General features: G+C 63.9%; 55 protein-coding genes (1 of these 55 cut by a window edge). 28 read left to right on the top strand and 27 right to left on the bottom strand.

All coding sequences use genetic code 11. From position 1 onward, the window contains the following. The 10 genes from J5M71_RS18440 to J5M71_RS18395 all read right to left on the bottom strand — a co-directional run. A protein-coding gene (locus J5M71_RS18440) for a nuclear transport factor 2 family protein (RefSeq protein ID WP_144170661.1) crosses the window boundary here: on the bottom strand, window positions 1-275 show its start. Its footprint begins 535 nt before the window's first position; the window shows 275 of its 810 coding nt (coding positions 1-275); its start codon is at window positions 273-275; its stop codon lies off the left edge, out of view. Between the two features lie 371 nt (window positions 276-646). Next, window positions 647-1,615 (bottom strand): peptide ABC transporter ATP-binding protein, encoded by a 969-nt coding sequence (locus tag J5M71_RS18435; protein WP_024086321.1) that lies wholly within the window; start codon window positions 1,613-1,615, stop codon window positions 647-649. Then, entirely contained in the window at window positions 1,615-2,583 is a 969-nt protein-coding gene (locus J5M71_RS18430; protein ID WP_207834740.1) for an ABC transporter ATP-binding protein, read from the bottom strand. Before J5M71_RS18430 ends, J5M71_RS18435 begins: the two co-directional genes overlap by 1 nt. Window positions 2,584-2,593: 10 nt before the next feature. Continuing rightward, window positions 2,594-3,520 carry an ABC transporter permease subunit gene (locus J5M71_RS18425; RefSeq protein WP_063911340.1) on the bottom strand — a complete coding sequence of 309 codons (927 nt, stop codon included), beginning with the start codon at window positions 3,518-3,520 and terminating at the stop codon, window positions 2,594-2,596. A gap of 10 nt (window positions 3,521-3,530) precedes the next feature. Then, complete coding sequence (locus J5M71_RS18420; RefSeq protein ID WP_012316108.1) at window positions 3,531-4,541, bottom strand: ABC transporter permease subunit; 1,011 nt, start codon at window positions 4,539-4,541, stop codon at window positions 3,531-3,533. A gap of 91 nt (window positions 4,542-4,632) precedes the next feature. Then, entirely contained in the window at window positions 4,633-6,243 is a 1,611-nt protein-coding gene (locus J5M71_RS18415; protein ID WP_207834738.1) for an ABC transporter substrate-binding protein, read from the bottom strand. A gap of 77 nt (window positions 6,244-6,320) precedes the next feature. Further along, window positions 6,321-7,700: an OprD family porin gene (locus J5M71_RS18410; RefSeq protein ID WP_063911341.1), complete on the bottom strand. Its 1,380-nt coding sequence runs from the start codon at window positions 7,698-7,700 to the stop codon at window positions 6,321-6,323. Between the two features lie 219 nt (window positions 7,701-7,919). Then, window positions 7,920-9,512 carry an ABC transporter substrate-binding protein gene (locus J5M71_RS18405; RefSeq protein WP_207834736.1) on the bottom strand — a complete coding sequence of 531 codons (1,593 nt, stop codon included), beginning with the start codon at window positions 9,510-9,512 and terminating at the stop codon, window positions 7,920-7,922. Between the two features lie 146 nt (window positions 9,513-9,658). Beyond that, on the bottom strand, window positions 9,659-11,284 hold the full coding sequence (locus tag J5M71_RS18400; protein WP_207834734.1) for an ABC transporter substrate-binding protein: 1,626 nt from the start codon (window positions 11,282-11,284) through the stop codon (window positions 9,659-9,661). A 386-nt stretch (window positions 11,285-11,670) separates the two neighbouring features. Next, on the bottom strand, window positions 11,671-12,387 hold the full coding sequence (locus J5M71_RS18395) for an SIMPL domain-containing protein (protein WP_015269044.1): 717 nt from the start codon (window positions 12,385-12,387) through the stop codon (window positions 11,671-11,673). A 201-nt stretch (window positions 12,388-12,588) separates the two neighbouring features. Here J5M71_RS18395 and J5M71_RS18390 point away from each other — a divergent pair, with 201 nt between their 5' ends. The 4 genes from J5M71_RS18390 to J5M71_RS18375 all read left to right on the top strand — a co-directional run bounded on the left by J5M71_RS18390 (window position 12,589) and on the right by J5M71_RS18375 (window position 17,025). Then, window positions 12,589-13,845: an ATP-binding protein gene (locus J5M71_RS18390; protein ID WP_087502527.1), complete on the top strand. Its 1,257-nt coding sequence runs from the start codon at window positions 12,589-12,591 to the stop codon at window positions 13,843-13,845. After that, window positions 13,845-14,405, top strand: a complete 561-nt coding sequence (locus J5M71_RS18385; RefSeq protein ID WP_025337806.1) for a response regulator transcription factor — start codon at window positions 13,845-13,847, stop codon at window positions 14,403-14,405. Before J5M71_RS18390 ends, J5M71_RS18385 begins: the two co-directional genes overlap by 1 nt. Before the next feature lie 263 nt (window positions 14,406-14,668). Next, entirely contained in the window at window positions 14,669-15,610 is a 942-nt protein-coding gene (locus J5M71_RS18380) for an AEC family transporter (protein WP_207834732.1), read from the top strand. A gap of 56 nt (window positions 15,611-15,666) precedes the next feature. Then, on the top strand, window positions 15,667-17,025 hold the full coding sequence (locus J5M71_RS18375; protein ID WP_207834730.1) for an amino acid permease: 1,359 nt from the start codon (window positions 15,667-15,669) through the stop codon (window positions 17,023-17,025). A 117-nt stretch (window positions 17,026-17,142) separates the two neighbouring features. On the opposite strand, the gene J5M71_RS18370 is transcribed toward J5M71_RS18375, so the two are convergent. From J5M71_RS18370 to gatC, 6 genes are all read right to left on the bottom strand, one after another. Beyond that, a complete protein-coding gene (locus J5M71_RS18370) occupies window positions 17,143-17,514 on the bottom strand; it encodes a carboxymuconolactone decarboxylase family protein (RefSeq protein ID WP_063911346.1) in 372 nt (123 codons plus the stop codon). A 10-nt stretch (window positions 17,515-17,524) separates the two neighbouring features. Further along, a complete protein-coding gene (locus J5M71_RS18365) occupies window positions 17,525-18,568 on the bottom strand; it encodes a calcium/sodium antiporter (protein WP_207834862.1) in 1,044 nt (347 codons plus the stop codon). A gap of 60 nt (window positions 18,569-18,628) precedes the next feature. Continuing rightward, on the bottom strand, window positions 18,629-19,009 hold the full coding sequence (locus J5M71_RS18360) for a septal ring lytic transglycosylase RlpA family protein (protein ID WP_207834728.1): 381 nt from the start codon (window positions 19,007-19,009) through the stop codon (window positions 18,629-18,631). Window positions 19,010-19,153: 144 nt separating this feature from the next. Further along, window positions 19,154-20,599 carry an Asp-tRNA(Asn)/Glu-tRNA(Gln) amidotransferase subunit GatB gene (gene gatB, locus J5M71_RS18355; protein ID WP_207834725.1) on the bottom strand — a complete coding sequence of 482 codons (1,446 nt, stop codon included), beginning with the start codon at window positions 20,597-20,599 and terminating at the stop codon, window positions 19,154-19,156. An 11-nt stretch (window positions 20,600-20,610) separates the two neighbouring features. Next, window positions 20,611-22,062 carry an Asp-tRNA(Asn)/Glu-tRNA(Gln) amidotransferase subunit GatA gene (gene gatA / locus J5M71_RS18350; protein WP_207834723.1) on the bottom strand — a complete coding sequence of 484 codons (1,452 nt, stop codon included), beginning with the start codon at window positions 22,060-22,062 and terminating at the stop codon, window positions 20,611-20,613. Between the two features lie 15 nt (window positions 22,063-22,077). Continuing rightward, complete coding sequence (gatC, locus tag J5M71_RS18345; RefSeq protein WP_003255165.1) at window positions 22,078-22,365, bottom strand: Asp-tRNA(Asn)/Glu-tRNA(Gln) amidotransferase subunit GatC; 288 nt, start codon at window positions 22,363-22,365, stop codon at window positions 22,078-22,080. Between the two features lie 205 nt (window positions 22,366-22,570). Here gatC and mreB point away from each other — a divergent pair, with 205 nt between their 5' ends. From mreB to tldD, 8 genes are all read left to right on the top strand, one after another. Further along, window positions 22,571-23,608, top strand: coding sequence for a rod shape-determining protein MreB (gene mreB / locus J5M71_RS18340; RefSeq protein ID WP_003255163.1), 1,038 nt, complete (start codon window positions 22,571-22,573; stop codon window positions 23,606-23,608). A gap of 166 nt (window positions 23,609-23,774) precedes the next feature. Beyond that, window positions 23,775-24,821, top strand: coding sequence for a rod shape-determining protein MreC (gene mreC, locus J5M71_RS18335; protein WP_082888235.1), 1,047 nt, complete (start codon window positions 23,775-23,777; stop codon window positions 24,819-24,821). Then, a complete protein-coding gene (mreD, locus tag J5M71_RS18330) occupies window positions 24,821-25,309 on the top strand; it encodes a rod shape-determining protein MreD (protein ID WP_063911352.1) in 489 nt (162 codons plus the stop codon). Before mreC ends, mreD begins: the two co-directional genes overlap by 1 nt. Before the next feature lie 33 nt (window positions 25,310-25,342). After that, window positions 25,343-26,044 (top strand): Maf family protein, encoded by a 702-nt coding sequence (locus J5M71_RS18325; RefSeq protein ID WP_207834721.1) that lies wholly within the window; start codon window positions 25,343-25,345, stop codon window positions 26,042-26,044. 54 nt (window positions 26,045-26,098) lie between these two features. Further along, a complete protein-coding gene (rng, locus tag J5M71_RS18320) occupies window positions 26,099-27,556 on the top strand; it encodes a ribonuclease G (protein ID WP_207834714.1) in 1,458 nt (485 codons plus the stop codon). 82 nt (window positions 27,557-27,638) lie between these two features. Beyond that, complete coding sequence (locus J5M71_RS18315) at window positions 27,639-31,472, top strand: YhdP family protein (RefSeq protein WP_207834712.1); 3,834 nt, start codon at window positions 27,639-27,641, stop codon at window positions 31,470-31,472. A gap of 8 nt (window positions 31,473-31,480) precedes the next feature. Beyond that, window positions 31,481-32,332, top strand: coding sequence for a carbon-nitrogen hydrolase family protein (locus J5M71_RS18310; protein WP_015269054.1), 852 nt, complete (start codon window positions 31,481-31,483; stop codon window positions 32,330-32,332). Window positions 32,333-32,334: 2 nt separating this feature from the next. Continuing rightward, on the top strand, window positions 32,335-33,774 hold the full coding sequence (tldD, locus tag J5M71_RS18305) for a metalloprotease TldD (RefSeq protein WP_207834703.1): 1,440 nt from the start codon (window positions 32,335-32,337) through the stop codon (window positions 33,772-33,774). Between the two features lie 138 nt (window positions 33,775-33,912). Here tldD and yjgA read toward each other — a convergent pair whose 3' ends face one another. Beyond that, the gene (yjgA, locus tag J5M71_RS18300; RefSeq protein WP_207834694.1) at window positions 33,913-34,434 is read right to left on the bottom strand and encodes a ribosome biogenesis factor YjgA; all 522 of its coding nucleotides are present in this window, start codon (window positions 34,432-34,434) and stop codon (window positions 33,913-33,915) included. 108 nt (window positions 34,435-34,542) lie between these two features. On the opposite strand from yjgA, the gene pmbA reads away from it, so the two are divergent. The 4 genes from pmbA to J5M71_RS18280 all read left to right on the top strand — a co-directional run bounded on the left by pmbA (window position 34,543) and on the right by J5M71_RS18280 (window position 38,573). Next, window positions 34,543-35,889, top strand: coding sequence for a metalloprotease PmbA (gene pmbA, locus J5M71_RS18295; RefSeq protein WP_039612741.1), 1,347 nt, complete (start codon window positions 34,543-34,545; stop codon window positions 35,887-35,889). A 226-nt stretch (window positions 35,890-36,115) separates the two neighbouring features. Then, window positions 36,116-36,517, top strand: a complete 402-nt coding sequence (locus tag J5M71_RS18290) for a hypothetical protein (protein ID WP_063911358.1) — start codon at window positions 36,116-36,118, stop codon at window positions 36,515-36,517. Further along, a complete protein-coding gene (locus tag J5M71_RS18285; RefSeq protein WP_207834693.1) occupies window positions 36,510-37,886 on the top strand; it encodes a class II fumarate hydratase in 1,377 nt (458 codons plus the stop codon). Before J5M71_RS18290 ends, J5M71_RS18285 begins: the two co-directional genes overlap by 8 nt. Before the next feature lie 75 nt (window positions 37,887-37,961). Continuing rightward, window positions 37,962-38,573: a superoxide dismutase gene (locus J5M71_RS18280; protein WP_207834691.1), complete on the top strand. Its 612-nt coding sequence runs from the start codon at window positions 37,962-37,964 to the stop codon at window positions 38,571-38,573. A 365-nt stretch (window positions 38,574-38,938) separates the two neighbouring features. On the opposite strand, the gene J5M71_RS18275 is transcribed toward J5M71_RS18280, so the two are convergent. The 10 genes from J5M71_RS18275 to J5M71_RS18230 all read right to left on the bottom strand — a co-directional run bounded on the left by J5M71_RS18275 (window position 38,939) and on the right by J5M71_RS18230 (window position 45,952). After that, the gene (locus tag J5M71_RS18275; RefSeq protein ID WP_013971075.1) at window positions 38,939-39,211 is read right to left on the bottom strand and encodes an HPr family phosphocarrier protein; all 273 of its coding nucleotides are present in this window, start codon (window positions 39,209-39,211) and stop codon (window positions 38,939-38,941) included. A gap of 19 nt (window positions 39,212-39,230) precedes the next feature. Beyond that, on the bottom strand, window positions 39,231-40,085 hold the full coding sequence (gene rapZ, locus J5M71_RS18270; protein WP_207834688.1) for an RNase adapter RapZ: 855 nt from the start codon (window positions 40,083-40,085) through the stop codon (window positions 39,231-39,233). A gap of 2 nt (window positions 40,086-40,087) precedes the next feature. Further along, window positions 40,088-40,552, bottom strand: a complete 465-nt coding sequence (gene ptsN / locus J5M71_RS18265; protein WP_015269060.1) for a PTS IIA-like nitrogen regulatory protein PtsN — start codon at window positions 40,550-40,552, stop codon at window positions 40,088-40,090. A gap of 12 nt (window positions 40,553-40,564) precedes the next feature. Then, complete coding sequence (gene raiA, locus J5M71_RS18260; RefSeq protein ID WP_003255135.1) at window positions 40,565-40,873, bottom strand: ribosome-associated translation inhibitor RaiA; 309 nt, start codon at window positions 40,871-40,873, stop codon at window positions 40,565-40,567. A 79-nt stretch (window positions 40,874-40,952) separates the two neighbouring features. Further along, window positions 40,953-42,446 carry an RNA polymerase factor sigma-54 gene (locus J5M71_RS18255; protein ID WP_063911361.1) on the bottom strand — a complete coding sequence of 498 codons (1,494 nt, stop codon included), beginning with the start codon at window positions 42,444-42,446 and terminating at the stop codon, window positions 40,953-40,955. A 176-nt stretch (window positions 42,447-42,622) separates the two neighbouring features. Continuing rightward, window positions 42,623-43,348: an LPS export ABC transporter ATP-binding protein gene (gene lptB / locus J5M71_RS18250; protein WP_003255132.1), complete on the bottom strand. Its 726-nt coding sequence runs from the start codon at window positions 43,346-43,348 to the stop codon at window positions 42,623-42,625. After that, window positions 43,349-43,873: a lipopolysaccharide transport periplasmic protein LptA gene (lptA, locus tag J5M71_RS18245; RefSeq protein WP_063911362.1), complete on the bottom strand. Its 525-nt coding sequence runs from the start codon at window positions 43,871-43,873 to the stop codon at window positions 43,349-43,351. Beyond that, the gene (lptC, locus tag J5M71_RS18240) at window positions 43,860-44,432 is read right to left on the bottom strand and encodes an LPS export ABC transporter periplasmic protein LptC (protein ID WP_207834686.1); all 573 of its coding nucleotides are present in this window, start codon (window positions 44,430-44,432) and stop codon (window positions 43,860-43,862) included. Before lptC ends, lptA begins: the two co-directional genes overlap by 14 nt. 8 nt (window positions 44,433-44,440) lie before the next feature. Further along, on the bottom strand, window positions 44,441-44,965 hold the full coding sequence (locus J5M71_RS18235; RefSeq protein ID WP_207834684.1) for an HAD family hydrolase: 525 nt from the start codon (window positions 44,963-44,965) through the stop codon (window positions 44,441-44,443). A 12-nt stretch (window positions 44,966-44,977) separates the two neighbouring features. Continuing rightward, window positions 44,978-45,952 (bottom strand): KpsF/GutQ family sugar-phosphate isomerase, encoded by a 975-nt coding sequence (locus J5M71_RS18230; RefSeq protein ID WP_063911365.1) that lies wholly within the window; start codon window positions 45,950-45,952, stop codon window positions 44,978-44,980. A gap of 248 nt (window positions 45,953-46,200) precedes the next feature. Between J5M71_RS18230 and J5M71_RS18225 the strand changes: the two genes are divergently transcribed. From J5M71_RS18225 to J5M71_RS18170, 12 genes are all read left to right on the top strand, one after another. Continuing rightward, window positions 46,201-47,010, top strand: coding sequence for an ATP-binding cassette domain-containing protein (locus tag J5M71_RS18225; protein WP_012270662.1), 810 nt, complete (start codon window positions 46,201-46,203; stop codon window positions 47,008-47,010). After that, on the top strand, window positions 47,010-47,807 hold the full coding sequence (mlaE, locus tag J5M71_RS18220; RefSeq protein WP_063911366.1) for a lipid asymmetry maintenance ABC transporter permease subunit MlaE: 798 nt from the start codon (window positions 47,010-47,012) through the stop codon (window positions 47,805-47,807). The genes J5M71_RS18225 and mlaE overlap by 1 nt, the downstream gene beginning before the upstream one ends. Continuing rightward, entirely contained in the window at window positions 47,807-48,292 is a 486-nt protein-coding gene (gene mlaD, locus J5M71_RS18215) for an outer membrane lipid asymmetry maintenance protein MlaD (protein ID WP_003257921.1), read from the top strand. Before mlaE ends, mlaD begins: the two co-directional genes overlap by 1 nt. 9 nt (window positions 48,293-48,301) lie before the next feature. Next, window positions 48,302-48,949: an ABC transporter substrate-binding protein gene (locus J5M71_RS18210; protein ID WP_063911367.1), complete on the top strand. Its 648-nt coding sequence runs from the start codon at window positions 48,302-48,304 to the stop codon at window positions 48,947-48,949. Beyond that, window positions 48,946-49,248, top strand: coding sequence for an STAS domain-containing protein (locus tag J5M71_RS18205; RefSeq protein WP_063911368.1), 303 nt, complete (start codon window positions 48,946-48,948; stop codon window positions 49,246-49,248). Before J5M71_RS18210 ends, J5M71_RS18205 begins: the two co-directional genes overlap by 4 nt. A 117-nt stretch (window positions 49,249-49,365) precedes the next feature. Further along, entirely contained in the window at window positions 49,366-49,605 is a 240-nt protein-coding gene (locus J5M71_RS18200) for a BolA family protein (protein WP_003255121.1), read from the top strand. 23 nt (window positions 49,606-49,628) lie between these two features. After that, window positions 49,629-50,894 carry a UDP-N-acetylglucosamine 1-carboxyvinyltransferase gene (murA, locus tag J5M71_RS18195; RefSeq protein WP_207834682.1) on the top strand — a complete coding sequence of 422 codons (1,266 nt, stop codon included), beginning with the start codon at window positions 49,629-49,631 and terminating at the stop codon, window positions 50,892-50,894. A 102-nt stretch (window positions 50,895-50,996) separates the two neighbouring features. Beyond that, complete coding sequence (gene hisG, locus J5M71_RS18190) at window positions 50,997-51,632, top strand: ATP phosphoribosyltransferase (RefSeq protein ID WP_003257924.1); 636 nt, start codon at window positions 50,997-50,999, stop codon at window positions 51,630-51,632. 134 nt (window positions 51,633-51,766) lie between these two features. After that, a complete protein-coding gene (gene hisD, locus J5M71_RS18185; protein WP_207834674.1) occupies window positions 51,767-53,092 on the top strand; it encodes a histidinol dehydrogenase in 1,326 nt (441 codons plus the stop codon). Between the two features lie 2 nt (window positions 53,093-53,094). Then, window positions 53,095-54,141, top strand: coding sequence for a histidinol-phosphate transaminase (hisC, locus tag J5M71_RS18180; RefSeq protein ID WP_063911371.1), 1,047 nt, complete (start codon window positions 53,095-53,097; stop codon window positions 54,139-54,141). A gap of 151 nt (window positions 54,142-54,292) precedes the next feature. Further along, window positions 54,293-54,943, top strand: coding sequence for a FadR/GntR family transcriptional regulator (locus J5M71_RS18175; protein ID WP_207834665.1), 651 nt, complete (start codon window positions 54,293-54,295; stop codon window positions 54,941-54,943). Window positions 54,944-54,956: 13 nt separating this feature from the next. Next, window positions 54,957-56,167: CynX/NimT family MFS transporter (locus J5M71_RS18170; protein ID WP_207834664.1), on the top strand; the 1,211-nt coding region annotated here is incomplete at its 3' end.

Raw genomic sequence — 56,167 nt, 5'->3', positions numbered from 1 at the left:
TACTGGATGAACGCGGTGCAGCCGTCGACGCGGATACGGTCGCTGTGCACGATGTCTTCGCCGGCTTCATGGGGCAGGCAGGCGCGCACGTAGTCACGCAGTTCCTGGTAGCCGAGCACGCGGTTCTGGAAGAAGTCGTGGTACTGGATGTCGGGGTGGTAGAGCGCAATGACGCCGTCGAGGTCGCGGTGCTTCCAGCACAGGTGGTAGCGCAGCACGGTGTCGGCGGTGAGCGGGGTCTGCTCGGGGCCGTCGGGGAGGGTAGTGGCGGTCATGAGCCTGATAGTGCATTGCAGAACACCCAGCTGCAAGGGTGCGGATCCGGCATATTGCACGGTTTCGCCAAGCGGCTTGGGGAGTAAGCCGTTGATTCGGTTGAGTGTGATTTTTTGACAGGGATGGCATGGCGAGTGCACCGGTCTGTTCAACATCGAACAAGGAGAAAGACCATGCGCTCGATACTGCTCTGGATGATTGGGGTGCCGATTCCGGTGATTATCCTGATCTGGTTCTTCATGCATTGAGATCCCCGGGGCCGCTTTGCGGCCCTTCGCGGGTAAACCCGCTCCCACAGGGAGCGCACAGATTTCGAATGCTGTGAAACACCTGTGGTAGCGGGTTTACCCGCGAAGAAGGTCATACCGATCTAGAGGAACTGCTCCGCATAGTGGCAGGCCACCTGCCGCGTACTCACCTGCCGCAACGCCGGCACCTCCTTGGCACACCGCTCGGTCGCATACGGGCAGCGCTTGTGAAACGCACAGCCATCCGGCGGGTTCAGCGGGTTGGGCAACTCCCCGGCAATACGAATCTTCGGCTTCAACGGGTCCGGGTGAATCGCCGGCGTCGCCGACAGCAACGCCTGGGTATACGGGTGCAACGGCCTTTCGTAGATATCCTCTTTCGGCCCCATCTCCGCCGGCCGCCCCAGGTACATCACCAGCACCTGATCGGCCACATGCCGTACCACCGCCAGGTTGTGCGAGATGAACACATAGGCGGTGTTGAACTCCTTCTGCAAATCCATGAACAGGTTCAGCACCTGGGCCTGGATCGACACATCCAGCGCCGAGGTCGGCTCGTCCGCTACCAGCACCTTGGGCTGTAGCATCATCGCCCGCGCCAGGGCGATACGCTGGCGCTGGCCGCCGGAGAACATGTGCGGGTAGCGCTGGTAATGCTCGGGGCGCAGGCCGACCTGTTCCATCATCTTCTGCACCTTTTCTCGCCGCTCGGCCTTGCTCAGCGAGGTGTTGATCAGCAGCGGCTCGGCCAGCTGGTCACCAATCTTCTGCCGAGGGTTGAGCGAGGCGTAGGGGCTCTGGAACACCATCTGCACGTCGCGGCGCAGTTGTTTGCGTTCGCTCTTGCTGGCGCCTTTCACTTCGGTGCCGGCAATTTGCAGCGAGCCGGACGACGGCTCTTCGATCAGAGTCAGGGCGCGGGCCAGGGTCGACTTGCCGCAGCCGGACTCGCCGACCACGGCCAGGGTCTTGCCGGCCTCCAGTTCGAACGACACGCCATTCAGCGCGCGGACCAGGGCGTGGCCCTTGAACAGCCCGCGAGAGACTTCGTAATGCCGGGTCAGCTCCCGGGCGGATAGAACGACGGCCATCACGCCACCTCCTGGTTCAGCGGGTAGAAGCAACGCACCAGGCCATGGGCCTGGGGATCGAGGGGCGGGCGCTGGCGCCGGCAGTTGTCCTGCACGTACGGACAGCGCGGTGACAGCAGGCAGCCCTCGGGGCGGTCGTAGCGGCCGGGGACGATACCGGGCAGGGTGGCCAGGCGCTCGGCGCCGATGCTGTGCTCGGGAATCGCCGCCAGCAGTGCTTCGCTGTAGGGGTGGGCAGGCACGTCGAACAGCTCCGGCACCTGGCCCACTTCCACGGCCTGGCCGGCGTACATCACGCATACGCGCCTGGCCGTTTCGGCGACCACGGCGAGGTCGTGGGTGATCAGGATGAGCGCCATGTTGCGCTCTTTCTGCAGGTTGACCAGCAGCTCCATGATCTGCGCCTGGATGGTCACGTCCAGTGCAGTGGTGGGTTCGTCGGCGATCAGCAGCTTGGGTTCGCCGGCAATCGCCATGGCAATCGCCACGCGCTGGCTCATGCCGCCGGACAGTTGGTGCGGGTAGGCGTCCAGGCGGCTTTCGGCCGCCGGGATCTCGACCTTTTTCAGCAGCTCCAGGGCACGCTGGCGCGCGGCCTTGCCCTTCAGGCCCAGGTGCTGGCGCAGCACTTCCTCGATCTGGTAACCCACGGTGTAGCTGGGGTTGAGCGCGGTCATCGGGTCCTGGAAGACCATGGCGATGTCCTTGCCCACCACCTTGCGTCGCTGGCGACCGCTGAGCTTGAGCATGTCGGTGCCGTCGAAGGTGAGCGCGTCGGCAGTGATGCGCCCCGGGGCATCGATCAGGCCCATCAGGGCCATCATGGTCACGGACTTGCCCGAGCCGGATTCGCCGACGATGGCCAGGATCTCGCCGGCCTCCACCGTCAGGTCCAGGCCATCGACCACCGGTACCGCAGTGGCGTCGCCGAAGCGCACGTTCAGGTTGTTGATCTGCAACAGTGACATGGCGTTCTCCTCAGGCGGCGTTCTTGAGTTTCGGGTCCAGCGCATCGCGCAGGCCGTCGCCCATCAGGTTGATTGCCAGCACACTGAGCAGAATGGTCAGGCCGGGCAGGCTCACCACCCACCAGGCGCGCTCGATGTAGTCACGGGCCGAAGCCAGCATGGTGCCCCACTCCGGGGTCGGCGGCTGCACGCCAAGGCCGAGGAAGCCCAGGGCGGCAGCGTCGAGGATGGCCGAGGAGAAGCTGAGGGTGGCCTGCACGATCAGCGGTGCCATGCAGTTGGGCAGCACGGTGACGAACATCAGCCGTGGCAGCCCGGCACCGGCCAGGCGTGCGGCGGTGACGTAATCGCGGTTCAGCTCGCCCATCACGGCGGCGCGGGTCAGGCGCACATAGGATGGCAACGATACGATGGCGATGGCGATCACGGTGTTGATCAGGCCTGGGCCGAGGATGGCGACGATGGCCACCGCCAGCAGCAGCGAGGGCAGCGCCAGCATCACGTCCATCAGGCGCATGATCGACGGGCCGAGCAGTTGCGGGAAGAAACCGGCCAGCAGGCCGAGCAGGATGCCCGGGATCAACGACATCACTACCGACGACAGGCCGATCAGCAGCGACAGCCGTGCGCCCTGGATCAGCCGCGAAAGCAGGTCGCGGCCCAGCTCGTCGGTGCCGAGGATGAACTGCCAGCTGCCGCCTTCGAGCCACACCGGCGGGGTCAGCAGGAAGTCGCGGTACTGCTCGCTCGGGTCGTGCGGGGCGACCCACGGCGCGAACAGCGCGCAGAACACCACCAGGCACATGAAGGCCAGGCCCATCACCGCGCCTTTGTTGCGCGCGAAGGCTTGCCAGAATTCTTTGTACGGCGAGGGGTAGAGCAGGCTCTGGTCCACCGGGCTGGCCGGCGTGACGGATTTCGGAATCGGGCTAGTCATGGCGAGGGCCTCAGCGCTGATGACGGATGCGTGGGTTGGCCAGGCCGTAGAGGATATCCACCACGAAGTTGACCAGGATCACCAGGCAGGCGATCAACAGGATGCCGTTCTGGACCACGGGGTAGTCACGGGCACCGATGGCTTCGATCAGCCACTTGCCGATGCCCGGCCAGGAAAAGATGGTTTCGGTCAGCACTGCACCGGCCAGCAACGTGCCGACCTGCAGGCCGAATACGGTCAGTACCGGGATCAGCGCGTTGCGCAGGCCGTGCACGAACACCACGCGGGCCGGTGACAGGCCTTTGGCGCGGGCGGTGCGGATGTAGTCCTCGCGCAACACTTCGAGCATCGACGAGCGGGTCATGCGGGCAATCACCGCCAGAGGGATGGTGCCGAGCACGATGGCCGGCAGGATCAGGTGCATCACCGCGTCCTTGAACGCGCCTTCCTCGTCGCTGAGCAGGGTGTCGATGAGCATGAAGCCGGTCTTCGGCTCGATGTCGTAGAGCAGGTCGATGCGCCCGGATACCGGGGTCCAGCCCAGGCTTACCGAGAAGAACATGATCAGGATCAGGCCCCACCAGAAGATCGGCATCGAGTAACCCGCCAGGGAAATGCCCATCACCCCGTGGTCGAACAGCGAACCGCGTTTGAGCGCCGCGATCACCCCGGCCAGCAGGCCGACGATGCCGGCGAACAGCAGGGCGGCGAAGGCCAGTTCGAGGGTGGCCGGGAACAGGGTGAGGAACTCGCTCCACACGCTCTCGCGGGTGCGCAGCGATTCACCGAGGTCACCCTGGGCCAGCTTGCCGACGTAGTCCAGGTACTGGACCGGCAGCGGCTTGTTCAGGCCCAGGCGCTCCATGGCCTGGGCATGCATTTCGGGGTCGACCCTGCGCTCGCCCATCATCACTTCCACCGGGTCGCCGGGGATCAGGCGTATGAGCGCGAAGGTCAGCAAGGTGATACCGAAAAAGGTCGGTATCAGCAGGCCAAGGCGCCGGGCAATAAAGCTCAACATTGTCGGGGTTACCTCATCAGGCCGTGGGGCGATCAGCCCGCTACGGTGGTGCCGCCGGTTCCCGTGTGGGTTGCCGGCGGTCGTTGTTGTTCTACTTCACCTTGGTGGTGGCGAAGTTGTTGTTGGTCAGAGGGTTGATCACGTAGCCCTCCACGTTGTCACGCATGGCGGTGAACATCTTTGGATGGGCCATGCTGATCCAGGGTTGGTCGTCATCGTACACTTTCAATGCCTCGTTATAGAGCCTTGCACGCTCGTCGTTGTCGATGACTTCGCGGGCGCGGCTGATCAACTCCTGGAACTTAGGGTTGCACCAGCGCGCATAGTTCTCGCCGCTTTTGGCGGCATCGCAACTGAGCAGCGGGCTGAGGAAGTTGTCCGGGTCGCCGTTGTCGCCGGCCCAGCCGGTGGACACCAGGTCGGCCTCGCCTTTCTTGGCCCGGCGCAGCATTTCGGCCCACTCCATCACGCGGATGTCCAGCTTCAGGCCGATCTGTTTGAGGTCGGCCTGCAGCATCTCGGCAGACAAACGCGGGTTGGGGTTGGTCGGGCCGCCGCCGTTGCGCGTGAACAGGGTGATTACCGTACCTTCGGGCACGCCCGCCTGCGTGAGCAGATCGCGCGCCTTGGCCAGGTCGCGGGGCGGGTTTCTGTTCTCGTTGTTGTAGCCGATCATGGTCGGCGGGTACGGATTCACGCCGACCAGTGCATTGCCTTTGCCGAACAATTGGTCGACATGGGTCTGGCGGTCGAAGGCCATGTTGATGGCTTTGCGCACGCGAACGTCGCTCAGGTATTTGTGTTCGGTGTTCATCGAGATGTAACCGGTGACCAAGGCCTCGATCTCCTCGACCTTGAGTTTCGGGTCCTGCTTGATCGACGGTACATCATCGGGCTTGGGATAGAGTGCCACCTGGCATTCGTTGGCGCGCAGTTTCTGCAGGCGCACGTTGCTGTCGGTAGCGATAGCGAAGACCAGCGCATCGGCAGGCGGCTTGCCGCGGAAATAGTCCGGGTTAGGCTTGAAGCGAACCTGGGCATCCTTGTTGTAACGCTGGAAGATGAACGGGCCGGTGCCGATTGGCTTGCTGTTCAACTCGGCAGCCTTGCCGGCCTTGAGCAGCTGGTCGCCGTACTCGGCGGAGTAGATCGAGGTGAAGCCCATGGCCATGTCGCGCAGGAATGGCGCTTCCGGTCGGTTAAGGGTAATCACCACGGTGTGCTCGTCGGCTTTGCTGACCGACTTGAGCAGGTCCTTGAAGCCCATGCTCTCGAAGTACGGGTACCCGACGCTGGTCTTGTCATGCCATGGATGGTTCGGATCGAGCTGGCGATTGAGGCTCCACAGGACGTCATCGGCGTTGAAGTCGCGGGTGGGCTTGAAGTAGTCGGTAGTGTGGAACTTCACGCCCTGGCGCAGGTGGAAGGTGTAGGTCAGGCCGTCTGCTGAAATGTCCCAGCGCTCGGCCAAGGCCGGCTGGACTTCGGTGGTACCGGGCTTGAAGTCGACCAGGCGGTTGAATACCGTCTCGGCCGAGGCATCGGCGGTAACCGCAGTGGTGTACTGGACGATGTCGAACCCTTCCGGGCTGGCTTCGGTGCACACCACCAGCGGTTTGGCCGCCAGTTGCGTGGCGCTGCCCAGGACCAGCGCTGCCAGGGCTAGGCGCAGCGGCAGCGATTTCATGAAAGCTTTCTGCATGGGTTGAAACTCCCTGCTTGCATTGATTCCAGCGTAGCCGCCACGGCCCGCAACGAAGCGGGCCGTGGCGCCGGCCGTCAGAGAATGTTGAATGGAATGGTGGTCACCACCCGGAACTCATCCAGGCTGCCATCGCCCTGGGCCTTGCTGGCGCGGTGCGCGGTGTAGGTGGCGCGGATGCTGGTGTCTTTCAGTGGCCCGCTCTGCACCGCGTAGCTGGTGCCGATGCCCCACTCGTAGTGGGTTTCGCCATCCAGGCCGTTCACGTCGTAGGCGGTGCCGCGGTAATGGGTACCGTCGATGCCCCAGCCGCGGGCGTTGTACAGGTTGAACTTCAGGCCCGGCACGCCGTACGGCGCCATGTTCAGCACGTAGGAGATCTGCAGCGACTTCTCGTTGGGGCCGTTGAAGTCCGACAGCAGCGAGTTGGCCAGGTAGATGCCGTTGGTTTCGTGCAGGTAGTCAAAGTACTCGTTGCCGTTCACCTGCTGCCAGGAGGCGCTGAGGGTATGGGCCTGGTGGGTCAGACCGAGCGACAGGCTGTAGGTGTCGTTGTCGATCTCGCCCATCTTCTTGCTGCCGGCGTCGACGGTCTTGTAGTAGTTCAGGCCAGTGCTCAGGCTGAGTACAGCGCTATCGCCGAGCACGTGGTTGGCGCCGAAGTAGTACTGGTTCCAGAAGTCGTCGACCTTGGTGGCGTACAGGCTGGTGCTCAGGCTCTTGAACGGCTGGTAGTTGATACCGGCGGTGCTGGCGCGGTCGGTTTCCACGCCGGTGGCACTGTACTCGCTGCGGAACTTGCTGAGGCTCTGTTCGGTACGCGGCGAGACGCGGTCGAAGGTGCCCAGGTCGAAGCTCAGGTTGTCGAATTCGGCACTGTGCAGGAACGCGCCCTGGAAGCTCGACGGCAGGGCGCGGTTACCAATGTAGGCGATCATCGGTGTGTCCACCGACTGGCGGCCGACGGTGAGGGTGGTGTTGGACACCCGCGCCTTGACGTTGGCCAGGCCCATCTTGCTCCACTGGCCGATCGGGTCGCCGTCGCTGTGGGTCAGGGTGCGGTTGTTGGGGCCGGCGACGGCTTCGCGGCTCTGCTGCAGGGCGATGGCGTTGTAGCCGGCGGCTTCGACGGCGAAACCGACGGTGCCCTGGGTGAAGCCAGAACTGTAGTTGAGGATGGTGCCCTGCACCCAGTTCTCGCGGCTGTGGGTGTCGTGGCGGGTGCCGTCGCTCTTGTAGTACTTCCACAGCGGGGCGCGTGCGGCGCGTTCGCGGGCGTACCAGTTACGGGTGCTGCCGGACAGGCTCTGGCCGTCGATGAAGCCACTGGCCTGCTCCTGCTCGCTGCTGCCTTTGAGGGTAATGGGGATGTAGTCCTGGCTTTGCGGGTCGGCCTGGGCCACGGTGGATAAGGCACTGATGGATAATGCCAGTGCGGTCAAGGTGAATACTCTCAAGGTTAAAGCTCCCTTTCTTTTCTAGTTATTGCCGGCCTTGTGGGCCGGGTGATTGCTGCGGTGTTGCCAGGGTTGCCCGGGGTCTCCGGGCTGAATCGGGGTGTTGTGTTGGCCCTTTCGCGGGTAAACCTGCTCCCACAGGGGCATCACAGGTTTCGGCATGTGCGCCGTACCTGTGGGAGCGGGTTTACCCGCGAAGAGGCCCTTGAGGGTTAAAGATCAGTCGACACTCACACCGGAAAAATCATTGCGCCCGAACGGGCTGACCTTGAACCCGGAAACCTTGACGCTGAGCGGTTGGTTGACCGTGGAGTGCGCCACCGGGGTAATCGGCACCTGTTGCTTGAGCCGCTGCTGGGCCTGCTGGTACAGGGCGGTGCGCTGCGCGCGGTCGGTGACCTGCTTGGCCTGCTTGACCAGGCTGTCGTACTGCGGGTCGCACCATAGCGAGTAGTTGTTGCTGCCGATGGCATCGCAGTTGTAGAGGGTGCCCAGCCAGTTGTCCGGGTCGCCGTTGTCCCCGGTCCAGCCGATCAGGGCGATATCGTGCTCGCCGCTTTTCATGCGCTTGAGGTACTCGCCCCATTCGTAGCTGACAATGCGCACCTTGAAGCCGAGCTTGCTCCAGTCGGCCTGGAGCATTTCCGCCATCAGCTTGGCGTTGGGGTTGTACGGGCGCTGCACCGGCATGGCCCACAGGGTGATCTCGGTACCCGGCTTGACCCCGGCCTGCTGCAGTAGCTGCTTGGCCTTTTCCGGGTCGAAGGGCGCGTCCTTGAGGCTGTCGTCATAGGACCACTGGGTCGGCGGCATGGCGTTGACTGCCAACTGGCCGGAGTCCTGGTACACGGCCTGGATGATCGCCTGCTTGTTCACCGCCATGTCCATCGCCTGGCGCACTTCCAGGCGGTCGAACGGTGGGTGTTGGGTGTTGTAGGCGATGTAGCCGAGGTTGAAGCCCGGCTGCTGCTGCACCTGCAGCTTGCTGTCGGCCTTGAGCGCCGGCAGGTCGGCGGGACGCGGGTGCAGGGTGACCTGGCACTCGTTGCGGCGCAGCTTCTGGATGCGCACCGAAGGGTCGATGTTGATCGAGAACACCAGGTTGTCGATCTTCACCTCCTGGGGTGCCCAATAGGCCTTGTTGCCCTTGTAGCGGATCTGCGAATCCTTTTGATAACGCTGGAACACGAACGGCCCGGTGCCGATCGGTTGCTGGTTGATGTCGCTGGGGCGCCCGCTGGCCATCAGCTGGTCGGCGTATTCGGCGGAGAGGATGGAAGCGAAGCTCATGGCCAGGTTCTGGATGAACGCGGCATCGACCTTGTTCAGGGTAAAGATCACGGTCAGTGGATCGGCTTTCTCGACACGGGCGATGTTCTTGTCCAGGCCCATGCTGATGAAATAGGGAAACTCGGTCGGGTAGGCCTGGCGGAACGGATGGTTCTTGTCGAGCATGCGGTTGAAGGTGAACAGCACATCGTCGGCGTTGAAGTCGCGGCTCGGCGTAAAGGCCTTGTTGCTGTGGAACTTCACCCCTTCGCGCAGGTGGAAGGTGTAGCGCAGGCCATCGTCGGACACCTGCCAGCGGGTCGCCAGGGCAGGGTGCACGGCGGTGCCGCCGCGCTCGAACTCGACCAGGCGGTTGTAGATCGGTTCGGCGGCGTCGTTGTCGGTGGCGCTGGTGTACTGCGCGGTGTCGAAGCCGGCGGGGCTGCCTTCGGAGCAGAACACCAGGTTGTTGGCCAGCAGGGCCGGCGATTGGCTGATCAGGCCCAGGGCCAGCAGGGCGGAAAGGCGGGTGGTATGGCGCATGGCAAGTCCTGTTACGGCTGTTTGCGCCGCCTCGGGGTACGAATGGCGGCAACAGTTCGCCGACCCCGCTGCGGGTAGCGGCGGGACGACATGAAGAGGTGGCGAGGTTGGCGGGCACCCGCCGTTTAGCGGGTGCCGTAGCTAGGCTATTTGTCCACGCTGACGCCGTAGAAGGAGTTCAGGCCGAACGGGCTGATCTTGTAGTCCTTCACCTTGACGCTCATGGGCTGGTACACGGTGGAGTGGGCGATCGGGGTGATCGGCACCTGCTCCTTGAGGATGTGCTGCGCCTTTTGATACAGCTCGGTGCGCTTGGCCTGGTCGGAGGTGGCCTTGGCCTGCTTGATCAGGTCGTCGTAGGGCTTGTAGCACCACTTGGAGAAGTTGTTGCCGCTCATGGCATCGCAGCCGTACAGGGTGCCCAGCCAGTTGTCCGGGTCACCGTTGTCACCGCTCCAGCCGATCAGCATGGCGCCCTGTTCGCCGCCCTTGGAGCGCTTGATGTACTCGCCCCATTCATAGCTGACGATCTTTGCCTTGATGCCGACCTTGGCCCAGTCGGATTGCAGCATCTCGGCCATCAGCTTGGCATTGGGGTTGTACGGGCGTTGCACCGGCATGGCCCACAGGGTGATTTCGGTGCCTTCCTTGATGCCGGCTTCCTTGAGCAGCTGTTTGGCCTTTTCGGGGTCGAATGGCGCGTCCTTGATACTGTCGTCGTAGGACCACTGGGTCGGCGGCATGGCGTTGACCGCCAGCTGGCCGGCGCCCTGGTAGACCGACTCGATGATCTTTTTCTTGTCCACGGCCATGTCCAGCGCCTGGCGGACTTTCAGCTGGGCCAGCGGGTTGGCCTCGTTGCTGCCCTTGATCTTGTCCATCACGTTGTAGGCGATGTAGCCGAGGTTGAAGCCGGCCTGGTCAGGCATCTGCAGCTTGGGGTCCTGCTTTAGCGGCTGGATGTCGGCCGGACGCGGGAACAGGGTGACCTGGCACTCGTTCTTCTTCAGCTTCTGCATGCGCACCGAGGCGTCGGTGGTGATGGCGAAGATCAGGTTGTCGATCTTCACGTCGTCGGGTTGCCAGTAGTCCTTGTTGCCCTTGAAGCGGATCTGCGCGTCCTTCTGATACTTGCTGAACACGAACGGGCCGGTGCCGATCGGCTTCTGGTTGATGTCGGCGGCCTTGCCGTCCTTGAGCAACTGGTCGGCGTATTCGGCGGACTGGATCGAGGCGAAGCTCATGGCCAGGTTCTGGATGAATGCGGCGTCGACTTCGTTGAGGGTGAACCTCACCGTGTGCTCGTCGAGCTTCTCCAGCCTGGCGATGTTCTTGTCCATGCCCATGTCGGTGAAGTACGGGAACTCGGTGGGGTAGGCCTTGCGGAACGGGTGGTCCTTGTCGAGCATGCGGTTGAAAGTGAACAGCACATCGTCGGCGTTGAAGGTGCGGGTGGGCTTGAAGTAGTCGGTGGTGTGGAACTTGACCCCTTCGCGCAGGTGGAAGGTGTAGGTCTTGCCGTCATCCGACACTTCCCATTTGGTCGCCAGCCCCGGGATGACGGCAGTGCCGCCACGTTCGAACTGGGTCAGGCGGTTGAACACGGTCTCGGCCGAGGCGTCAAAGTCAGTCCCTGTGGTGTATTGCCCCGGGTCGAAGCCGGCCGGGCTGCCTTCGGAGCAGAACACCAGGTTCGATGCGGCGAGGGCCGATGGTGCGCCAGAGAGCAAGCCTGCACCTAGCAGGAACGGAAGGACTGCGTGTTTGAGCATGGTGGCCTCATTTTTGTCATTTTTCGATTGAGGTGGCCTCGTGAGCCGACCTGCGGATACTTATGCAGGGGGCGTTCCCAATGCAATATGGGGACGGATGATTGGCGTCAGAAAAGTGGTACGGGCGTACATGGATGTCGCATTGGTATAACTTTCAGCGAAGTTAAACGTTTGCGCGGGCAAAATGATGGCTTTTTGCGGGATGTTTCTGGGCGAGGGAAGTTGTAGGAAGCACCTTTTTAGTGCGTAGGAAAGGTCTGAAACCCTGAATTTGACGCGATCCCTGTGGGAGCGGGCTTGCCCGCGAACACGGGCGAAGCCCGTGCCATCCACCGCGGTGTCTTTTTCGCGGGCTCGCCCGCTCCCACAGGTATTTCGTGGATCTGTTAAGGCATCTGCACTTCAATCAGGCCATCGGCATTCATGCTCACTTCACTGGTCCCGGCCTCGATATCCGGCGCCGGTGCCGACTCATCAGCCCCCATGGCCTTCATCGCCATCGGCGCACTGCGCAGGTACGGGCGTGGGTAACCGCTGCTGTTGAGGTTCAGGCTGACCACTTTGTAACCCTTGCCACCCAGCGCCTCGGTAGCCAACTGCGCGCGCGCCTTGAAGGCATCCACCGCATCCTTGAGCAGTGCATCCTCGCTGGCCTTGCGCGTGGCCGGGGCGATGGAGAAGTCCATGCCACCCATTTTCAGCTCTTGCAGCAGGTCGGCGGTCAGCTGCGACAGGGCCGGGAAGTTGGCGCTTTCCAGGCGCAGCTCGGCACGCTCGCGCCAGCCGGTAATCTTCTGGCCCTTGCTGTCATACACCGGGTAGCTGTTGCGGCTGCCCTGGCTGATCTTCACGTCCTTGACCTGGCGCGACTGCTGTACGGCCTTGTTCATGGTTTCGGTGATCTGCTTGGCGAGCTTGCCCGGGTCGGTGTTCTGCGCTTCGCTGTACAGGGTCACGACCATCAGGTCGCGTGCCACTTCCTTGCTGACTTCGGCGCGCAGCGAGACCTGGTTGTAACGCGGCTCATCGGCAGCCAGCGCCGGCAGGCTGGCGAGCAGGCCGCAGGACAGGATCAGGGCGGTGCCGCGACGTGGGATTTGCATGTGATACTCCTTGGCAATATAAGGCGTGGGTTCTGGTCATCCATTCCACGCATGGCCCATCAGACCGGCAACAGTGTAGTGGGTTCAAAAGTGCCATCATCAACCTGTGACAAAGTGTGGCGCTTTGCCGCATCGCTGCAGCGAGGCGCCCGGCTTCGGTATACTCCAGCCGATTTTCTGGAGCACTCATCAGGAGAGCTCATGCTCGCCGCCGTACAACCGCTGTCCGCTACCCGTCAGAATCTCTGGCGCCTGACCATCATTCGGGTCCTGGTCCTGGCTGCCCAGGCCGGCTCCGTGGGCGTCGCCTACTGGACCGAACTGCTGCCCTTGCCCTGGCTGTCACTGGCCGGCACCCTGGCCTTGTCTTCGCTGCTGTGTGCCTTCACGGCCCTGCGCCTGCGCCTGTCGTTGCCGGTCACCGAACTGGAGTATGCCCTGCAACTGGCCTGCGACCTGCTGATCCACAGTGCCTTGCTGTATTACTCCGGCGGCTCGACCAACCCGTTCGTGTCGTATTACCTGGTGCCGCTGGCGATAGCCGCAGTTACCTTGCCGTGGCTGTATTCGCTGATCCTTTCCGGCATTGCCCTGACCGCCTACAGCCTGCTGCTGGTGCAGTTCTACCCGCTCGAAGGCCTGCCGATGGCGCGGGACAAGATGCAGGTGTACGGCATGTGGCTGAGTATTGCCTTGGCCGCTGCAGTGATTACCTTCTTTGCCGCACGCATGGCCGAAGAGCTGCGCCGCCAGGAGCAGCTGCGTTCCGAGCGGCGTGAAGAGAGCCTGCGCGACGAGCAACTGCTGGCCGTGGCCACCCAGGCCGCCGGTGCGGCCCATGAGCTGGGCACGCCGTTGGCGACCATGAGCGTGCTGCTGAACGAAATGCGCCAGGACCACGCCGACCCGCTGCTGCAGGAAGACCTGCAGATCCTTCAGGACCAGGTGAAGCTGTGCAAGGAAACCCTGCAGCAGCTGGTACGCGCCGCCGAAGCCAACCGCCGCCTGGCCGTTGTGGAGCAGGACGTGACGGCCTGGCTGGACGAAGCGCTCAACCGCTGGCACCTGATGCGCCCGGAAGCCAGCTACCGCTTCCAGCGCCTGCGCGATGGCCAGGTGCCGCGCCTGACGCCGCCGCCGGACCTGACCCAGGCGCTGCTGAACCTGTTGAACAATGCCGCCGATGCCTGCCCCGATGACCTTGAAGTGCGCCTGGACTGGGACACCCATGACATCGTCATCAGCATCCGCGACCATGGCCCCGGCGTGCCGCCGGCCATCGCCGAAGCCATCGGCAAACCCTTCATTACCACCAAAGGCAAAGGCTTCGGCCTGGGCCTGTTCTTGAGCAAGGCCAGCGTGACCCGTGCGGGCGGTTCGGTGAAACTCTATAGTCATGAACAGGGTGGCACCCTGACCGAACTGCGCCTGCCCTATGGCAAGCGAGGAGATGAATGATGAGCGAAGAAAACCAGGTCGAAGGCGAAGAGCTGCCGCACCTGTTGCTGGTGGATGACGATGCCACCTTCACCCGGGTCATGGCTCGTGCCATGAGCCGCCGCGGTTTCCGCGTGAGCACTGCCAGCTCTGCCGAGGAAGGGTTGATCCTGGCCCAGCAGGACCTGCCGGACTACGCCACACTGGACCTGAAGATGGACGGCGACTCCGGGCTGGTGCTACTGCCCAAGCTGCTGGAGCTGGACCCGGAAATGCGCGTGGTGATCCTGACCGGTTACTCGAGCATTGCCACTGCGGTGGAGGCGGTCAAGCGCGGGGCCTGCAACTACCTGTGCAAGCCGGCCGATGCCGATGACGTGCTGGCGGCGCTGCTGTCGGAGCACACCGACCTGGACACCCTGGTGCCGGAAAACCCGATGTCGGTCGACCGCCTGCAGTGGGAGCACATCCAGCGCGTGCTGAACGAGCACGAGGGCAATATCTCGGCCACCGCGCGGGCGCTGGGCATGCACCGACGGACCTTGCAGCGCAAACTGCAGAAGCGCCCGGTCCGGCGCTGATTCAGTACTGACAGTACTGGCCTCTTCGCGGGTAAACCCGCTCCCACAGGTATTTCACAAGCCTCAAGACTTGTGCAGTACCTGTGCTCCCACAGGTATTTCACAAGCCTCAAGACCTGTGCAGTACCTGTGGGAGCGGGTTTACCCGCGAAAGGGCCGCAACTGACAGAAACTTCTCTTTATCACCCCGCGATCCCCGCAAGTCCCGGCCGTTGGCGTATCATTAGCCGCCTAACGGCAACCCCCTCCAGGATCGCTTGCGCATGCTCGCCCTTCTTATCCAGACACTGAACATCACGGCCCCGGTCTTCGCCATGCTGTTCATGGGCATGCTGCTCAAACGTATCCGCCTGATCGACGACAATTTCAACCGCGTCGCCTCGCAGCTGGTGTTCAACGTGTGCATGCCGGCGCTGCTGTTCCTCGGCATCTACCACGCCGACCTGGCCACGGCGGTCAAACCCGGCGTCCTCCTCTATTTCATCGTCGCCACCCTGGTCGGTTTCGCCATTGCCTGGGGCCTGGCCATCTGGCGCAGCCCGCGGGCAGACCGGGGCATCTATACCCAGGGCGCATTTCGCGGCAACAACGGTGTGATCGGCCTGGCGCTGGCCGCCAGCCTGTACGGCGACTACGGCATCTCCCTGGGGGCGGTGCTCGCCGGGCTGGTCATCCTTCTGTACAACTCGCTGTCGGCAGTGGTGCTGGCGGTGTACAGCCCGGACCTTAAGTCCGACCCGTGGAGCATCTGCAAGAGCATTTTCAGCAACCCGCTGATCATTAGTGTGCTGGTGGCCACGCCCATGGCCTACGGCCAGGTGCCGCTGCCCAACTGGCTGCTGACCTCGGGCGACTACCTGGCGCAGATGACCCTGCCGCTGGCGCTGATCTGCATCGGCGGCACGCTGTCGCTGGCGGCGCTGCGCGCCAGCGGCAGGCTGGCCATCGACGCCAGCCTGGTGAAGGTGGTCTGGCTCCCGCTGTTAGGCACCCTCGGCGCCTGGCTATGCGGCTTCCGTGGGGCCGAGCTGGGCATCCTGTTCCTGTATATCGGCAGCCCGACCGCAGCGGCCAGCTACGTCATGGCGCGGGCGGCCAAGGGCAACCATGAGCTGGCGGCGTCGATCATCGTGATTACCACGCTAATGGCGGCGATCACCACCAACATTGGTATTTTCATCTTGCAGTGGGGCGGATGGATCTAGATCCTTGACTGCAAACAACACAAAAAACACAGCCTCACTGAGCTAAAGGACACTTCATGCAAGACCAGAGCACGCCCGAGCGGTTACAGCGCGGGCTGAAGAATCGCCATATCCAGCTGATCGCGCTGGGCGGGGCCATCGGTACCGGGTTGTTCCTGGGTATCGCCCAGACCATCCAGCTGGCCGGCCCCTCCGTGCTGCTGGGCTATGCCATTGCCGGCCTGATGGCTTTCCTGATCATGCGCCAGCTCGGCGAAATGGTGGTGGAAGAGCCGGTGGCTGGCAGCTTCAGCCACTTCGCCCACCAGTACTGGAGCGAGTTCGCCGGCTTCGTCTCGGGCTGGAACTACTGGGTGGTGTACGTGCTGGTCGGCATGGCCGAGCTGACGGCGGTGGGCATCTACGTGCAGTACTGGTGGCCCGGCTTCCCCACCTGGGCCACGGCGGCGATCTTCTTCGTGGTGATCAACCTGATCAACCTGACCCAGGTGAAGGTCTACGGCGAGATGGAGTTCTGGTTCGCCCTGGTCAAGGTGGTGGCCATCGTCAGCATGATCGGCTTCGGCGCCTGGTTGCTGACCAGCGGCCATGGCGGCCCGGACGCCAGCGTGGCTAACCTCTGGCAATACGGCGGCTTCTTCCCCAACGGTGTCACCGGCCTGGTGATGGCGCTGGCGGTGATCATGTTCTCGTTCGGTGGCCTGGAGCTGGTGGGTATCACCGCTGCCGAGGCCGACAACCCGCGCCAGAGCATCCCCAAGGCCACCAACCAGGTGGTGTACCGCATCCTCATCTTCTATATCGGTGCCCTGGCAGTGCTGCTGTCGCTGTACCCGTGGCAGAAGGTGGTGCAGGGTGGCAGCCCGTTCGTGATGATCTTCCACGAGCTGGACAGTGACCTGGTGGCAACCATCCTCAATATCGTGGTGCTGACGGCCGCGCTGTCGGTGTACAACAGCTGCGTGTACGCCAACAGCCGCATGCTGTTCGGCCTGGCCAGCCAGGGCGATGCACCGCGTCAGTTGCTGAAGGTAAGCCGTAGCGGTGTGCCGCTGACCGCGCTGGGCGTGTCGGCTTTCGCCACCGGGCTGTGCGTGCTGATCAACTACCTGATGCCGGGTGAAGCCTTTGGTTTGCTGATGGCCCTGGCGGTGTCGGCGCTGGTGATCAACTGGGCGAGCATCAGCATTACCCACCTGAAGTTCCGCAAGGCCAAGCTGGCGGCCGGGATTAACCCGTTCTACAAGAGCTGGGGGCACCCGGTTACCAACTACCTGTGCCTGGCATTCATCGTGCTGATCCTGGTGGTGATGTACCTGACCCCGCCGATTCGCATTTCCGTGATGCTGATCCCGGGGTGGATCCTGGTGCTGTGGGTGGCCTTCAAGATGAAGAAGGCTCGCCAGGCCAGGTAAGTACCAGTACCGACCTCTTCGCGGGTAAACCCGCTCCCGCAGCGACCCCACAGGCTCCGAAAGCTGTGCGGTACCTGTGGGAGCGGGTTTACCCGCGAAGAGGTCGGTACAGGCTACCTATTGATAACTGTCGATCACTTCCTGCGCTGCACGGAAAGCATCGATTGCCGCCGGCACTCCTGCATACACCGCGCAATGCAGCAGCGCTTCGCGAATTTCCTCCACCGTACAGCCATTGTTCAACGCTCCACGCACATGCCCCTTGAGTTCCTGCGGGCACTTGAGTGCCGTCAGCGTGGCCAGGGTAATCAGGCTGCGGGTTTTCAACGGCAGCCCGTCGCGAGCCCACACGCTGCCCCAGGCATGTTCGTTGACGAAGTCCTGCAGTGGCTGGGTAAAGTCGGTGGCATTGCCCAAGGCGCGGTCGACGAACACATCGCCCATCACCTGGCGCCGAATCTGTTCGCCGGTTTTCTTGCTATCAGCCATGTTGTTTTCCTTAGTGTTGGCGGCGCCAGGCTCGTATGGTGGTGTACAGCAACACCATGGCGAGCACCGGCAGTACGTAGAACAGCATCAACCGCTCCAGGCGGCCGGCCAGTGGCATGCCCATGGTAAACGCCGCGACGTGCAGCCCATAGGCCAGGTACAGGCAGAGGAACACCAGGCCTTCGGCGCGGGTGATGCGGTAGCCGGAATAGAACACCGGCAGGCTCAGCGCGGCAACACCGAGCATCACCGGCAGGTCGAAGGCCAGGGCGTTGGGCGAGATCGACAGTGGCTCGGGGGTGACCACTGCGGTCAGGCCCAGCACGGCCAGCAGGTTGAACAGGTTGCTGCCGATCACTGTGCCTACGGCGATTTCCCGTTCGCCGCGCAGGGCGGCGATCAGCGCGGCGGCCAGTTCCGGCAGGGAGGTGCAGATGGCAACGACGGTCAGGCCGATGATGCGCTCGGACAGGCCCAGGTCGGTGGCCACTTCTACGGCGGCCTCTAGCAACAAATGGCCCGCCAGGCTCAACAGGCCCAGGCCGGCCAGCACCTGCAGCAGCGTGCCCGACCAGAAGCGCCCGGCGCCGTTTGTGACGGCGGCCGGAGCGGGGTAGGTGCGTGCGTAGTGGCGCGACTGGTGCCAGAGTATCGCCAGGTAGCCGGCCAGGCCGATCAGCAGCAACACGCCTTCGACCCGGCCCAGGTGGCCGTTGGCGGATAACGCGTAGACCAGGGCGCTGGCGACGATCATCAGTGGAATGTCCAGGCGTACCAGTTGCCGCGACACGCGCAGCGGGATGATCAGGGCGGCCAGGCCGAGAATGACCAGTACGTTGAAGATATTGCTGCCGATTACGCTGCCCACCGCCACATCCGGCACGCCCTGGTAGGCAGCCTGCAGGCTCACGGTCATTTGTGGAGCGGTGCTGCCGAAGGCCACCAGGCTCAGGCCGATGATCAGCGGGCGTACGTGCAGGCGCTGGGCCAGGCGCAGGGCTGCGCGCACCAGCAGTTCGGCACCGCCGACCAGCAACAGCAGGGCGATACCCAGTTGCAGGAGGCTGAAGGTGGGAAGGGTGGCGAGGTCGAAAATGGTCGGACTCCTGTCGCGTCAGTTGCTAAGCCCTTGTACCCGCACGCGTGCGGTTCCGCTACGGATCATGCCGATTTTTTCTGCAGCGGCACGTGATAGATCGATCAGGCGGCCGCGGGTATGTGGGCCGCGGTCGTTGATGCGTACCACGACGCTGCGCTGATTGGCCAGGTTGGTCACCCGTACCCGGGTGCCGAAGGGCAGGCTACGGTGGGCGGCGGTGAGGCCGTGCTGGTTGAACGGTTCGCCGCTGGCGGTGCGTTTGCCATGATGGCGCGCGCCGTAATAGGAGGCGGTGCCGGTCTTGTCGTAGCCGTCGGGGTCGACGTCGACGTCCTGGCTGGCGCAGCCGGCCAGCAGGGAGAGGAGGGCGAGGGTGCTCAGGGATCGTTTTAGCAATTCAGATGCTCCGATATGGCCCATTCGCGGCTAAAGCCGCTCCCACAGGTATATCACCGCTGTCGAGAGCAGCGCTGTACCTGTGGGAGCGGCTTCAGCCGCGAACGAGGGCGAAGCCCTCGCAGGACTACAGGGATAAAACAATCACCCTTCGAGCTTGGCCTTGAGCAATTGGTTCACTTGCCCCGGGTTGGCCTTGCCTTTGGAGGCTTTCATCGCCTGGCCGACGAAGAAGCCGAACATCTTGCCACGCTTGGCCTCGTCGGCTGCGCGGTACTGTTCGACCTGCTCGGCGTTGGCCGCCAGCATTTCGTCGAGCATCTTGTCGATCGCACCGGTATCGGTGACCTGCTTCAGGCCTTTGCTTTCGATGATGCTGTCGGCATCGCCTTCACCGGCAGCCATGGCCTCGAACACAGTCTTGGCGATCTTGCCGCTGATGGTGTTGTCGCGAATACGCAACAGCATGCCGCCCAGTTGCGCGGCGCTGACCGGCGCCTGGTCGATCTCGATGCCCAGCTTGTTCAGCAGGCTGCCCAGTTCGACCATGACCCAGTTGGCAGCCAGCTTGGCGTCGCCACCGATCCTCACCACTTCCTCGAAGTAGTCCGCCTGTTCGCGGCTGGATGCCAGCACGTTGGCGTCGTAGGCCGACAGGCCGTACTGGCTCTGGAAGCGCTCGACCTTCTGCGTTGGCAGCTCCGGCAAGCCGGCACGGACGGTTTCGAGGAAGCTGTCCTCGATGACCACCGGCAGCAGGTCCGGGTCGGGGAAGTAACGGTAGTCGTTGGCTTCCTCCTTGCTGCGCATGGAACGGGTCTCGTCTTTGTTCGGGTCGTACAGGCGGGTTTCCTGCACCACTTTGCCGCCGTCCTCGATCAGGTCGATCTGGCGCTGGATCTCGCTGTTGATCGCGCGCTCGATGAAGCGGAACGAGTTGACGTTCTTGATCTCGCAGCGGGTGCCGAACTCGGTCTGGCCTTTCGGGCGGATCGACACGTTGCAGTCGCAGCGCAGCGAGCCTTCGGCCATGTTGCCGTCGCAGATGCCCAGGTAACGTACCAGCGCGTGGATCGCCTTGACGTAGGCCACCGCTTCCTTGGCGCTGCGCATGTCCGGCTCGGAAACGATTTCCAGCAGCGGGGTGCCGGCACGGTTCAGGTCGATGCCGGTGGAGCCGCTGAAGTCTTCGTGCAGGCTCTTGCCGGCGTCTTCTTCCAGGTGCGCGCGGGTTACCCCGATGCGCTTGATGGTGCCGTCTTCCAGGGCGATGTCCAGGTGGCCCTTGCCGACGATCGGCAGGTCCATCTGGCTGATCTGGTAGCCCTTGGGCAGGTCGGGGTAGAAGTAGTTCTTGCGTGCGAACACGTTGCGCTTGCCGATCTCGGCATCGATGGCCAGGCCGAACATGCACGCCATGCGCACGGCTTCCTGGTTCAGTACCGGCAGTACGCCTGGCATGCCCAGGTCAACCAGGCTGGCCTGGGTGTTCGGCTCGGAACCGAAGGTGGTGGCGCTGCCGGAGAAGATCTTCGACTGGGTGGCGAGCTGAGTGTGGATTTCCAGCCCGATCACAACTTCCCATTGCATGTGTGAATTCCTCAGAAGCCGTTGGGGGCGCGGGTGTGCCAGTCGGTCACTTGCTGGTAGCGGTGCGCGACGTTGAGCAGGCGGCCTTCCTGGAAGTATGGCGCCAGCAGTTGCACGCCGACCGGCAGGCCGTCGACGAAGCCGGCTGGCATCGACAGGCCCGGCAGGCCCGCCAGGTTGGCGGTGATGGTGTAGACGTCTTCCAGGTAGGCGGCGACCGGGTCGCTGCTCTTGGCGCCGAGCTTCCAGGCCGGGTTTGGCGTGGTCGGGCCGAGGATCAGGTCGACGTCGTTGAAGGCTGCCATGAAGTCGTTCTTGATCAGGCGGCGGATCTGTTGCGCCTTCACGTAGTAGGCGTCGTAGTAGCCAGCCGACAGGGCGTAGGTGCCGACCATGATGCGGCGCTGCACTTCGACGCCGAAGCCTTCGCCACGGGAACGCTTGTACAGGTCGGTGAGGTCTTTCGGGTTTTCGCAGCGGTAGCCGAAGCGCACGCCGTCGAAACGCGACAGGTTGGACGAGGCTTCAGCGGGGGCGATCACGTAGTAGGCCGGGATGGCGTGCTGCATGTTCGGCAGGCTGATTTCCTTGACCACCGCGCCGAGCTTTTCCAGTTCCTTGACGCTGGCCTGGACCAGGTCGGCAATGCGTGGGTCCAGGCCGGCACCGAAGTATTCCTTCGGCAGGCCGATGCGCAGGCCCTGCAGCGAAGCATTCAGGTTGGCGCTGTAGTCCGGCACCGGCTCTTCGATGCTGGTGGAGTCCTTGGCGTCGAAGCCGGCCATGCCTTGCAGCAGCAGGGCGCAGTCTTCGGCGGTGCGGGCCAGCGGGCCGCCCTGGTCGAGGCTGGAGGCGTAGGCGATCATGCCCCAGCGCGACACGCGACCGTAGGTCGGCTTGAGGCCGGTGAGGTTGGTCAGTGCCGCCGGTTGGCGGATCGAGCCGCCGGTGTCGGTGCCGGTGGTGGCCGGCAGCAGGCGCGCAGCCACCGCCGCGGCCGAACCGCCCGACGAGCCGCCCGGGACGTGCTCGAGGTTCCAGGGGTTCTTCACCGCGCCGTAGTAGCTGGATTCGTTGGCCGAACCCATGGCGAATTCGTCCATGTTGGTCTTGCCCAGGGTGACCATGCCGGCATCGGCCAGCTTGGCAACCACGGTGGCGTCATACGGCGCCTTGAAGTTGTCGAGCATCTTCGAGCCGCAGCTGGTGCGTACGCCGTTGGTGCAGAACAGGTCCTTGTGTGCGATCGGGGCACCCAGCAGCGCGCCGGTTTCGCCAGCGGCGCGACGGGCGTCGGCGGCACGCGCCTGGCCCAGGGCCAGGTCTTCGGTGACGCTGATGAAGCTGTTGATTTGCGGGTCGAGCTGCTTGATGCGCGCCAGCAGGGCGCCGGTCAGCTCTTCGGAGGAAAACGACTTGTCGGCGAGTCCGCGGGCGATCTCGGCCAGGGTCAATTGATGCATGGCAGGCTCTATCCCTTACTCGATGACTTTGGGAACCAGGTACAGACCGCTTTCGGTCGATGGCGCGATGGCCTGGTAGGCGTCGCGCTGGTTGCTCTCGGTGACCTGGTCGGGACGCAGACGCTGGCTGGCCTCCAGGGGGTGGGCCAGTGGCTCGATGCCAGTAGTGTCGACCGCTTGCATCTGGTCGACCAGCCCGAGAATGCTGTTCAGTGCGTCGGTAATGCGTGGCAGTTCGCCATCATTCAGGCCCAGACGGGCCAGATGGGCGATCTTTTCCACGTCGCAGCGTTCAAGCGCCATGGGGATCTCCAGGGGAAACAAAGACCGGAATTTGGCTCCGGAGTGAGGAACATGTCAGCTTTCTGGCGGTCTAACGGCCGCGAAATTCTGCTGGCGTGCTCGGAAAAACAGCCAATTTAACATATTGGCTCCTTGCCCAAAATCCCTGCCATTGTTAGAGTTTGCCGCACTTTTTTACCCACGCTTTCCCCAGGGTCACTTTCCCATGTTCAAGAAACTGCGTGGCATGTTTTCCAGCGATCTGTCCATCGACCTGGGTACTGCCAACACCCTTATTTACGTGCGTGAGCGCGGTATCGTCCTGAATGAGCCCTCGGTTGTTGCCATCCGTACCCATGGCAACCAGAAAAGCGTCGTCGCCGTCGGTACCGAAGCCAAGCGCATGCTGGGCCGTACGCCTGGCAACATTGCTGCCATTCGTCCGATGAAGGACGGCGTCATCGCCGACTTCAGCGTCTGCGAAAAAATGTTGCAATATTTTATCAACAAGGTGCACGAGAACAGCTTCCTGCAGCCGAGCCCGCGCGTGCTGATCTGCGTGCCATGCAAGTCGACTCAGGTAGAGCGCCGCGCCATTCGCGAGTCGGCCCTGGGCGCCGGTGCCCGTGAAGTGTTCCTGATCGAAGAACCGATGGCCGCCGCCATTGGTGCCGGCCTGCCGGTCGAAGAGGCCCGCGGTTCGATGGTCGTCGATATCGGTGGTGGTACCACTGAAATCGCGCTGATCTCCCTGAACGGCGTGGTCTATGCCGAATCTGTCCGCGTTGGCGGCGACCGCTTCGACGAAGCCATCGTCACCTACGTGCGCCGCAACTACGGCAGCCTGATCGGCGAGTCCACCGCCGAGCGCATCAAGCAGGAAATCGGTACTGCCTACCCGGGCGGCGAAGTACGCGAAGTCGACGTGCGCGGCCGCAACCTGGCCGAGGGCGTACCACGTGCCTTCACCCTGAACTCCAACGAAGTGCTCGAAGCGCTGCAGGAATCCCTGGCGACCATCGTCCAGGCGGTCAAGAGCGCCCTGGAGCAATCGCCGCCCGAGCTGGCCTCGGACATCGCCGAGCGTGGCCTGGTGCTGACCGGTGGTGGCGCGCTGCTGCGTGACCTGGACAAGCTGCTGGCCCAGGAAACCGGCCTGCCGGTGATCGTCGCCGAAGACCCGCTGACCTGTGTCGCCCGTGGCGGCGGTCGCGCCCTGGAGATGATGGACAAGCACGCGATGGACCTGCTCTCCAGCGAGTGATCCCGCTCGCTGTTCACGAGCGCCCGGTTTACAGGTAGTACGCACAGTGCTACCTGTATGTGCTGGGCTGGCGCCCGTTCGGGGCGCCGTATCCGTCAACCCGCAACCAGGCTGGTGCGTTGTCCCATGTCCAATGACCTCCTGAGTCGTCCACGAGGAACGGCCCATTAAACCGCTTTTCTCCAAGGGCCCTTCGCTGGGCGTTCGCCTGCTCGTCCTGGTGGTGATGTCGGTCGCGTTGATGGTTGTCGACGCGCGCTTCGACGTGCTCAAGCCGGTGCGCAGCCAGATGGGCCTGGTACTCATGGAGTCGTACTGGATCACCGACCTGCCGCAGCGTGCGTGGCAAGGTGTGGCCGGCCAGTTCGGCAGCCGCACCGAACTGATCGCCGAAAACGAAAAGCTCAAGACCGAAGCCCTGCTGTTGCAGGGGCGCCTGCAGAAGCTGGCAGCCCTGACCGAGCAGAACGTGCGCCTGCGCGAGTTGCTCAACTCCTCGGCGCTGGTCAATGAAAAGGTCGAAGTGGCCGAGCTGATCGGTGTCGACCCCAACCCGTTCACCCACCGCATCCTGATCAACAAGGGCGAGCGTGATGGCGTGTTCCTGGGCCAACCGGTGCTCGATGCCCGTGGCCTGATGGGCCAGGTGGTCGAGCTGATGCCCTACACCTCGCGGGTACTGTTGCTGACCGATACCACCCATAGCATCCCGGTGCAGGTCAACCGCAATGGCCTGCGCGCCATCGCCAGCGGCACCGGCAACCCGGAGCGCCTGGAGCTGCGCCATGTGGCCGATACCGCCGACATCAAGGAAGGCGACCTGCTGGTCAGTTCCGGCATGGGGCAACGTTTCCCGGCCGGCTACCCGGTGGCCACGGTCAACGAAGTGATTCACGATTCCGGCCAGCCGTTCGCCATCGTTCGCGCCATCCCCACCGCCGCGCTCAACCGCAGCCGCTACATGCTGCTGGTGTTCAGTGACCGACGTACCCCGGAGCAGCGCGCCACCGATGCCGGCATCGCCCAGGAAGAGGCTGACCGCAAGGGCGCCTCGGCCCCAGGCCAGCCGGCCACGACGGGCGAGCACGTTGCACCGGCGCCTGCCGCGCCGGCCACACCTGCGGCCCCGGTAGCCCCGGCTGCGCAGCCTGCAGCCCCGGCGGCCGCACCTGCTACGCCGGCTGCCGCACCCGCTCACACCCGGAGGCAATGATGGCTGCATCACGCCGCAACAACGGCTGGGTCATCTGGCTGACTTTCGCCATCGGCCTGCTGCTCAGCGTCTCGCCCATGCCGCAGTTCATGGACGTGTTCCGGCCCATGTGGCTGGCCTTGCTGGTGTCGTTCTGGACCCTCGCCGTGCCGAACAAGGTCGGCATGACCACCGCGTTCGTGCTGGGCCTGGCCGAGGATGTGCTGTACGGCACCCTGCTGGGGCAGAACGCGCTGATCCTCACCCTCATCACCTTCCTGGTGCTGTCCTTGCAGCAGCGCCTGCGCATGTTCCCCATGTGGCAGCAGAGCCTGGTGATCCTGGTGATCTTCGGCATCGCCCAGCTGATCCAGCTGTGGCTCAGCGCGCTGACCGGCAATCGCCTGCCCACCCTGGCGCTGGTCTGGTCGGCGGTGATCAGTGCCTTGCTCTGGCCGTGGATCAGCTTCGCCCTGCGCGACCTGCGCCGACGCTTGCATATCAATTGACGGCGCCGCCGCGACTGACAGGGAGATGTCTGCATGAACCCACTATATCTGGCCTCCGGCTCGCCCCGTCGTCGTGAACTACTGACCCAGATCGGTGTGCCGTTCAGCGTCGTCAGTGCCCCCATCGATGAAACCCCGCTGCCCAATGAAAGCGCCCCGGCCTACGTCGAGCGCCTGGCCCGGGCCAAGGCTGCCGCCGGCCTGGCTAGCCTGGAACCTCCAGTGCAGGCCATTCGCGGCCATGCCCGCTCCCACAGGTACAGCGCCGATCCTGTGGGAGCGGGCGTGCCCGCGAAGGCCCCAAAGGGGCCCGCTGTAGTGCTGGGCGCAGACACCGCCGTGGTGCTCGATGGTCGTATTCTCGGCAAACCGGAAAACCGCGAAGATGCCCTGGCCATGCTGGCCGACCTGTCGGGCCGCGAGCACCAGGTGCTGACCGCGGTCGCCGTCAGCGATGGCCAGCGCGTGCACAGCCTGTGCGTCACCAGCAAGGTGCGCTTCCGTGTGATCAGCGCCGATGAAGCGCAACGCTACTGGGCCAGCGGCGAGCCCACGGACAAGGCCGGCGGCTATGCCATCCAGGGCTTGGGCGCGGTGTTCGTCACCGGCCTTTCCGGCAGCTACTCGGCGGTGGTCGGCCTGCCCCTCAGTGAAACGGCCGAGCTGCTTGGCCAGTTCGGCATCGCCTGCTGGCAATCGCCCGCGCATACGCCAGAGGTAACAAACCAGCGGTAGCCAGCACTGCATACGCCATCCATCATTACCCAAGACCTTTGACGAGAGCCTGCCATGAGTGAAGAGATCCTGATCAACATCACCCCGATGGAGTCACGCGTGGCGGTGGTGGAAAACGGGGTGCTGCAGGAAGTGCACGTCGAGCGCACCCAGCGCCGGGGCATCGTCGGCAACATCTACAAGGGCAAGGTGGTGCGCGTGCTGCCGGGCATGCAGGCGGCCTTCGTCGACATCGGCCTGGAGCGTGCGGCGTTCATCCATGCCTCGGAAATATCCCAGCGTGAAGGCTCGGCGGTAGAGAACATCACCGCCCTGGTGCATGAAGGCCAGGCCCTGGTGGTACAGGTGACCAAGGACCCGATCGGCACCAAGGGCGCGCGCCTGACCACCCAGCTGTCGATCCCGTCGCGCTACCTGGTGTACATGCCGCGCAGCAGCCATGTCGGCATTTCCCTGAAGATCGAAGACGAAGCCGAGCGCGAGCGCCTCAAGCAGGTGGTCAGCGACTGCATGGTAAGCGAGAACATCAAGGACGCTGGCGGCTTCATCCTGCGCACTGCGGCCGAAGGCGCGCGCGCCGAAGAGATCCTGCAGGACATTCGCTACCTGCGCCGCTTGTGGGAGCAGATCGGCACCCAGATCAAGACCTGCGGCGCGCCCACGGTCATCTACGAGGACCTGGGCCTTGCCCTGCGTACCCTGCGCGACCTGGTCAACCCGAAGATCGAGAAGATCCGCATCGACTCGCGGGAAACCTTCCAGAAGACCACGCAGTTCGTTGGCGAGCTGATGCCGGAAATCGCCGACCGCCTCGAACACTATCCGGGCGAACGGCCGATCTTCGACCTGTACGGTGTCGAGGACGAGATCCAGCGCGCGCTGGAGCGCAAGGTACCGCTCAAGTCCGGTGGCTACCTGGTGGTCGATCCGGCTGAAGCGATGACCACCATCGATGTGAACACCGGCGCCTTCGTCGGCCATCGCAACCTTGAAGAGACCATCTTCAAGACCAACCTCGAGGCCGCCACCGCCATCGCCCGGCAACTGCGCCTGCGCAACATTGGCGGCATCATCATCATCGACTTCATCGACATGGAAGACGAAGAGCACCAGCGCCAGGTGCTGCGCACCCTGGAAAAGCAGCTGGAGCGCGATCACGCCAAGACCAACATTATCGGTATCACCGAACTGGGCCTGGTACAGATGACCCGCAAGCGCACGCGGGAAAGCCTGGAACAAGTGCTGTGCGAGCCCTGCCTGGCCTGCCAGGGCCGCGGCAAGCTGAAAACCCCCGAGACCATCTGTTACGAAATCTTCCGCGAGATCCTGCGCGAGGCCCGTGCCTACCAGGCCGAAGGCTACCGCGTGCTGGCCAACCAGAAGGTAGTCGACCGGTTGCTGGATGAAGAGTCCGGTAACGTCGCGGAGCTGGAGGCCTTCATCGGCCGAACCATTCGTTTCCAGGTGGAGTCGATGTATTCGCAGGAACAATACGATGTGGTGCTGCTCTGAGGCCTTCTGAAACGCGCCACGGGTGGCCCGGGCTGGCAAAACCGGTACGACGGGCCATCATGGATAAACGACCTGGAGGGCCATGGCCATGGGACGTCTGACCCGCGTTCTTGTCGCCTTGACCCGCTGGGGCCTGGGCGTTTGCGCCCTGCTGGCGGTACTGGTGGCGCTGTATGTCAGCCTCGGTCGCGAACTGGTGCCGTTGGTGGCCGAGTACCGCGCCGATGTGGAGGCCAAGGCCGAGCAAGCCTTGGGGTTGCCCGTGCACGTCGGTGCCCTGGAAGGCCGCTGGAGCGGCCTGGCGCCGGTGCTGCGGGTGCGCGACCTGCAACTGGGCGATGGGGCCACGGCCCTGCGCCTGGACGACGTCAAGGTAGTACCCGATGTCTGGGCCAGCCTCACCGCCCGCGAAGTACGCCTGGCACGCATTCAGCTGGGCGGTCTGCAACTGATCCTGCGCGAGAACGAGCAGGGGGCCTGGAGCCTCGAAGGCTTGCCAAAGCAGAACGATGCGCCGCTCGACCCGGCCGAGTTGCTGCAGCGCCTGCGCCAGCTGGGCCGCATCGATGTGTTCGACAGCCAGGTCACCCTGCACCCCTGGCAGCGCGACCCGCTGACCCTGACTTACGTGAGCGCCGGCCTGCAGGCCGGGGCTTCGCGCCAGGCCCTGGACCTGCGCGCGACCCTGCCCGATGGCCAGCCCCTGGCGCTGAACCTGCGCAGCCGTGCGTCGGCCAACGCCTGGCGCGACGGCCAGGTCGAAGCCTACCTGAGCCTGCCGCAGAGTGACTGGGCGCGCTGGCTGCCGCCTCGCCTGCTGGGCCAGTGGCATGCCGACGCCTTGCGGGCGGGCGGCGAGTTCTGGGTCGACTGGCGCAACGGGCAGTTGCAGCAGGGCGTGGTGCGCCTCAATGCACCCGAGCTGCAGGGCGCCTATGCCGGGCGCAAGGCGGCCACACTGAACAACCTGGCCCTGGGTGCCTGGTTCCAGCGCCGGGAGCAAGGCTTCGATGTAGTGGTCGATTCCCTGGCCATGGATATCGGCAAGACCCGTTGGGAATCGCACCTGCAATTGCAGCAGCGTCCTGGCGAGGATGCAGCCGCGGAAAGCTGGCAAGTGCAGGCCGACCGCCTCGACCTCACGGCGTTGACCCCGCTGATCGATGCCCTGGCGCCGTTGCCGGACAAGGTCATGGCCGTGGTCGATGGCCTGAAGGTGACCGGCGCACTGCGCAATGTGCGCCTGCAAGCACGGCCCAAGGCCGAGGGTGACCAGCGCCTGCAGTTCGAGGCCAACCTGGAGAAGGTCGGTTTCGATGCCTATCACAATGCCCCGGCGGCCGGTAATGTCAGCGGCAGCATCAGCGGTGACCTTGGCCATGGTGAACTGCGCCTGGATACCGAGGCATTCATGCTGCACCTGTACCCGATCTTCGCCAAACCCTGGCACTACCAGAAGGCCAATGCGCGCCTGACCTGGGCCTTGGACAAGGAAGGTTTCACCCTGGTCGCGCCTTACCTCAAGGTACTGGGCGAAGAGGGCAAGATCGCCGGTGACTTCCTCATTCGCCTGTTGTTCGAAGAGGGCCGCGAGGACTACATGGACCTGCGCGTCGGCCTGACCGAAGGCGATGGTCGCTACACCGCCAAGTACCTGCCCGAGGTGCTCAGCCCGGCCCTCGACGAATGGCTGCGCAGCGCGATCGTCAAGGGCACGGTGGACGAAGGCTACTTCCAGTACCAGGGCTCGTTGAACCATGGCGCCGCACCGGAAGCCCGCAGCATCAGCCTGTTCTTCAAGGTGCGTGATGCAGCCCTGGACTTCCAGCCGGGCTGGCCACAGGTGCAGCACGTGGATGGTGATGTGTTCATCGAGGACAGCGGTGTGCGCATCAAGGCCCAGCGCGGCGTGCTGCTCGACACCAAGGTCAGTGATGTGAGCGTCGATATCCCGCATGTCGACGAGGGCCAGCAAAGCCACCTGTACCTCGATGGCGACTTCGACGGCAGCCTGGGCGATGGCCTGAAGATCCTCAAGGAAGCGCCAATCGGCACTGGCGAGATCTTCGCAGGCTGGGAGGGCGAGGGGCCGCTCAAGGGCAAGGTCAAGCTCGACATTCCGCTGGTCCGCGGGGAGCGGCCGAAAGTGCAGGTGGACTTTGCCACCAGCGATGCGCGGCTGAAAGTCGCGCCGCCTAGCCTGGAGTTGAGCCGCCTGAAGGGTGACTTCAGTTTCGATTTCGACAAGGGCCTGAGCGGCAAGGGCATCAGCCTGCAGGCCTTCGGCAAGCCGGTAACGGCGCAAATCACCGCCGAAGGCCAGCCAGGGCAGATGCAGACCCGCATAAACGCCAATGGTCGGGTCGCGCTCAAGGCGCTGACCGACTGGCTGCAGTTCAACCAGGCCTTGCCTGCGTCCGGCGACCTGCCGTACCAGTTGCAGGTCAGCTTGGGTAGCCGGGACAACCGCCTGAGTGTCACCTCCAGCCTCAAGGGCCTGGCCATCGACCTGCCGGCACCGTTCGGCAAGGCGGCCGCAGATACCCGTGACAGCCGGTTCAGCATGAGTCTGCAAGGCCCGGAACGGCGCTTCGATGCTGCTTACACCGACCTTGCCCGCTTCGCCTATGCTGCGCCGGCTGACAAACTGGCCCAGGGCCGTGGCGAATTGTTGCTGGGCGCAGGTGACGCCCAGCTACCTGCCGGCCAGGGCCTGCGGGTACGCGGGCGCCTGGAGGCACTGGACCTGGCGCCCTGGCAAGAGCAGGCGGCGCGGCTGGCCGGTGACGATCCGGGCGGTAGCGCGCGGCAGAACCTGCAGGGCGTCGACCTGAGCATCGGCCAGTTGAAAGCCTTTGGCCTGGACCTGAACCAGGCCGTGGTGCGTCTGGCCCGTGGTGGCCCGGCCTGGGATCTGCGCCTCGACAGCAAGGAGGTCATCGGCAACGCCCGGGTGCCGGACGCCAAGGGCGCGCCCATGGTCGTGCGCATGCAGACCTTGCGCCTGCCCGCCGCCAGCGCTGCTGAAAAGCAGGCCGAGGCACAGGCCGAGGAGGGCCCGGACCCGCTGGCCTCGTTCGACCCGCGCAAGGTGCCGGCGCTGGACCTGAGCATCGACAAGCTCTACCGCGGTGACGACCTGTTCGGCAGCGCGTCACTCAAGCTGCGGCCGACCGCGCGCGGCGTGACCGCCAGCGATATCGACCTCGACTTCAAGGGCCTGCGTATCGATGGTGGCGGCGGCTGGGAAGGCGAACCGGGCAGCACCAGCAGCTGGTACAAAGGGCGCCTGGACGGCAAGAACCTGGCGGATGTGCTCAAGGCCTGGGGCTTTGCCCCGACCGTGACCAGCCGCGACTTCCGCCTGGATGTGGATGGCCGCTGGCCGGGTTCGCCGGCCTCGGTGAGCCTCAAGCGCTTCTCCGGCAGCATGGACGCAGCGCTGCGCACCGGCCAGTTCGTCGAGGTCGAAGGCAGTGCCCAGGCGCTGCGGGTGTTCGGCCTGCTCAACTTCAACTCCATCGGCCGGCGCTTGCGCCTGGACTTCTCCGACCTGTTCGACAAGGGCCTGGCCTACGACCGGGTCAAGGGCTTGCTGGTGGCCAGTGATGGTGTCTACGTGACCCGCGAGCCAATCGCCGTGACCGGCCCGTCGAGCAACTTCGAGCTGGACGGTACCCTGGACCTTGTACGCGACCGGGTCGATGCCAACCTGCAGGTGAGCCTGCCGGTGACCAACAACCTGCCGCTGGCGGCCCTGATTGTCGGCGCGCCGGCCGTTGGCGGGGCGCTGTTCCTGGTCGACCGGCTGATCGGTGATCGCGTGTCGCGCTTCGCCAGCGTGCACTACCGTGTCGAAGGGCCGGTGAAAGAGCCTAGAATCACATTTGTGAAACCTTTCGAGAAATCCCGCTAGGAGTGCCCATGAAGGCAGCGGTAATCCAGATGGTCAGCCAGGACGATGTGCTGGCCAACCTGCAGCGCGCCGGTGCCCTGCTGGAGCAGGCCGCGTCTGGCGGTGCACGGCTGGCCGTGCTGCCGGAAAACTTCGCCGCCATGGGACGCAAGGACGCCGCTGCCATCGGGCGCGCCGAAGCGTTGGGCGAAGGGCCGATCCTGCCATGGTTGAAACGCACCGCCCGCGACCTCAAGTTATGGATTGTCGCCGGTACCTTGCCATTGCCACCGGTCGGCCAGCCCGAGGCCAAGGCTCATGCCTGCTCGCTGCTGATCGACGAACACGGCGAGGTAGCGGCACGCTATGACAAGCTGCACCTGTTCGACGTCGACGTTGCCGACAACCGTGGCCGCTATCGCGAGTCCGACGACTACGCACACGGCGCCCAGGTGGTGGTGGCTGATACGCCGGTGGGGCGGCTGGGGCTGAGCGTGTGCTACGACCTGCGCTTCCCCGAACTGTACAGCGCGCTGCGCGCCGCCGGCGCGGAGCTGATCACTGCGCCGGCCGCGTTTACTGCGGTAACGGGCGCGGCGCACTGGGAAGTGCTGGTGCGCGCCCGTGCCATCGAGACCCAGTGCTACCTGCTGGCTGCGGCCCAGGGTGGTACCCACCCGGGGCCACGGGAAACCCATGGCCATGCGGCGATCGTCGACCCCTGGGGGCGCATCGTCGCGGAACAGGCGCAAGGTGAAGCGGTACTGCTCGCCGAGCGCGACATTGACGAACAAGCGTCCATCCGGGCGCGCATGCCGGTGGTATCGCACCGGCGCTTTTTCTCGCAGGGCGCGTTGCGGCCTGCGCACACCTCGGAGTGACTATGAGCCAGATGTTATCCACCGTCAGTGAGCAGCTCCTGGCCCCAGGCGGCTTGACCCTGGACAGCCTGCAGAGCGTGCTGGGTGAGTTGGCTGGCCCCGGCATCGATGCCGCCGACCTGTATTTCCAGGGCCAGATCTCGGAAACCTGGGCGCTGGAAGACGGCATCGTCAAAGAGGGCAGTTTCAACCTCGACCAGGGCGTGGGCGTGCGTGCCCAGTCCGGTGAAAAGACTGGCTTCGCCTACAGCAACGCGATCAACCTCGAGGCGCTGACCTCGGCCGCCCGGGCCGCCCGTTCGATCTCGCGTGCCGGGCAAAACGGCAAGGTACAGGCCTTCCGCAGCCAGGACGTGACCGCCCTTTATTCGGCGGACAACCCGCTGGATGTGCTCAGCCGTGCCGAAAAGGTCGAGCTGCTCAAGCGTGTCGACGCCGCTACTCGTGCCCTGGACCCGCGTATCCAGCAGGTCAGTGTGAGCATGGCCGGGGTCTGGGAGCGCATCCTGATCGCTGCAGCCGATGGCAGCCTGGCCGCCGACGTGCGCCCGCTGGTGCGCTTCAACGTCAGCGTCATCGTCGAGCAGAACGGCCGCCGCGAGCGTGGCGGGCAGGGCGGTGGCGGGCGTACCGACTACCGCTTCTTCACCGAAGAACGGGTCATGGGCTATGCCCGCGAAGCGCTGCGCCAGGCCCTGGTGAACCTGGAAGCGATCCCGGCGCCGGCCGGTACCCTGCCGGTGGTGCTGGGTTCGGGCTGGTCAGGGGTGCTGCTGCACGAGGCTGTCGGCCATGGCCTGGAAGGTGACTTCAACCGCAAGGGCAGCTCGGCGTTCAGCGGCCGCATTGGCGAGAAGGTGGCGTCGAGCCTGTGCACCATCGTCGACGACGGCACCCTCGAAGGCCGCCGTGGTTCGCTGAGCGTGGACGATGAAGGCACCCCGACCGAGTGCACCACGCTGATCGAGAACGGTGTGCTCAAGGGCTACATGCAGGACAAGCTGAACGCGCGCCTGATGGGCATGGCGGTGACCGGCAACGGCCGCCGTGAATCCTACGCGCACCTGCCGATGCCGCGCATGACCAACACCTACATGCGTGCTGGCGAAAGCGACCCGCAGGAAATCATCGCTTCGGTGAAGAAGGGCATCTACTGTGCCAACCTCGGCGGTGGCCAGGTGGACATCACCAGCGGCAAGTTCGTGTTCTCGACCAGTGAGGCCTACCTGATCGAAGACGGCAAGATTACCGCGCCGGTGAAGGGGGCAACCCTGATCGGCAATGGCCCGGAGGCGATGAGCCGGGTGTCGATGGTCGGTAACGACCTGGCGCTGGACAGTGGGGTAGGGACTTGCGGCAAGGACGGGCAGTCGGTGCCGGTCGGGGTCGGGCAGCCGACCCTGAAGCTGGATGCGATTACCGTGGGCGGTACAGGGGCGTGATGGCCATCTGGGACCGCTTTGCGGTCCTTTCGCGACGCAAGGCCGCTCCCACAGGGACCGCGCCGTGCAGAAATGGCAGCGCACTTACTGTGGGAGCGGCCTTGTGCGGCGATTGGGCCGCCAAGCGGCCCCAGCGATTCAGCGCAAGCCGCGTTGCAGCTCGTCCAGGTCGCGGATGTACTTGAACACCTTGCGCGCGGCGGCAGGCGGTTTGTTCCGCGCCTTCTCGTGCTGGGCATGGCGTACCAGCGAGCGCAGCTGCTGGCGGTCGGTGTCGGGGTACTCGCTGACGAAGCGCTCGAGGTCTTCGTCATTGCCGTCGATCAGCCGGTCGCGCCAGCGCTCCAGGTTGTGGAAGCGTTCGTTGTACTGGCGGGTCGAGCTGTCCATCTGTTCGAGCAAGGCGTGGATGGCATCCAGGTCTTGCACGCGCATCAGCTTGCCGACGAACGACATGTGGCGTTTGCGGGCACCGTGTGCGGTGTGCTTGCTGGCTTCGGCCAGGGCCTTGCGCAGCTCGTCGGTCAACGGCAGGCGGGCCAGGGTATCGGCCTTGAGCGTGGTAAGGCGCTCGCCGAGTTCGACCAGCGCATGCAGCTCGCGCTTGATCTGGGTTTTGCTTTTTTCGCCGTCGAAGGCGTCGTCGTTTGAATCAACCATGGTGGCAGTCCGCTAGAAATCGCCGCCATGATAACCAGTCGGGGGCCGCTTGTCCGGCCCGGTCGTAGAATGACCCTTGCCGAACGCAGAATTTGAGTGGAGAGAACCATGAGTGCAGTCCAGAGCGTAGGTCCCAAGGACCTGCCAGCATTGCAGGAGCAGGTCGAGGCGATCATCGCCGAAGCGCGCCGCCAGGGGGCCAGTGCCTGCGAAGTGGCGGTGTCGCTGGAGCAGGGCCTGTCCACCACGGTACGCCAGCGTGAGGTCGAAACGGTCGAGTTCAACCGCGACCAGGGCTTTGGCATCACCCTCTATGTGGGCCAGCGCAAAGGCTCGGCCAGCACCTCGGCCAGTGGCCCGGAAGCGATCCGCGAAACCGTCGCCGCCGCCTTGGCAATTGCCAGGCATACCTCCGAGGACGAATGTTCCGGCCTGGCCGACGCAGCGCTGATGGCCCGCGAGATTCCGGACCTGGACCTGTACCACGACTGGAACCTGGAGCCGGAGAAGGCCATCGAGATGGCCCTGGCCTGCGAGGCGGCGGCGTTCGACGCCGACCCACGTATCCTCAATGCCGACGGTACCACCCTCAATACCCATCAGGGCTGCCGCGTTTATGGCAACAGCCATGGCTTCATCGGTGGCTACGCCTCGACCCGGCACAGCCTGAGCTGTGTGATGATCGCCGAAGGCGACGGGCAAATGCAGCGTGACTACTGGTACGACGTGAACCGCCAGGGCAACCTGCTGGCCGACCCGCGTAGCATCGGCGTGCGCGCCGCCCAGCGTGCAGCCAGCCGCCTGGGTGCGCGGCCGGTGCCGACCTGCGAGGTGCCGGTGCTGTTCTCGGCCGAGCTGGCCGGTGGCCTGTTCGGCAGCTTCCTGTCGGCCATCTCCGGCGGCAACCTGTACCGCAAATCCTCGTTCCTGGAGGGGACCATTGGCCAGCGCCTGTTCCCCACCTGGCTGACCCTCGACGAGCGTCCGCACATTCCGCGGGCACTGGGCAGTGCCGCATTCGATGGCGATGGCCTGGCTACCTATGCCAAGCCGTTTGTCGACAAGGGCGAACTGGTGTCGTACCTGTTGGGTACCTATTCCGGGCGCAAGCTGGGGTTGCCAAGCACGGCCAACGCCGGCGGCGTGCACAACCTGTTCGTCAGCCACGGTGTCGAAGACCAGGCGGCGCTGATCCGCCGCATGGGTCGCGGGCTGCTGGTGACCGAGCTGATGGGGCATGGCCTGAACATGGTGACGGGGGATTATTCCCGTGGCGCGGCAGGGTTCTGGGTCGAGAATGGCGAGATTCAGCACGCGGTGCAGGAAGTGACCATTGCCGGGAACATGAAAGACATGTTCCAGCAGATTGTCGCGATTGGCAGCGATCTTGAGACCCGCAGCAACATTCACACCGGCTCGGTGCTGATCGAGCGGATGACTGTAGCAGGCAGTTGATCCATAACCTGCACCAGCCTCTTCGCGGGCTTGCCCGCTCCCACAGGTACCGTGGCGTGGTCCTTGTGGGAGCGGGTTTACCCGCGAAGAGGCCGGCGCAGGCACTACAGAATTTTCAATGAAACCGAAGACCCGGCCCCGCGCCGGGTTTTTGTTTCATCACCTTTCTCTTGAAGTGATTCTAGTTATCACTTAATAATGAATATCATTATCCAGTAACTCGGCGATGATGTTCATGAAACCCGTCCTCCGCGAACTGCCCTACCTGGAAAACTGGCGTTGGCTCAGCCGACGCATACGCTGCGCGCTCGAACCCGACGAGCCGCGCCTGATCGAGCATTACCTGGCCGAAGGGCGCTACCTGGTGTGCTGCACCGAGACCTCGCCATGGACGGTGGCGCTGACTTCCTTTCGCCTGCTGCTGGATACCGCCTGCGACCGCATGCTGCCCTGGCATTGGCGCTGCCTGTGCCTGGACCAGGCCTGGCGCCCGCTGCTGGACCTGCGCAACCTCGACCGCGAGGCACAGAACCCGCGTTGGCAGCCCTACGCCCTGCAGTTGGCCAACTGCCGCCTGCTGCCGTCGATTTCTCCCGATGAACTGATGCAAGGATTTGATGATGAGTGATACCCGTATCGAGCGTGACAGCATGGGCGAACTGCAGGTGCCGGCCCAGGCCCTGTACGGTGCCCAGACCCAGCGCGCGGTCGACAACTTCCCGATCAGCGGCCAGCGCATGCCGGCCCAGTTCATTCGTGCGTTGCTGCTGGCCAAGGCTGCCGCGGCCAAGGCCAACGTCGAACTGGAACAGCTGTCGGCTGCGCAGGGACAGGCCATCGTCAAGGCAGTCGAGCAGCTGCTGGCTGAAGATTTCATCCAGCACTTCCCGGTGGATGTGTTCCAGACCGGTTCTGGCACCAGCTCGAACATGAACGCCAACGAGGTGATCGCCACCCTGGCCAGCCGCGTGCTGGGTGACGCCGTCAACGCCAACGACCACGTCAACTGCGGCCAGAGCAGCAACGACATCATCCCGACCACCATCCACGTCAGCGCCGCCCTGGCCCTGCACGAGCAATTACTGCCAGCCTTGGCGCACCTGGTGCAGGTGATCGAGGCCAAGTCGGCACAGGTGCATCAGTACGTGAAGACCGGCCGCACCCACCTGATGGACGCCATGCCCGTGCGCCTGAGCCAGGTGCTGGATGGCTGGGCGGCGCAGATCACAGGCGCCAAGGCACACATCGAAGCGAGCCTGCCGAGCCTGCAGGCGCTGGCCCAGGGGGGCACTGCCGTGGGCACCGGCATCAACGCCCACCCACAGTTCGCTGCCGGCTTCGCCCGCCAGCTCAGCGGCCTGACGCAGGTCGAGTTCACCCCCGGGCAGAACCTGTTCGCCCTGATCGGCTCGCAGGACACCGCCGTGGCGCTGTCGGGCCAGCTCAAGACTACTGCCGTGGCGCTGATGAAGATCGCCAACGACTTGCGCTGGATGAACTCCGGCCCGCTGGCCGGGCTGGGCGAAATCGAGTTGCAAGGCCTGCAGCCGGGCTCTTCGATCATGCCAGGCAAGGTCAACCCGGTGATTCCGGAGGCCACCGCCATGGTCGCCGCCCAGGTGATCGGCAACGATGCCACCATCGCCATCGCCGGTCAGTCCGGCAACTTCGAGCTGAACGTGATGTTACCGGTGATCGCCCGCAACCTGCTGGAGAGCATCGAGCTGATGGCCAACGTCAGCCGCCTGCTGGCCGACAAGGCCATCGCCAGCTTCAAGGTCAACGAAAGCAAGCTCAAGGAAGCCCTGGCGCGCAACCCGATCCTGGTCACCGCGCTGAACCCGATCATCGGCTACCTCAAGGCCGCCGAAATCGCCAAGACCGCCTACAAGCAGGGCCGACCGATCATCGATGTGGCGCTGGAGCACACCGACCTGTCGCGCGACCAGCTGGAAGCGCTGCTTGACCCGGAAAAACTCACCGCCGGTGGTATCTGACCCGGAGTCACGGCCCAAGCGCCTGCGATGGCCGCGCTGGCCATCGCCCAACCCATGCCTACGGAATTTGCTGACATGCCTCATACCTTGCCTGCACTGCCTTATGCCTACGCTGCGCTGGAGCCGCACATCGACGCGCAGACCATGGAAATCCACCACACCAGGCACCACCAGACCTACGTCAATGGCCTCAACGCCGCCATCGAAGGCACCGAGTGGGCTGAGTGGCCGGTGGAAAAACTGGTCGGTGCGGTCAGGCAACTGCCGGAAAACCTGCGTGGTGCGGTGACCAATCATGGCGGCGGGCACGCCAACCACAGCCTGTTCTGGACCGTGATGTCGCCGCAGGGTGGGGGGGAGCCGCAGGGCTCGCTGGCGCAAGCCATCAGCGCGCAACTGGGCGGTTTCGACGCCTTCAAGGAGGCCTTCACCAAGGCTGCGCTGACCCGCTTCGGCAGTGGCTGGGCCTGGCTCAGCGTGACCCCGCAGAAAACCCTGGCAGTGGAAAGCAGCGGCAACCAGGACAGCCCGCTGATGCACGGCAATACGCCTATCCTCGGCCTGGACGTGTGGGAGCATGCCTACTACCTGAAGTACCAGAACCGTCGTCCGGAATACATCGGTGCCTTCTACAACGTCATTGCCTGGGCGGAAGTGGAGCGCCGCTACCTCGAAGCCCTGAAGTGAGTCGCACCGTTATGCGCTCCGGGATGATGGCTGTCAGCCGTGTGCGCTTGTTTCGCCTGATTCGCCTGACGCTTGGGACTTTGCTGTTGCTGGCAGGCACTGCGCTGCTATTGGCGCGCGGTTTCGCCTGGTTGGACCTGGTCTGGCCGGCTTGGGGCTGTGTATTGGCTTGCGCCTGATGATGGGGGAACACCGGCTTCGCTTTGGGAGCGGCTTCAGCCGCGAACACCGGCGCAGCCGGTGCCATCACCGCGTTGGATTCTTCGCGGCTAAAGCCGCTCCCACAGGGTACGCGGACCGCTTGCGCAGCCCAAAGGACTGGGCAATCTAGCTGTTCCCACAAGGACCGTGCGGGCCAGCGAAATTCATTCGCCTTCGTCGAAATAATTGTTGATCAGCTCGACCAGCGCTGCCATGGCATCGTCGTCCTGCTCACCTTCGGTATGCAGGTGCACCTGGGTGCCTTTGCCGGCCGCCAGCATCATCACCGCCATGATGCTCTTGCCATCCACCAGCTTGTCCGGCGCACGGCCAACCCTGACCTGGCAGGGGAAGCGGCCGGCAACGCCGACGAACTTGGCTGCCGCCCGGGCATGCAGACCCAGCTTGTTGATGATGGTTATTTCACGGGCGGGCATCGTGGGGTGGATCCTTGGGCTAGAGGTCGCGGTGGCGGACCTGGACGTTTTTCAGGGATTGCTGCAGCAACTGGCCAAGGCGTTCGGTGATATACACCGAGCGGTGGTGGCCGCCGGTGCAGCCAATGGCAATGGTAACGTAGGCACGGTTGCTGGCGGCGAAACGGGGCAGCCACTTGAGCAGGTAGCTGGAAATGTCGTTGAACATCTCTTCGACATCCGGCTGTGCGGCCAGGTAGTCGATCACCGGTTGGTCGAGGCCGGAGTGCTCACGCAACTCGGGCTTCCAGTAGGGGTTGGGCAGGCAGCGCACATCGAACACCAGGTCGGCATCGACCGGCATTCCGCGCTTGAAACCGAACGACTCGACCAGGAACGCGGTGCCAGGCTCGGGCTGGTTGAGCAGGCGCAGCTTGATCGAATCGCGCAGCTGGTAAAGGTTCAGGTTGGTGGTATCGATCTTCAGGTCGGCCAGGTCCGCAATCGGCCCCAGCAATTCGCTTTCCACACGAATCGCTTCCGCGAGCGAGCGGTTGGCGTTTGTCAGCGGGTGGCGTCGGCGGGTTTCCGAGAAGCGCTTGAGCAGCATGTCTTCATCGGCATCCAGGTACAGCACGTCGCACTGGATGTGCCGGGCGCGTGCTTCTTCGAGCAGTTCGGGGAAGCGTGTCAGGTGGCTGGGCAGGTTGCGCGCGTCGATCGACACGGCGACCTTGGGTTGCTGCAATTCGGTGTTGATCAGCGCATTTTCCGCCAGCTGCGGCAGCAGCCCGGCGGGCAGGTTGTCAATGCAGTAGAAACCGTTGTCTTCCAGGACATCGAGGGCGGTGCTCTTGCCGGAGCCGGACCGGCCGCTGACGATGATCAGGCGCATGTTCAGTGCTCGTTCTGTACGTCCAGGACAACCTGGAACAGGGCCTCGCTGCTGGTGGCCGCACGCAGGCGATCACGGACCTCCTTGCGATCGAGCATGCTGGCAATCTGGCGCAGCAGTTCCAGATGGGCATCGGTGGCGGCTTCCGGCACCAGCAGGACGAACAGCAGGTCCACCGGCGCGCCATCGATGGCGTCGTAGTCGATAGGGGCTTCCAGGTGCAGCAGGGCACTGACCGGAGCGGAACATCCTTCCAGCCGGCAGTGCGGGATGGCGATGCCATTGCCGAAACCGGTCGAACCGAGTTTTTCCCGGGCGACCAGTTTTTCGAAGACATCCTGCATCTCCAGTTCTGGCACTTGTTCGGCGATGACGGTGGCGACCTTTTCCAGGGCGCGCTTCTTGCTGCCGCCCGGCACGTTCACGAGGGAACGGCCGGGGGTCAGGATGGTTTCAAGTCGGATCATGGATGAGGGGGATCAGCGGGCAGCTGCACCTTGCAGCAGGCTTTGCTGTTTTTCCTTGTGTTTTTTCAGTTGGCGGTCGAGCTTGTCGGCCAAGGCATCGATCGCTGCATACATGTCTTCGTGTTCGGCGTTGGCAACCACTTCGCCGCCGGGAATCTGCAAGGTCGCCTCGACCTTCTGCTGCAGCTTCTCGACTTTCATGATGACCTGCACGTTGGTGATCTTGTCGAAGTGACTTTCCACGCGAGCGAGCTTTTCAAGCACATAATCGCGCAGTGGCTGGGTGACTTCTACATGCTGTCCACTGATATTGACTTGCATACAGCTTCTCCTTTGTTGCCCGTGCATAAAGAGGCAGGTCTTGCACCTGCCCCACAAACGCTGTGGTACATCTCAGGGGCTACATCAGTCGCTTGCGCTCGCTCGACGGTGCGATGCCGAGGGACTCGCGGTACTTGGCGACGGTGCGACGGGCTACCTGGATGCCTTGTGCCTCCAGTAAACCAGCGATCTTGCTGTCACTCAATGGCTTTTTCTGATTTTCCGCCGCAACCAGTTTCTTGATGATCGCGCGGATCGCCGTGGACGAGCATTCTCCGCCTTCGGAGGTGCTGACGTGGCTGGAGAAAAAGTATTTCAGTTCGTAGATGCCACGCGGTGTATGCATGTATTTCTGCGTGGTAACCCGCGAAATGGTCGACTCGTGCATGCCCACCGCTTCGGCGATGTCATGCAGCACCAACGGCTTCATCGCTTCGTCACCGTGGTCAAGGAAGCCGCGCTGGTGCTCGACGATCTGCGTGGCCACCTTCATCAGGGTTTCGTTGCGGCTTTGCAGGCTCTTGATGAACCAGCGCGCTTCCTGCAGCTGGTTGCGCATGAAGGTGTTGTCGGCGCTGGTGTCGGCCCGGCGCACGAACCCGGCGTACTGCGGGTTGACGCGCAGGCGCGGGATGGCCTCCTGGTTCAGTTCCACCAGCCAGCGGTCGCTATCCTTGCGCACGATGACGTCGGGCACCACGTACTCAGGCTCGCTGGACTCGATCTGCGAGCCGGGGCGCGGGTTGAGGCTTTGTACCAGCTCGATGACCTGGCGCAGCTCGTCTTCCTTGATTTTCATGCGACGCATCAGCTGGCTGTAGTCACGGCTGCCGAGCAGGTCGATGAAATCTGTGACCAGGCGCTTGGCTTCGGTCATCCACGGGGTGTTGGCGGGCAGCTGGCGCAGTTGCAGCAACAGGCATTCGCCCAGGCTGCGGGCGGCAATGCCGGCGGGCTCGAACTGCTGGATGCGGTGCAGCACCGCTTCGACCTCGTCCAGCTCGATATCCAGCTCCGGGTCGAAACCGGCGCAGATTTCCTCGAGAGTGTCTTCCAGGTAGCCCTGGCCGTTGATGCTGTCGATCAGGGTGACGGCGATCAGGCGGTCGGTGTCGGACATCGGTGCCAGGTTCAGCTGCCACAGCAGGTGGCTTTGCAGGCTTTCGCCGGCCGATGTGCGGGTGGTGAAGTCCCACTCGTCGTCATCGTTGCTTGGCAGGCTGCTGGCACTGGTCTGGTAGATGTCTTCCCAGGCCGTGTCGACTGGCAGTTCGTTGGGGATGCGCTCGCTCCACTCACCGTCTTCCAGGGTGTCGGCACTGGTGGTGCTTTCCTGGAAGCTGTTGTCCTGGACTTCGGCGGCCGGCTTGTTCTCGGCGTTGTCCGCCATCGGGTCGCTGTTGTCGAAGTCGTCGCCGTCTTCCTGACGTTCGAGCATCGGGTTCGACTCCAGCGCTTCCTGGATTTCCTGTTGGAGGTCCAGGGTGGAGAGCTGGAGCAGGCGGATGGCCTGTTGCAACTGCGGTGTCATCGTCAGTTGCTGGCCCATTTTTAGGACGAGCGATGGTTTCATGGCTGGGGCTTAATACCTTGTTCGCCGGCGCGCATGCGCCATCCACTACACGAGGGCGCCGGGGCGCCAGATCAAGCAAGTTTTATGCCTTAAATTGTAGCGTTTGCCTAGAGCACTGTAACAACTTTACCCGCTGTTTCAGGGCGATTTGCCAGTACTCCAGGCGCGTGCCGGGCTCAGAGCCGGAACTCGTGGCCCAGGTAAACCTCTTTGACCAGGTCGTTGGCCAGGATGGTTTCGGCGTCGCCTTCGGCGATCAACCGGCCATCATTGACGATATAGGCGGTTTCGCAGATATCCAGGGTCTCACGCACGTTGTGGTCGGTGATCAGTACACCGATGCCCTTGGCCTTGAGGTGGTGGATGATCTGCTTGATGTCGCCGACCGAGATCGGGTCGACACCGGCGAAGGGTTCGTCCAGCAGGATGAACTTGGGCGCGGTCGCCAGCGCGCGGGCAATTTCCACGCGGCGGCGCTCACCGCCGGACAGGCTCATGCCGAGGTTGTCGCGGATGTGGCTGATGTGGAACTCCTGCAGCAGGCTTTCCAGCTCTTTGCGCCGGCCGTCGCGGTCGAGGTCCTTGCGGGTCTCGAGGATGGCCATGATGTTGTCGGCCACCGACAGCTTGCGGAAGATCGAGGCTTCCTGCGGCAGGTAGCCGATGCCGGCGCGGGCGCGCCCGTGCATGGGCTGGTGGCTGACATCGAGGTTGTCGATCAGCACGCGCCCCTGCTCGGCCTGGACCAGGCCGACGATCATGTAGAAGCAAGTGGTCTTGCCGGCGCCGTTGGGGCCGAGCAGGCCGACGATCTGGCCGCTGTCGATCGACAGGCTGACATCACGTACGACTTGCCGCCCCTTGTAGCTCTTGGCCAGGTGCTGGGCTTTGAGGGTTGCCATTTACTCGGCCTTCTTCTTGGGCTGGATCACCATGTCGATACGCTGACGCGGCGAGGTCACGTTGCCACCACGACCGGCGGTCGCCACCTGGGTCTGGGTGTTGTAGACGATCTTCTCGCCTTCGGTGGTGTTGCCTTCGTTCTCGACCTTGGCGCGGTCGGTGAGGATCACCAGGTCCTTCTGCGACTGGTACTGGATGGTCACGCCCCAGCCTTTCATCTTGTCCGGCTTGGCCGCGCTCTGCTGCTGCTCGAAGTAGGCCAGGTTGCCCACCGAGGTCACCACGTCGATATCGCCGGAGGCGGAGCGGGTGATGGTCACGGTGTTGCCTTTGATCATCATCGAACCCTGGGTGATGATCACGTCGCCGGTGTAGGTGGCCACGCCCTGCTTGTCGTCCAGGTGGGCGTTGTCGGCCTGGATGCGGATAGGCTGGTCACGGTCATTCGGCAGGGCGAGGGCGCTCGCGCTTCCCAGTGCTGCGCTCAGGCTGAGCAAAAGGGGGAGGGTTTTAACGAGCCTCATACTGTCCTCTTACGTTAGAGAGCAAGTCCATCTTGCCTTCTTTCAAATACGCTTTCATTCCTTTGCCCGTAGTTGTGCCACCGGCGCCGTCGATTCTAACGGCTTGCTCGGTCTGCGCATATTGCTTCTGCGGGAACACGGTCATGCGTGAGCTGGTAATGATGGTTTCACGCTGCTTTTCGTCGGTGCGGGCAACCCGGACCTTGTCGATCAGTTCGACCTCGCTGCCGTCCGGGTTGACCTCGGCGCGGGTGCTCTGCACGTGCCACGGGTATTCGGTACCGCGGTACAGGTGCAGGTCCGGCGTGGTCAGCAGGGTGATTTCGCTGGCCTTGAGGTGTTCGACCTTGTCGGCGGTCATTTCGTACTGCAGCTTGCCGTCGGGCAGGAACTGCACGCTGTGGGCGTTGACCGCGTAGTAGTCGATGGCGCTTGCGTCGACCTGGGCCACCGGTTTGTCGAGGAAGCTTTCCGGGCTGACATTCCAGTAGCCGATCGCCACCAGCAGGGCGGCGATCACCGCGAGCAGCGCAATGTTGCGGGCTTTCTTGCTGAACATGGGCAGCCTTACAGGTAGTTGGCGTTGGCAGCGTCCAGGGTGCCCTGGGCCTGCATGATCAGTTCGCAGAATTCACGGGCCGCGCCTTCGCCGCCACGTGCCTGGGTCACGCCATGGGCGTGCTGGCGAACGAACGGCGCGGCGTTGGCCACCGCCATGCCCAGGGCGACCCGGCGAATCACCGGCAGGTCGGGCAGGTCGTCGCCCAGGTAGGCCACTTCAGCATAGCTCAGGCCCAGTTCGGCGAGCAGGCCGTCCAGCACCACCAGTTTGTCCTCGCGGCCCTGGTACAGGTGCGGGATGCCGAGGTTCTTCGCCCGGCGCTCGACCACCGGGGTCTTGCGCCCGCTGATGATCGCCGTGGTCACGCCCGAGGCCATGAGCATCTTGATGCCCTGGCCGTCGAGGGTGTTGAAGGTCTTGAACTCGCTGCCGTCCTCGAGGAAGTACAGGCGCCCGTCGGTGAGCACGCCGTCCACGTCGAACACTGCCAGCTTGACGTGCTTGCCGCGTTGCATGAGGTCCTGGTTCATTCCATCGCTCCTTTACATTACGCCGGCGCGCAGCAGGTCGTGCATGTTCAGGGCACCGGTCGGGCGGTCCTCGCGGTCCACCACCACCAGGGCGCCGATCTTGTGGTCCTCCATGATCTTCAGGGCCTCGGCCGCGAGCATTTCGGCGCGGGCCGTCTTGCCGTGCACGGTCATGACCTGGTCGATCAGGGTGGTATGGACGTCGATGTTGCGGTCCAGGCTGCGGCGCAGGTCGCCGTCGGTGAAGATCCCGGCCAGCTTGCCGTCGGCTTCGACGATCACGGTCATGCCCAGGCCTTTGCGGGACATTTCAAGGAGTGCGTCCTTGAGCAGGGTGCCACGGGGCACCTTGGGCAGTTCGTCGCCGGCGTGCATCACGTTCTCCACCTTGAGCAGCAGGCGGCGGCCCAGCGCACCACCCGGGTGCGAGAAGGCAAAGTCCTCGGCGGTGAAGCCGCGGGCTTCGAGCAGGGCAATGGCGAGCGCGTCGCCCAGCACCAGCGATGCGGTGGTGGAGGAGGTGGGGGCCAGGTTCAGCGGGCAGGCCTCCTGCTCGACGCGGGCGTCGAGGTTGACCTCGGCCGCCTGGGCCAGGGGTGAGTCCGGGTTGCCGGTCAGGCTGATCAGCTTGATGCCCAGGCGCTTGATCAGCGGCAGCAGGGTGACGATTTCGGCGGTGCTGCCGGAGTTCGACAGGGCAAGGATGACATCATCGCGGGTGATCATGCCCATGTCGCCATGGCTGGCTTCGGCCGGGTGCACGAAAAACGCCGGTGTGCCGGTGCTGGCCAGGGTGGCGGCGATCTTGTTGCCGATGTGTCCGGACTTGCCCATGCCGACCACGACGACCCGGCCCTTGCTGGCCAGGATCAGTTCGCAGGCCTTGACGAAATTGTCGTCGATGCGCGCCAGCAGGGCCTCTACGGCCTCGAGTTCCAGGCGCAGGGTGCGTTGGGCGGATTGGATCAGCTCGCTGGATTGGCTCATGTCGAAAAAGCAATGCCTGATGAAAAGGCGGCGATTATAGCTGCAATGAAAGAAACCCTCACGCTTTCGATTGCCGTGGCGAATGTCTCGTCAGCCTGTCGCAGGGCTGAACGACTCGTTAGCCGACCTTGGGGCGGCGCTGCCAGCGGTGCTATAGTTCGCCGCTATTCGGCCTGCCAGGGGCGCTTGTGCCTTCCAGATGGAGGCCGACGTCCATAAGGACGAGGCTGCACCAGCAAGGAGTCTAGATGAGTGTGGATAGCGCCTACGCGGTCGAGTTGAAGGGGGTTACCTTCAAACGCGGTTCGCGCAGCATTTTCAGCAACGTCGACATTCGCATCCCGCGCGGCAAGGTCACCGGTATCATGGGGCCATCGGGTTGCGGCAAGACCACGTTGCTCCGCCTGATGGGCGCGCAGTTGCGCCCTTCCAGCGGTGAGGTCTGGGTTGCCGGGCAGAACCTGCCGACGTTGTCGCGCAGCGACCTGTTCGACGCCCGCAAGCAAATGGGGGTGCTGTTCCAGAGCGGCGCGCTGTTCACCGATCTCGATGTGTTCGAGAACGTTGCGTTCCCGCTGCGCGTGCACACCCAGCTGTCGGACGAAATGATCCGCGATATCGTGCTGATGAAACTGCAGGCCGTGGGGCTGCGCGGTGCCATCGACCTGATGCCCGACGAACTGTCCGGTGGCATGAAACGCCGGGTGGCACTGGCCCGGGCGATTGCCCTGGACCCGCAGATCCTCATGTACGACGAACCGTTCGTCGGCCAGGACCCGATCGCCATGGGTGTATTGGTGCGCCTGATCCGCCTGCTCAATGATGCCCTGGGTATCACCAGCATCGTCGTTTCCCACGACCTGGCGGAAACCGCCAGCATCGCCGACTACATCTATGTGGTAGGTGACGGCCAGGTGCTGGGCCAGGGGACGCCTGACGAGCTGATGGGCTCGGACAACCCGCGCATTCGCCAGTTCATGAAGGGCGACCCGGACGGCCCGGTACCTTTCCACTTCCCTGCGCCTGACTACCGCGCCGACTTGCTGGGGGCGCGTTGATGCGCAGAAAATCCTTACTCGAACGTGTCCGCCTGCTGGGCCGCTCGGCAATCGACGTGCTGGCGGTGCTGGGGCGTTCCTGCCTGTTCCTGTTCCATGCGCTGATTGGCCGTGGCGGTATCGGCGGCGGCTTCCAGCTGCTGATCAGGCAACTGTACTCGGTGGGCGTGCTGTCGCTGGCGATCATCGTCGTGTCCGGCGTGTTCATCGGCATGGTGCTGGCGCTGCAGGGCTTCAGCATCCTGACCAAGTACGGCTCGGAGCAGGCGGTGGGGCAGATGGTCGCCCTGACCCTGTTGCGAGAGCTCGGCCCGGTGGTGACGGCGCTGCTGTTTGCCGGCCGTGCCGGTTCGGCGCTGACCGCCGAAATCGGCAACATGAAGTCGACCGAGCAGTTGTCGAGCCTGGAAATGATCGGCGTCGACCCGCTCAAGTACATCGTCGCGCCACGCCTGTGGGCCGGCTTCATCTCGCTGCCGTTGCTGGCGCTGATTTTCAGCGTGGTCGGCATCTGGGGTGGCTCGTGGGTGGCGGTGGACTGGCTGGGCGTCTACGAGGGCTCGTTCTGGGCCAACATGCAGAACAGTGTTTCGTTTACCGACGACGTGCTCAACGGGCTGATCAAGAGCCTGGTATTCGCCTTTGTCACGACCTGGATCGCCGTATTCCAGGGGTACGACTGTGAGCCCACCTCAGAAGGGATCAGCCGTGCCACCACCAAGACCGTGGTTTATGCCTCGTTGGCAGTGCTGGGTCTGGACTTTATTCTGACCGCCTTGATGTTTGGAGATTTCTGATGCAAAACCGCACCCTGGAAATCGGTGTCGGCCTGTTCCTCCTGGCCGGGATCCTGGCGCTGCTGCTGCTGGCACTGCGTGTCAGCGGGCTGTCGGCCAGCCCGAGCAGCGATACCTATAAAGTTTATGCCTACTTCGACAATATCGCCGGTTTGACGGTCAGAGCTAAAGTGACCATGGCCGGTGTGACCATCGGCAAGGTTACCGCCATCGATCTGGACCGTGATTCCTACACCGGTCGGGTGACGCTGCAGCTGGACAAGTCGGTGGACAACCTGCCGACCGACTCCACTGCCTCGATCCTGACCGCCGGGTTGCTTGGCGAGAAGTACATCGGCATCAGCGTGGGCGGTGAAGACCAGGTGCTCAAGGATGGCGGGACCATCCACGACACCCAGTCGGCGCTGGTGCTGGAAGATCTGATTGGCAAGTTCCTGCTCAACTCCGTTGGCAAGGAACCTAAAGAAGCGCAACCGGCTAATTAAGGAGTTTCCATGATTTCCATCCTGCGACGTGGCCTGCTGGTCCTGCTGGCGGCCTTCCCCCTGCTGACCATGGCTGCGCAGACCCCACACGATGTGATCCAGGGCACCACCACTGAACTGCTGGGTGACCTGAAGGCCAACAAGGAACAGTACAAATCCAACCCCAATGCCTTCTACGATGCGCTGAACCGCATCCTCGGCCCCGTGGTGGATGCCGACGGTATTTCCAAAAGCATCATGACCGTCAAGTACTCGCGCAAGGCCACCCCTGAGCAGATGCAGCGCTTCCAGGAAAACTTCAAGCGCAGCCTGATGCAGTTCTATGGCAATGCCCTGCTCGAGTACAACAACCAGGGCATCGCAGTCGACCCGGCCAAGGCTGATGACGGCAAGCGTGCCAGCGTCGGCATGAAGGTCACTGGCAACAACGGTGCCGTGTATCCGGTGCAGTACACCATGGAAAACATCGGCGGCGAGTGGAAGGTGCGTAACGTGATCGTCAACGGCATCAACATCGGCAAGCTGTTCCGCGACCAGTTCGCCGACGCCATGCAGCGCAATGGCAACGATCTGGACAAGACCATCGACGGCTGGGCCGGCGAAGTGGCCAAGGCCAAGCAGGCCGCCGACAACTCGCCAGAGAAGACCGTCAAATGAGTGAGGCCGGTGTAAGCATGGCCGAGCCGGGCGTGTTGCGCCTGGCCGGTGTGCTGGACTACCGCAGCGGGCCGGCCCTGCGCAAGCAGGGCAAGGCACTGATCGCGGCCTGCCGCGAGGTGCAGCTGGTACTCGATTGCTCGGCGGTGCAGCGCTCCACCAGTGTCGGCCTGTCGTTGCTGCTGGCCTTCATGCGCGATGCCCAGGCCGCCGGCAAGGGCTGCCAGGTACGCAGCATGCCCGACGACATGCGGGAAATTGCCGAGGTCTATGACCTCGATGAAGTGCTGGCAACCTGATGGCTCGCCACCTGTGATGGCCCCTCGGTCAGCGAAGCCCTCGTTGGGCTTCGCAGGCGAGGGGCTTTTTTGTATGATGGCCGACCCGTGCGCATCGGGCGCCGATTGAGGTTGAGCATGCAGGCCGTAGAAGTTAAAAGCTTCCTTGAAGAGAAATTGCCGGGTTCCCGGGTCGAAGTTGAAGGCGAAGGCTGCAACTTCCAGTTGAACGTGATCAGCGACGAGTTGGCTGGCCTGAGCCCGGTCAAACGCCAGCAGGCGATCTATGCTCACCTGAATCCGTGGATCGCCAATGGCAGCATCCATGCGGTAACCATGAAATTTTTCAGCAGCGCAGCCTGGGCTGAGCGCACCTGAGCCAACGTGGCGGCGAGATTCCAATGGACAAACTGATTATTACTGGCGGCGCTTGCCTTGATGGCGAGATCCGTATTTCGGGCGCGAAGAACGCAGCCCTGCCGATTCTGGCGGCGACCCTGCTGGCTGACGGCCCGGTCACCGTGGGCAACCTGCCGCACCTGCACGACATCACCACCATGATCGAGCTGTTCGGCCGCATGGGCATCGAGCCGGTGATCGACGAAAAGCTGGCGGTGGAGATCGACCCACGCACCATCAAGACCCTGGTCGCGCCTTACGAGCTGGTCAAGACCATGCGCGCCTCGATCCTGGTGCTGGGGCCGATGGTCGCCCGTTTCGGTGAGGCCGAAGTGGCGTTGCCTGGCGGTTGCGCCATTGGCTCGCGCCCGGTCGACCTGCACATCCGTGGCCTCGAGGCCATGGGCGCGAAGATCGAAGTCGAAGGCGGCTACATCAAGGCCAAGGCACCTGAGGGTGGCCTGCGCGGTGCGCACTTCTTCTTCGACACCGTCAGCGTGACCGGTACCGAGAACATCATGATGGCCGCTGCCCTGGCCAACGGCCGCAGCGTGCTGCAGAACGCCGCGCGCGAGCCGGAAGTGGTCGACCTGGCCAACTTCATCAACGCCATGGGCGGCAAGGTCCAGGGCGCTGGTACCGACACTATCACCATCGATGGCGTCGAGCGCCTGCACTCGGCCAGCTACCGCGTGATGCCGGACCGTATCGAGACCGGTACCTACCTGGTTGCCGCTGCCGTGACCGGTGGCCGCGTCAAGGTCAAGGACACCGACCCGACCATCCTTGAAGCCGTACTGGAAAAACTCAAGGAAGCCGGCGCCGACATCAACACCGGCGAGGACTGGATCGAGCTGGACATGCACGGCAAGCGGCCGAAAGCCGTCAACCTGCGTACTGCCCCGTACCCGGCGTTCCCGACCGACATGCAGGCGCAGTTCATCTCGCTCAACGCCATTGCCGAAGGTACTGGCGCGGTGATCGAGACGATCTTCGAAAACCGCTTCATGCACGTCTACGAAATGCACCGCATGGGCGCGCAGATCCAGGTCGAAGGCAACACTGCCATCGTCACTGGCGTCAAGGCGCTGAAGGGGGCCCCGGTAATGGCCACCGACCTGCGTGCTTCCGCCAGCCTGGTGCTGTCGGCGCTGGTAGCCGAAGGCGATACCCTGATCGATCGCATCTACCACATCGACCGTGGTTACGAGTGCATCGAAGAAAAACTGCAGATGCTGGGCGCGAAGATTCGTCGCGTACCGGGCTAGTCGTCTGCTGCGGGAGTGGGCTTGCCCGCTCCCGCATAACGAATTGAATGCGGTCGGGCTCGACGCCCGGCCGGCAGTAGCCGCTTAAGGACCGACGTTCCAATGTTGACCATCGCGCTTTCCAAAGGCCGTATTCTCGACGATACCCTGCCGTTGCTGGCCGAGGCCGGTATCGTGCCGACCGAGAACCCGGACAAGAGCCGCAAACTGATCATCCCCACCACGCAGGACGATGTGCGCCTGCTGATCGTGCGTGCCACCGACGTGCCGACCTATGTCGAGCATGGTGCCGCCGACCTGGGTGTGGCCGGCAAGGATGTGCTGATGGAGTACGGCGGCCAGGGCCTGTACGAGCCCCTGGACCTGCAGATTGCCCGTTGCAAGCTGATGACCGCTGGCGTGGTCGGCGCACCCGAGCCCAAGGGCCGTCTGCGCGTGGCAACCAAGTTCGTCAACGTAGCCAAGCGCTACTACGCCGAACAGGGCCGCCAGGTCGACATCATCAAGCTGTACGGCTCGATGGAACTGGCACCGCTGATCAACCTCGCCGACAAGATCATCGACGTGGTCGACACCGGCAATACCCTGCGTGCCAACGGCCTGGAGCCCCAGGAACTGATCGCCACGATCAGCTCGCGCCTGGTGGTCAACAAGGCCTCCATGAAAATGCAGCACGCCCGTATCCAGAGCCTGATCGACACGCTGCGCGGTGCGGTCGAATCGCGACACCGCGGCTGACTCTCTACCGACTGTGCGCGGCCTTTGCTGTCGCGCCCGTCTATCCGCGTCATAGCCATTTTTCTCGGGTGCCCGCGCGGATGGACTGGTAGCCTAGGGCGCCTGAGCATTCGCCAATAATCGAGGCCCTCGCCATGACCGTGTCCACTGCAATTGCCCGTCTCAACGCTGCTGATCCGGATTTCGCCCGACATCTGGATCATCTGCTGAGCTGGGAAAGTGTGTCCGATGACGCGGTCAACCAGCGCGTGCTCGACATCATCAAGGCCGTGCGTGAGCGTGGCGATGCGGCATTGGTGGAGTTCACCCAGCGTTTCGATGGTGTCGATGCCAAGTCGATTGACGACCTGATCCTCGATCGCGCGCGCCTGGAACTGGCCCTGACCCGCATTACCCCGGCCCAGCGTGAAGCCCTGGAAAAGGCCGCCAACCGTGTGCGCATGTACCACGAGCGGCAGAAGCAGGACTCCTGGCAGTACACCGAAGCCGACGGCACCGTGCTCGGCCAGAAGGTCACCCCGCTGGACCGCGCCGGCCTGTATGTGCCGGGCGGCAAGGCGTCGTACCCGTCGTCGGTGCTGATGAACGCCATCCCGGCCAAGGTTGCCGGAGTGACCGAGGTGGTGATGGTGGTGCCGACCCCGCGTGGCGAGGTCAACGAGCTGGTGCTGGCGGCTGCCTGCATCGCCGGTGTCGACCGGGTGTTCACCGTCGGTGGCGCCCAGGCTGTGGCCGCGCTGGCCTACGGTACCGAAAGCGTGCCGCAGGTGGACAAGATCGTCGGCCCGGGCAACATCTACGTCGCCACCGCCAAGCGCCACGTGTTCGGCCAGGTGGGTATCGACATGATCGCCGGCCCGTCGGAAATCCTTGTGGTGTGCGACGGCCAGACCGACCCGGACTGGATCGCCATGGACCTGTTCTCCCAGGCGGAGCACGACGAAGATGCCCAGGCCATCCTGGTCAGCCCCGATGCCGCCTTCCTCGACCGCGTTGCCGCCAGCATCGACAAGCTGCTGCCGACCATGGAGCGTGCCGAGATCATCGAGAAGTCGATCAATGGCCGTGGCGCGCTGATCCAGGTGCGCGACATGCAGCAGGCCATCGAAGTGGCCAACCGCATCGCACCGGAGCACCTGGAGCTGTCGGTGGCCGACCCGCAGGCCTGGCTGCCACACATCCGCCACGCTGGCGCGATCTTCATGGGCCGCCACACCAGCGAAGCGCTGGGCGACTACTGCGCCGGCCCCAACCACGTGCTGCCGACTTCCGGCACCGCGCGTTTCTCGTCGCCGCTGGGGGTGTATGACTTCCAGAAGCGTTCGTCGATCATTTACTGCTCCGAGCAGGGCGCGTCCGAACTGGGCCATACCGCCTCGGTCCTGGCCCGTGGCGAGTCGCTGACCGCCCACGCCCGCAGCGCTGAATACCGCATCCTGACCCAAGAGAAGGGGAACTGAGCATGAGTCGATTCTGGAGCCCCTTCGTCAAGGACCTGGTGCCTTACGTGCCGGGCGAGCAGCCCAAGCTGGCCCGTCTGGTCAAGCTGAACACCAACGAAAACCCCTACGGCCCGTCACCCAAGGCGCTGGAGGCCATGCGCGGCGAGCTGAACGACAACCTGCGCCTGTACCCGGACCCGAACGGTGACCGGCTTAAGCAGGCGGTGGCCGAGTACTACGGCGTGACTCCGGCACAAGTGTTTGTCGGCAACGGCTCGGACGAGGTACTGGCGCACATCTTCCACGGCCTGTTCCAGCACGACGCACCGCTGCTGTTCCCGGACATCAGCTACAGCTTCTACCCGGTCTACTGCGGCCTCTACGGTATCGCCTTCGAGCAGGTGGCGCTGGACGAGCAGTTCCAGATCCGCATCGAGGACTACAACAAGCCCAACGCTGGCATCATCTTCCCCAACCCCAACGCGCCGACCGGCTGCCTGATGCCGCTGCAGGCGGTGGAGCAGTTGCTGCAGGCCAATCGTGATTCGGTGGTGGTGATCGATGAGGCCTACATCGACTTCGGTGGCGAAACGGCCATCAGCCTGGTCAACCGCTACGACAACCTGCTGGTCACCCAGACCCTGTCGAAGTCGCGTTCGCTGGCCGGGCTGCGGGTTGGCCTGGCGGTGGGGCACCCGGACCTGATCGAGGCGCTGGAGCGTATCAAGAACAGCTTCAACTCCTACCCGCTGGACCGTGCGGCGATCGTCGGCGCGGCGGTGGCGTTCGAGGACCGCGAATACTTCGAGGAAACCTGCCGCAAGGTGATCGACAGCCGCGAGGTATTGGTCGGGCAGCTGCGGGCCAAGGGCTTTGAAGTGCTGCCTTCGGCGGCCAACTTCATCTTCGCCCGCCATCCGCAGCAGGATGCTGGCGAGCTGGCTGCACGCCTGCGCGAGCAGGGCGTGATCGTGCGCCACTTCAAGCAGCCGCGCATTGCCCAGTTCCTGCGCATTACCATCGGTACGCCAGAGATGAACCAGGCGCTGCTTGATGCGTTGAACTGACGGTATTGCAAGCTGCCGTGACGCGGCCCTTGTGGGAGCGGGCGTGCCCGCTCCCACGGGGATTTCCGCTATCGGCAGAAACCATCAGTGTTTGCTGTATTGCCGGTATACATTATGCTGACCAGATTCATCGGATGATTGGTTGAGTTGCATGAGTACCGAATTGACCAAGCGCTCCCTGGTCGAACTGGCCGTCGAGCGCATGCGTGAACGCATCGAGCTGGGCGACTGGCAGGTTGGCCAGCGTTTGCCGACCGAGCCGGAACTTGCCCTGCAGTTGGGCATCAGCCGCAACACCGTACGCGAGGCCATGCGCGTGCTGGCGTTCAGTGGCCTGGTGGAGATCCGCCAGGGCGACGGCAGTTACCTGCGCACGGCCCAGGATCCGCTGCAGGCGGTGCAGGCGATGTCCCGTTGCACGCACGAGCAGGCCCGTGAAACCCGGCACATCCTCGAAGCCGAGGCCATCGGCCTGGCCGCACTGCGCCGTACCGACGCCGACCTGCAAGCGCTGCGTGATGCCCTGGCCAGCAGTGCCGGACATTTTCACGGTGATATCGATGCCTATGTGGCCTGCGACCTGGTGTTTCACCAGCGGCTGGTCGATGCCGCCCATAACCCGGCCCTGAGTGAACTGTACCGGTACTTTTCCGGGGTGGTGGCTGCCGCGCTGCAGCACAACATGGCGACTGTGCCGCGCTGCCAGGCCACGTTCGACCTGCATGGGCAAATCCTCGCCGCCATCGAGCAACGCGATGCGGAGCAGGCCAAGCGCCTGAGCCGTACCCTTATCGAATCCTGACTCTGAGAAGGCCATGGCTGAATCCATCACCCGTAACACCCCACCGAACGAGCGGGACCTCGATGAGCTGCTGATCGACGCCGAGGCGGACGACGAGCAGGTCCAGCAGCAGCCAGTGGTCGTGCGGCGGCCCTGGCTGTTGCTGCTGGGCCTGGTGCTGGTGGCCTTGAACCTGCGTCCGGCGCTGTCGAGCATGGCGCCGGTGCTGGGCCAGGTATCCGAAGGTTTGGGGCTGAATGCTGCGCAGGCCGGTTTGCTGACCACCCTGCCGGTGCTGTGCCTGGGCCTGTTCGCCCCCTTGGCGCCGGTGCTGGCGCGGCGCTTTGGCAGCGAGCGGGTGATCCTCGGCATCCTCGTCACCCTGGCGCTGGGCATTTTGGTGCGCAGCACCTTTGGCGCTATCGGGGTGTTCCTTGGCAGCCTGATGGCGGGGGCCAGTATTGGCATTATTGGCGTGCTGTTGCCGGGTATAGTCAAGCGCGACTTCCCGCAGCATGCTGGCACCCTGACCGGCGTGTACACCATGGCGTTGTGCCTGGGCGCCGCCATGGCGGCGGGTGCCACGGTGCCCCTGGCCCGGCATTTCTACGACAGCTGGGCGCTGGGGCTGGGTTTCTGGGTGCTGCCGGCCGTGCTGGCCATGCTGGTATGGCTGCCTCAAGCCCGCCAGGGCCATGGTCTGCACAAGGTGGCCTATCGCGTGCGTGGGCTTTGGCGTGATCCGCTGGCCTGGCAGGTGACCCTGTACATGGGCCTGCAGTCTTCGCTGGCTTACATCGTCTTCGGCTGGTTGCCATCGATCCTGATCGGCCGCGGCCTGAGCCCGACCGAAGCGGGGCTGGTGCTGTCGGGGTCGGTGATCGTGCAACTGGTCAGTTCGCTCAGTGCGCCCTGGCTGGCCACGCGCGGCAAGGACCAGCGCCTGGCGATCGTGCTGGTCATGCTGATTACCCTGGCTGGCCTGTTCGGTTGCCTGTATGCGCCACTTTCCGGGCTGTGGGGCTGGGCGGTGGTGCTGGGCCTGGGGCAGGGCGGTACCTTTGCCCTGGCGCTGACCTTGATCGTGCTCCGCTCGAAGGATGCCCATGTGGCGGCAAACCTGTCGAGCATGGCGCAGGGAGTGGGGTATACGCTGGCGTCGATGGGACCGTTCGCGGTGGGGCTGGTGCATGACCTGACCGGGGGCTGGGCGGCAGTGGGGTGGATTTTCGCCGTGCTGGGGGC

Origin of the sequence: Pseudomonas sp. 43(2021), assembly GCF_017490805.1 — a bacterium.
Taxonomy (GTDB): domain Bacteria; phylum Pseudomonadota; class Gammaproteobacteria; order Pseudomonadales; family Pseudomonadaceae; genus Aquipseudomonas.
The sequence above is the reverse complement of the archived record's forward strand: the minus strand, read 5'-3'. Positions and strand labels throughout refer to the sequence as shown.

Excerpts from the sequence above, each read along its gene's own strand:
- J5M71_RS18435 (WP_024086321.1), bottom strand. The coding sequence starts at position 1,615 with ATGGCCGTCGTTCTATCCGCCCGGGAGCTGACCCGGCATTACGAAGTC.
- J5M71_RS18430 (WP_207834740.1), bottom strand. The coding sequence starts at position 2,583 with ATGTCACTGTTGCAGATCAACAACCTGAACGTGCGCTTCGGCGACGCC.
- J5M71_RS18425 (WP_063911340.1), bottom strand. The coding sequence starts at position 3,520 with ATGACTAGCCCGATTCCGAAATCCGTCACGCCGGCCAGCCCGGTGGAC.
- J5M71_RS18420 (WP_012316108.1), bottom strand. The coding sequence starts at position 4,541 with ATGTTGAGCTTTATTGCCCGGCGCCTTGGCCTGCTGATACCGACCTTT.
- J5M71_RS18415 (WP_207834738.1), bottom strand. The coding sequence starts at position 6,243 with ATGCAGAAAGCTTTCATGAAATCGCTGCCGCTGCGCCTAGCCCTGGCA.
- J5M71_RS18405 (WP_207834736.1), bottom strand. The coding sequence starts at position 9,512 with ATGCGCCATACCACCCGCCTTTCCGCCCTGCTGGCCCTGGGCCTGATC.
- J5M71_RS18400 (WP_207834734.1), bottom strand. The coding sequence starts at position 11,284 with ATGCTCAAACACGCAGTCCTTCCGTTCCTGCTAGGTGCAGGCTTGCTC.
- J5M71_RS18395 (WP_015269044.1), bottom strand. The coding sequence starts at position 12,387 with ATGCAAATCCCACGTCGCGGCACCGCCCTGATCCTGTCCTGCGGCCTG.
- J5M71_RS18390 (WP_087502527.1), top strand. The coding sequence starts at position 12,589 with ATGCTCGCCGCCGTACAACCGCTGTCCGCTACCCGTCAGAATCTCTGG.
- J5M71_RS18385 (WP_025337806.1), top strand. The coding sequence starts at position 13,845 with ATGAGCGAAGAAAACCAGGTCGAAGGCGAAGAGCTGCCGCACCTGTTG.
- J5M71_RS18380 (WP_207834732.1), top strand. The coding sequence starts at position 14,669 with ATGCTCGCCCTTCTTATCCAGACACTGAACATCACGGCCCCGGTCTTC.
- J5M71_RS18375 (WP_207834730.1), top strand. The coding sequence starts at position 15,667 with ATGCAAGACCAGAGCACGCCCGAGCGGTTACAGCGCGGGCTGAAGAAT.
- J5M71_RS18370 (WP_063911346.1), bottom strand. The coding sequence starts at position 17,514 with ATGGCTGATAGCAAGAAAACCGGCGAACAGATTCGGCGCCAGGTGATG.
- gatB (WP_207834725.1), bottom strand. The coding sequence starts at position 20,599 with ATGCAATGGGAAGTTGTGATCGGGCTGGAAATCCACACTCAGCTCGCC.
- gatA (WP_207834723.1), bottom strand. The coding sequence starts at position 22,062 with ATGCATCAATTGACCCTGGCCGAGATCGCCCGCGGACTCGCCGACAAG.
- gatC (WP_003255165.1), bottom strand. The coding sequence starts at position 22,365 with ATGGCGCTTGAACGCTGCGACGTGGAAAAGATCGCCCATCTGGCCCGT.
- mreB (WP_003255163.1), top strand. The coding sequence starts at position 22,571 with ATGTTCAAGAAACTGCGTGGCATGTTTTCCAGCGATCTGTCCATCGAC.
- mreD (WP_063911352.1), top strand. The coding sequence starts at position 24,821 with ATGGCTGCATCACGCCGCAACAACGGCTGGGTCATCTGGCTGACTTTC.
- J5M71_RS18325 (WP_207834721.1), top strand. The coding sequence starts at position 25,343 with ATGAACCCACTATATCTGGCCTCCGGCTCGCCCCGTCGTCGTGAACTA.
- rng (WP_207834714.1), top strand. The coding sequence starts at position 26,099 with ATGAGTGAAGAGATCCTGATCAACATCACCCCGATGGAGTCACGCGTG.
- J5M71_RS18315 (WP_207834712.1), top strand. The coding sequence starts at position 27,639 with ATGGCCATGGGACGTCTGACCCGCGTTCTTGTCGCCTTGACCCGCTGG.
- J5M71_RS18310 (WP_015269054.1), top strand. The coding sequence starts at position 31,481 with ATGAAGGCAGCGGTAATCCAGATGGTCAGCCAGGACGATGTGCTGGCC.
- tldD (WP_207834703.1), top strand. The coding sequence starts at position 32,335 with ATGAGCCAGATGTTATCCACCGTCAGTGAGCAGCTCCTGGCCCCAGGC.
- yjgA (WP_207834694.1), bottom strand. The coding sequence starts at position 34,434 with ATGGTTGATTCAAACGACGACGCCTTCGACGGCGAAAAAAGCAAAACC.
- pmbA (WP_039612741.1), top strand. The coding sequence starts at position 34,543 with ATGAGTGCAGTCCAGAGCGTAGGTCCCAAGGACCTGCCAGCATTGCAG.
- J5M71_RS18290 (WP_063911358.1), top strand. The coding sequence starts at position 36,116 with ATGATGTTCATGAAACCCGTCCTCCGCGAACTGCCCTACCTGGAAAAC.
- J5M71_RS18285 (WP_207834693.1), top strand. The coding sequence starts at position 36,510 with ATGAGTGATACCCGTATCGAGCGTGACAGCATGGGCGAACTGCAGGTG.
- J5M71_RS18280 (WP_207834691.1), top strand. The coding sequence starts at position 37,962 with ATGCCTCATACCTTGCCTGCACTGCCTTATGCCTACGCTGCGCTGGAG.
- J5M71_RS18275 (WP_013971075.1), bottom strand. The coding sequence starts at position 39,211 with ATGCCCGCCCGTGAAATAACCATCATCAACAAGCTGGGTCTGCATGCC.
- rapZ (WP_207834688.1), bottom strand. The coding sequence starts at position 40,085 with ATGCGCCTGATCATCGTCAGCGGCCGGTCCGGCTCCGGCAAGAGCACC.
- ptsN (WP_015269060.1), bottom strand. The coding sequence starts at position 40,552 with ATGATCCGACTTGAAACCATCCTGACCCCCGGCCGTTCCCTCGTGAAC.
- raiA (WP_003255135.1), bottom strand. The coding sequence starts at position 40,873 with ATGCAAGTCAATATCAGTGGACAGCATGTAGAAGTCACCCAGCCACTG.
- J5M71_RS18255 (WP_063911361.1), bottom strand. The coding sequence starts at position 42,446 with ATGAAACCATCGCTCGTCCTAAAAATGGGCCAGCAACTGACGATGACA.
- lptB (WP_003255132.1), bottom strand. The coding sequence starts at position 43,348 with ATGGCAACCCTCAAAGCCCAGCACCTGGCCAAGAGCTACAAGGGGCGG.
- lptA (WP_063911362.1), bottom strand. The coding sequence starts at position 43,873 with ATGAGGCTCGTTAAAACCCTCCCCCTTTTGCTCAGCCTGAGCGCAGCA.
- lptC (WP_207834686.1), bottom strand. The coding sequence starts at position 44,432 with ATGTTCAGCAAGAAAGCCCGCAACATTGCGCTGCTCGCGGTGATCGCC.
- J5M71_RS18235 (WP_207834684.1), bottom strand. The coding sequence starts at position 44,965 with ATGAACCAGGACCTCATGCAACGCGGCAAGCACGTCAAGCTGGCAGTG.
- J5M71_RS18230 (WP_063911365.1), bottom strand. The coding sequence starts at position 45,952 with ATGAGCCAATCCAGCGAGCTGATCCAATCCGCCCAACGCACCCTGCGC.
- J5M71_RS18225 (WP_012270662.1), top strand. The coding sequence starts at position 46,201 with ATGAGTGTGGATAGCGCCTACGCGGTCGAGTTGAAGGGGGTTACCTTC.
- mlaE (WP_063911366.1), top strand. The coding sequence starts at position 47,010 with ATGCGCAGAAAATCCTTACTCGAACGTGTCCGCCTGCTGGGCCGCTCG.
- mlaD (WP_003257921.1), top strand. The coding sequence starts at position 47,807 with ATGCAAAACCGCACCCTGGAAATCGGTGTCGGCCTGTTCCTCCTGGCC.
- J5M71_RS18210 (WP_063911367.1), top strand. The coding sequence starts at position 48,302 with ATGATTTCCATCCTGCGACGTGGCCTGCTGGTCCTGCTGGCGGCCTTC.
- J5M71_RS18205 (WP_063911368.1), top strand. The coding sequence starts at position 48,946 with ATGAGTGAGGCCGGTGTAAGCATGGCCGAGCCGGGCGTGTTGCGCCTG.
- J5M71_RS18200 (WP_003255121.1), top strand. The coding sequence starts at position 49,366 with ATGCAGGCCGTAGAAGTTAAAAGCTTCCTTGAAGAGAAATTGCCGGGT.
- murA (WP_207834682.1), top strand. The coding sequence starts at position 49,629 with ATGGACAAACTGATTATTACTGGCGGCGCTTGCCTTGATGGCGAGATC.
- hisG (WP_003257924.1), top strand. The coding sequence starts at position 50,997 with ATGTTGACCATCGCGCTTTCCAAAGGCCGTATTCTCGACGATACCCTG.
- hisD (WP_207834674.1), top strand. The coding sequence starts at position 51,767 with ATGACCGTGTCCACTGCAATTGCCCGTCTCAACGCTGCTGATCCGGAT.
- hisC (WP_063911371.1), top strand. The coding sequence starts at position 53,095 with ATGAGTCGATTCTGGAGCCCCTTCGTCAAGGACCTGGTGCCTTACGTG.
- J5M71_RS18175 (WP_207834665.1), top strand. The coding sequence starts at position 54,293 with ATGAGTACCGAATTGACCAAGCGCTCCCTGGTCGAACTGGCCGTCGAG.